The sequence below is a fragment of the Irregularibacter muris genome (genome assembly GCF_024622505.1).
GTDB lineage: Bacteria > Bacillota > Clostridia > Eubacteriales > Garciellaceae > Irregularibacter > Irregularibacter muris.
The window spans coordinates 403,701-458,807 of sequence record NZ_JANKAS010000001.1 but is presented as its reverse complement, the minus strand read 5'-3'; the positions used below and the strand labels follow the sequence as shown (position 1 = coordinate 458,807).

Genomic DNA, 55,107 nt, shown 5'->3' with positions numbered 1-55,107 from the left:
CAGTGTGGCCGATCACCCTCTCAGGTCGGCTACCCATCGTCGCCTTGGTGAGCTGTTATCTCACCAACTAGCTAATGGGACGCGGGACCATCTTGTAGCGCTTAGTCGCTTTGACTCCTATACCATGAGGCATTAGAGCTTTATGGAGTATTAATCCCGGTTTCCCGAGGCTATCCCCCTCTACAAGGTAGGTTTCCCACGCGTTACTCACCCGTCCGCCGCTAAGATTAGCTTATAGCAAGCTATTTGCTAATCTCCGCTCGACTTGCATGTGTTAGGCACGCCGCCAGCGTTCGTCCTGAGCCAGGATCAAACTCTTAAGTTAAGTTTGTTTATCCTAGCCAGAATCTTCTGGCTTATTATTTGTTTCAAAAGAATTAAGGTTTTGCCCTTACTTCCTTACACTGTTCTATTTTCAAAGATCAATTTCTTTGTCGCCTTTTCTTGCGGCGACTCTTACTATTATATAGCCTGGCATTTCTTTTGTCAACAACTTTTTTTATTTCTTTGGAAGAAATTCTTTGAAGTTGTTTCCCAGGCTATCCCCTACTGTAAGTAGGTGCTGTTTCGTCCCTTGCTGGCGACTCTTACTACTTTAACAGGTTTCTGCAAAGCTGTCAACAGCTTTTTTCTTTTTTCTTATTATGCTGTTTATTTTGCCCTCTCTCGGAGAGCTTTTATAGCTTATCATGCTTCTTCTCGCTTTTCAACTGGAAAATTAATGAATTTAAAGTAGCTATTCTAGTTTATAAATAAAGTCTTATAGAATACAATAAGATGAGATAATCTTATTTAAGATTATCTCAATAAATAGTCTATAAAATTGTTTGTATTTTATGGATTGATTATATTTAGAAGATCTTTATTTTCTAAATCATTTGGTATATTAATGTAGCTTTCAGGTACTCTCCCAACTATCACTGTCTCGGCTATAGGTACATTGGATATAATTTCTACTGCTTTACTAGATAAGGGTGCGATAATTTGAACTTTTGTTGTTACTTTTAGATAGATTCTATGTATGGTCTGATTAATTCCCGCCTGTTCAAATTCTGTATAAAAATCTACGATTACTGAACCTGCTGGTATAATTTCTATATCAAATTTAGGACCATAGCTGGATAAAACCTGACTTCCTAAAATATTTCCCAGTGGAATTCTAAGTATTTTATTACTAACCACCTTCATCTTATTTTGAACTGCCGACACGATATTTGACGACATCATATTTATAGCAACGGTATTGGCTTGCATTAATGTTATATTTCCTTGTTCATCCTTCATAATATCAATTAAATCATTATAGTTTATATCTGTTGCTAAGACTTCGCTTATCCCATCGTTAATTGCTTGGGTACCGATAATTCTTGCTTGCACTTCTGATAAAGCCTCCACTGTAGGTCTAATTTGTCTATCTACAAATATAAATGCATATATAATAATAACTATAGATATAAACACCACAAAGAAGGTTGTAAACTTTCTTTTATTTCTCAATCCCCTTTTTACCATCTTAGTTTCTTCCTTCCATCTATAATACTATCATTATATGTGTTCCCTCTTCTTATTGATTCATTTATTTGATTTATATATAAAGTATGCATATTTGATATAAATTTCCTATCATTTATTGCTTATATGTTATAATTGTTATTATAATATGTGGTAATATAGAATATCATTATTTATTTTAGGAACTTTTAGTTCTTACTCTATTAAAGGAGGATAAGACATGTCTGACGATCAACAAAAAAATAATAAAAGAAAAGGGAATAAAAAGAAGAAATCAGGAATAAATTTTTGGCGTTTATCCCTGATAATTATCTTATTAGTTACCATTATTGGGGCAGGTACTGTGGGTGGTGTCGTATTTTCCTACATTAGAAGTGCTGAACCATTGAATAAGGATAATTTCGTTTATATGGAACCATCCGTCATAGTAGATAAAAATGGTGACTTTTATCAGGAGTTACAAGGGAAAGAAAAACGTGAGGTAGTTTCCATTGAGGATATACCTGATATGGTTCAAAAGGCTTTTATATCTATTGAAGACGAACGTTTTGAAAAACATAAAGGATTTGATATCCAAGGAATTGGACAAGCTGTCTTACAGGGTATAAAGGCTGGCAATCTTAAAACTGCTGGGGGGAGCACGATTACCCAACAACTTATTAAACTCACTCATTTAACTTCTGAGAAAAGCCTGAAAAGAAAAGTCCAAGAGGTTTATTTAGCAACTCAACTAGAAAGGTCTATGACCAAAGAGGAAATTTTAGGTGCATATTTAAACAAAATCAACTTCGCCTATGCTCATGGTATTCAGGCTGCATCTGAGACCTACTTTCGCAAGGATGTCGCAGATTTAACCATAGCTCAAGCTGCTGTATTAGCAGCCATTCCAAAGGCACCATCTAGCTATAAGCCCTATATTATTGAGGAAAAAGAAGATGGTAGTTTTGGGCTTGCTTATGAAGAAGATGGAAAAACTTTGATTTATTCAGATAAAAACAAAAATAGAGCATTAACCATAATTGCCAAGATGAAAGAATTAGGTCATATTAATGATGAGCAATATAGTGAAGCACAAGAACAACTTAAAAACAACCAATTTGGTTTAGTGGAACCAGTGGATCCTCCTATTTATTCTTATTTTACTGATGCAGTATATGATCAAGTAGTAAATGATTTAATGGAAAAATATAATTATAATAAGGAAGAAGCTACTAGTTACTTAATTAATAGTGGATTAAAGGTCCATGCTACTATAGACCCTAAAATTCAATCTGTTATGGATGATAATTTTAAAAATGACAAAATGTTTCCTAATCAGTCTTCCGCAGCGAAACAGGCTTCTATAGCCAAATCCCAAGAAACCGGTGAAAATATTAATTATACCCCTGAGGGGGCTATGGTAGTGATTGATAATAAAACAGGACATGTAGTTGGCATCACTGGGGGGAGAAATAAAGAAAGAAATCGATCTTTAAATAGAGCCCTACAACATTTTCAGCCTGGTTCATCGACAAAGCCTTTAACTGTCTATGCTCCTGGAATAGAAGAAAAATCTATTACTTTAGCCACTACCTATGATGATGTCCCTATAAAAATAGGATCATGGAAGCCTAAAAATGCAGGGGGCGGACATGGGGGAATGACCACTGTCCGGAATGGTTTATTTAAATCTACAAACATAGTAGCTGTACAAGCTTTAGAAGATGTTGGTGTAGAAACATCCGTACAATACGGGAAAAAATTTGGCTTAGATATTGTTACAGAGGGTAAAGCAAATGATTTAATTCCCAGTGCCTTAGCTTTAGGAGGATATACCCATGGTCAAACTCCTCTAGACATGGCGAGTGCCTTTAGTGCTTTTCCCGCCCAAGGTGCTAGATCTGAACCTACTTTCTATACCAAAGTAGAAGATCGAAATGGCAATATTGTCCTAGAAAATAAATCCGATAAAATTCAAGTTATTTCAGCCCAAACAGCCTATTTATTAACTGATGTACTCAAAGATGTTCCCAGGGGAGGGACAACCAATATTTCAGTACCTGGAGTGGACATCGCCGGAAAAACTGGTACAACCAATGAAAATATGCATGCATGGTTTGTAGGATATACTCCAAATTATACAGCTGCTGTCTGGTACGGATATGACGAAAATAAAGTGGTTTCCAAGGGAAAAACCTATAGAATGAATATTGGTATATACGGGGGTTCTAAGCCTGGTCCTGCATCCATGTGGGAGTCTGTAATGAGAGGTATTCATAAAGACTTAAAAGGCCAAAGATTCCCTGGAAATCCTGGAGGAATTGTATCTGCTCAAGTGGATAGTGTGTCTGGATTAGCTCCTACAGAATTATCTGCCAAAGATCCACGGGGCTCAACCATAATTTCAGAATTATTCATTAGTGGAACAGTGCCCAAGGAGAAAGACAATTATCATGTTGAGTATGAAGTAGATATTACTACAAACAAATTAGCAACGGAATACTGTCCAGCTGAATTGGTACAGTCAAAAGTATTTATCAAAAAGCCCGATAATCGTTTCCCAGGATCAGTGAAACCCCTCAATGCTAATTATGTTCCAAAAAATGAACAAGATGTTATTGCTCCTGCTGAAAATGATTTTTGTACTATCCATGGTCAAAACTCTTCAGAAGAGATACAGATTTTTGCCCCTAAGGATAGGATTCAGATTGGTGAGGAACTCCAACTAGAGGTACGGGGACATGCCAGTCATGGTGATCAGATAAAAATAGGAAATATACAATATTCCTCTGATAGTGATGCCGTTCAAATCCTTGATCCAAAAAGTGGGCTAATTAAAGGACTGGCCCAGGGAAGCGCCAATATAACTGCCCAGGTACAATTTAAATATAAAACCCAGGAAAATGGAGAAGAAGTAGAAAAAGATTATACCAGAACAGCTTCCATAACCATTAACGTAGATGATGCTATACCCCAAGAATTGAAACTTAATAATACAATACACAAATTAAAAGATAATCAATATAGGGTTATTTTAAAACCATCTCTCAAAAACTATTCTGGAAGCTTTGATATAGTTTTAAATCCAGTAAATATGAATTTAAATGCTACTTCATTTTCTGTTCAGTCAGGTTCATCTCAAACCATTGAAGTGGATATTACTGGATCTAAGCCTTCTCTTCTCGTCACTGTAGGCGCCGGAGACCAAGCAAAGAACTGGAATATTACTGGTTTTAGCTATAGTGCCGAGCCAGACAAGGAAAATGGCAACAACAATAATGAAAATGACACTCCTTAGTTCCAATAAGGCAAATAAAAACAAGAGGTCATGACCTCTTGTTTTTATTTGTTCTATTATTACTGTCTGTTGAATGCCATTGTTTTTCATCATGATGACTACTTAAAATTATTTCCATGGCTTTAGTAAGAATTGGCGCGCCCATGATCCAATCATCCTTCCCCATCATTTTTCCAGGATCTCCAATGCCGATTATGGGGTAAATATCTAATTCTCGTAAAATGTCCACTGTATCGCCTTTAAGTACTTTCTTCTTGGTTTTTTGACCATATTTATTTACCACAGACTTACTTATTTCCCCAGAACCTGTCACTGAAAAATGTATCTTGGTTCCTTTGGCATAATGAGTATTAGAGGCAACAGCAATTACTCCCAATATTTTTATATCTTGATCTTTATAAATTTCTAATAAAGCTTTTTCTCCTTCTCCCATTCCGATATCGCCATTATCATCCAACATAATTACTACAGGATCATGTTTTGCTGTCTTTATTAATCTAATAATTTCTTTGCCGGTTAACACTGTAGGATTCCCCGAAGAGTCTGAAATACAACGGCCACCAATATTGCTTGTAGCTATCTCTACCGCTCTCTTTGCTATTCTGTCTCCATCAGTAACAATGATCACTTCTCTTTTTCATGTCATATTATCCCGCCTAGACCTTATATTTATAAAAATGCTTCAAAAGTATGGATCTACTCATTAAAAAACCATAATAGGATTGTACTCAAATATAATTTTATCCATAAAGTCCTGAATAAAACCAAAATACTATGGAGCCTAACATCTTGCCTAGAGCTATGGATACAATAATAGGTTTCACATATCTCTCCACCTGTAATCTTTTGGTCATAATAGGCATAACATTTAAAACTTCTGTTAGGGCTGCCGTAAATAATCCTACAAATATTCCTATAAAACTTCCCAGTAGCACCGCAAAAATATTTCCCAAGGGAAAGTTAATATCGAGAAGATAAAACAATGAACAACTAGTACTTCCAAGCACCAATAGGATTTCATATAAACAAGAAAGTCTTTGATTATTGGTAAGTTGGGCTAGGCGAGGAATGATATCCAGTATAATTAAGAAGGATGTAAGCGCTGTGCCTACCACCATCCCCCCCGATATTGAAACTATAGTCATAAGAAAATACTTTAGCCAACTCAATTTTTACTCTCCTTTTTATTATTTCTCATAAAATCATCAATATTATTTTGATAGGAATCCATCTCCAAATCCAAGGGACTGGGTTGATCTGTTTTCCTTTTTTTGGGAGATAGATGATTGAAGAATACCATCATTCCTATCCCTATCCCAAGGGAGTAGGGAATAGCTATCCACAAGGGTTTTTCTACATTTTTGCCTGTCACCATTTTATAAAAATTTTTCTGCGCCTCCACCATATTGACATCTGCATGGAAATTCATCATCGTTACTCCAGCGCCAATCAATAGTAACAAACATACTAAAACAATTTTAATTTTTTCAAATATTGTAGTTTTTATATTTTTTGTTTCTTCTACTTGTATCAGTATATCCTTTTCATTTAAAACATAAATATAAAGCTCAGGAAAGCTATTTCTTATCTTGTCAAGCACCATGACTAGGCTTACCACAAAGACGGTTTTTTCATAAGTCCCCTGTAGGATTTCTATATTTTTTACTTTTTCTATTAATTTAGCTTCTCCAATAATTTCACATATATCTTCTACATATATGGAAGTACCTTGTATTATATTAAGCTTTTCTTTGGGTTGTAAATATATCATATTTTCCCCATTCTCCATTTCTTCTTCCTCCTATATCCATAACTAATTTAGCTTTTTTGGGCTGGTTTTCTATAGCTTTATTCTGTATTATTACAAAGGAAAGTATTCCTATTGCAACTAATGTCACGATAATGAAAAATGAAATGTAGTGTTTTTTCATTTTTATTTTCACCCCCTACTCTCTATCTTAGTATGAACAAAAAAGAAAAAAAAAGGCATATGCCTTTTAATTTTTCATCGCTTCCTTCATTTTACCCAATATTTTCTTTTCAATTCTAGATACCTGCACCTGTGAAATTCCCAATTTTTTAGCAATTTCCGTTTGGGTTTTATCTTGAAAATATCTCATCACAACAATTTGTCTTTCTCGAGCTTCTAATTGTGAAATCATTTGCTTTAAGGTTAAAATTTCTACTAGATTATCATCCTCTACATTTTCATCACTAATTTTATCTATTAATAAGATAGGTGTTCCATCGTCTTGGTGAATAGTATCGTAAAGATATTCAGGAGAGTATCCAGCTTCTAAAGCCATAGCAATTTCTTCTTTTTCCATATTTAATGCACTTGCAATTTCCTCCAAGGTTGGATCTCTATGTAATTTTTTAGATAGGCTTTCTTTAACTGCATGAATCTTTTGATAGGTTTCTTTTAAAGAACGACTTACCTTTATAATCCCATCATCTCTTAAAAACCTTTTAATTTCTCCCATAATCATGGGCACGGCATAGGTTGAAAATCTAACTTCATAAGATGTATCAAAATTTTGTATTGCTTTTATCAGTCCTATGCTACCTAATTGAAATAAGTCCTCTCTTTCATTATTTCTATTTTGAAACTTTTTTACAATACTCCTGACAAGGCCTAAATTATAATATACTAGTCTTTCTTGAGCGTTCTTATCGCCCTTTTGAGCTTGCTTTATTAATTCTATGGTCTCCTCATGGCTTAATAATTTACCAGTTTTTTTATGGGATTTTTCCTTCCACTCCATCATTATCTACTCCTCATATCTTTTAACCCACACTTTTCAATTCTTTAATCATTTTTATTCTTGTCCCTTGTCCCACTTCTGAATATATTTCTATCTCATCCATAAAGGATTCCATAATCGTAAAACCCATTCCGGAGCGCTCAAGTTCTGGTTTGGAAGTATATAGAGGTTCTCTTGCTTCATTTATATTTAAAATTCCTCTTCCCTCGTCTGATATCTCTATTTCAATCCTGTTCTTAATTATGTTGCATTTTATTTGTACTATTCCCTTATCATCTTCATAGCCATGAATGATAGCATTTGTAACTGCTTCAGAAACCGCTGTTTTGATATCGGCAATTTCTTCAATTGTTGGATCTAGCTGGGCAATGAATGCTGATACTACTACTCTAGCAAATGCTTCATTTTGAGATTTGCTAATAAACTCTACCTTCATCTCATTTCTAAATTCCATTTTATGCACTCCTTTATATATTCTCCAATGCTTGTTCTTTGCTTTCAAATTCTTTAAGTATTCTCAATAATCCTGATATCTCAAACACTCTTCTAACTTGGGAGTTTATTTGATAAACTCCGGCTTGTCCATTCCTTTGTAAAATCTTCTTATATCTTCCCATCAATACCCCTATTCCAGAACTATCCATAAAGCTAAGCTCTGAAAAATCAAACAAAATATTTTTCACTGCATTATTATCTAATTCATGATCAATTTCATTACGAATTTCCTCAGCAGTATGATGATCTAACTCCCCCCGTATTTTTACTATAAGTGTTTTGTTATTAAGCGACAATGATAATATCATCTTTTTCCCTCCTAACTTCTATTCCCTAATATCTTCTCTAAAAATATAATTTCTCCTTCAAAGAATTTTGTATCCTTTTGTCGCAAAAAGTAAAAAAGAGAATATAATTCTCTTTTTAAGGTAAATTTATAATTTCTACTCCTGCAATTGCTTCCTCTATTAAGGCATCCGTATCTAAAATTTCCTCAGATAATATAATTTTTTCTAGTTTTGGCTTTGTTTCTGGATGCTTTGGTACAAATACAGTACAACAGTCTTCATAGGGTAATATTGATGTATTGTAGGTATCTATTTTGTGGGCAATATCCATAATTTCCTGCTTATCCATACCAATTAACGGTCTAAATACTGGCATAGATACCGCCGAATTCGTGACATTTAAACTCTCCAAAGTTTGGCTAGCTACTTGACCTACGCTTTCCCCAGTAATCAGTGCCTGAGCACCTTCACATCTGGCAATTTCTTCTGCGATCTTCATCATAAACCTTCTCATAATTAATGTGGTTTGACGTTCTTTGCATTTTTGGCCAATTTCCGTTTGTATCTTGGTAAAGGGTACAATAAATAATTTAATGGGTCCAGAATATTGGGTAAGTATTCTTGCTAGATCAATTACTTTTTCTTTGGCTCTTTCACTGGTGAATGGGAAACTATGGTAGTGGACAGCTATTAATTCCACCCCCCGTTTTGCTATCATATAGCCAGCAACTGGACTATCTATCCCTCCAGATATCAGTAAAGCTGCTTTACCATTAGATCCTACAGGCAAGCCTCCTGCCGCCGGAATAATTTCATTATAGACATAAGTATTTTCTCTAACTTCAATGTATAATTTTATATCTGGCTGGTGCACATCTACCTTTAGATTTTCCGTGTGATGTAAAATATACCCTCCTATATTTCTACTGATTTCTGGTGATTCAAGAGGGAAGGATTTGTTTCCCCTTTTACTCTCCACCTTAAAGGTTTTTATCTCTTCTTCTTTTTCCTTCATTATTGTAAGAGCTACTTCCTTTAACCTATCCATATCATTATCTATCCTATAGGCCGGACTAATAGATATTACACCAAATACATTTTTTAGGGATGAAATGATGTCTTCTACATCCTCATTTGCACATGTTAATAAAAATCTTCCCTGAATTTTTTGAAACTTTACTCTCTGAAACTTCGCTAAAGACGCCTTCATATTCTTTAATAGTTTGTCCATAAAGTAGGAACGATTTAAACCTTTTAAACTAATCTCTCCGTATCGTACAAGTATAACCTTCTCCATAGTATTTACCTCCCAATAATTCTTCTTAAAGTGACTATATTTTCTTTTAATATTTTAATAAAGGTTTCCATTTCTTCTATCGTATTATATGAGGAAAAACTAATCCGTATAGTTCCCATTAGTAAATCCTTTGAAAGTCCAATATTTTTTAGCACATGACTTTGCCCTTTATCCTTGGAAGAACATGCCGAGCCAGTAGAGACATAAATCCCCAATTGTTCTAAAGAGTGTAGCAAAACCTCCCCCTTTATATCTTTGAAGGAAACACTCAAAATGTGAGGAGCTACCTCCTCAGGACTATCTGGTCCGTTTATCACCGCCTGGGGTATCTCATGGATAATTCTGTATTTAGTTTTTTCTCTCAAATCATATAAATAAGATCTTTTTTCGTTAAACTGATCCTTTAGACTCTCCACAGCCTTACCTAATCCCACAATACCGGGGACATTTTCAGTACCAGAACGCAACCCACTCTCCTGTCCTCCCCCTATAGTTAAAGGACTTAATAAGATATTTTTATTGATAAAAAGAGCTCCTACCCCCTTGGGTCCATGAATCTTATGACTACTTATTGTCAATAAATCAATGGCCCATTCCTTAGGATAACAGGGCACCTTACTAAAGGCTTGCACCCCATCTACATGGAATATGCATTGAGGATTGTGTTCTTTGATGATACGACCAATCTTTTTAATGGGTTGGATGGTCCCTATTTCATTATTCACCATCATCATGCTTACAAATATAGTGTCTTTTCTTAGGGTACCTTTTAATTCCTCAAGATTGATTTGACCTTGATGATTTACTGGTAAATAACTCACTTCAAATCCCTCTTTTTCCAAAGCCTTAAAAACATTTAATACCGAGGGATGCTCAATTGTAGAAGTGATAATATGTTTTCCTCTCCTTTTATTTCGAATAACCGTACCTCTAATAGCAATATTGTTGCCTTCAGTGCCACCTGAGGTAAATACAATTTCATTTTCCCCTACTTTAAGAAAATCAGCAATTTCTTTTCTGGCATATTTGATACCTCGCTCAGCTTCTATACCTTTTTTATGTAGGGAGGAAGGGTTACCATATTCATTTTTATAATATTCAACCATGATTTCTATCACATCATCTAAGGGTCTTGTTGTAGCACTATTATCTAGATATATTTCTTGCATGAGAAACGTCCTTTCAATAAATATTATTCACTTTCACTCATTTTCATTTGTTTTAAGCAGCTAGGCTCATTTATTTCTGCTTCATCTTTTATTATTTTTGAAAAAATCCATGTCAATAAATAGGCTCCTATTAACCTTCCAAAAAATAATATGGGAAAATTCCCCCCTACTGTCCAAAATATAAATGTATCCTCAAATATAGCATGACAGGCAACCAGAAATATCAGAATAAGAGATACTTCCCTTTTATTTACTTCACCTTCTTCTACACTATCTATCATAATTCCAGATCCATAGAGAATGCCAAAGGATATACCCACCAACAGAGGAAAAGTTGCTTGGTTACCTAATCCTATTTTTTTCAATATAGGGGCAAAAATAGGGGTTAATTTATCAATCCATTGATAATATCTAGCAAATTCTAAAACCACCATCAATGGAAGGATAATCAAAACCATATTTAATATTGTAGAAGCACTCCCCAACAAACCTTCTTTCAAAATACTGCTAATAGAGGCATCAAAAAAATGCATATTCATTTCTCCCTTATTATTATTTACCATAAGATATTTAATATTAAAGCACTAAAAACTGCCATACCGACTCTAAGGATATTTATTTTAGAAAGGCTCCCTCCCATTTTTTTAACAACCGCTGATTCTAATAATAAAGAATGGGAAAAGGACAGCATTAAGGTCAAAATTGTTATTTCCTTAATAGAAAAATTTAATGCTGGTATGCTTCCAACGGCAGCATAAGGACTAATAAGATTGCCCATGACCAATACCAAGGCCGCTTCCCCCGGTAGTCCTAAAAATTGTAATAGAGGTTCAAAATATCCTGCAATAATGGAAATTATCGGTGTATGATTTAAAAAGGTTATCACAATATATATAGGAATCACCGCTTTTGTCAGTTGCCAAGTAGTGATTATCCCTTTTTTTACTCCTCCTTGTACTATTTCTATCATTTTTTTCCTCCCCTAGCATCAAATTTTATTTAGTTCGCCTAATTCATCATATCCAAACCCATCATTTTTTTCAATAAAGGAATAATTACATGATCTAAAGAAGCAAAGGTAGCTCTAGGACTACCCGATAAATTAATAATCCACTTTCCCCCTAGTTTGCTAATAATTATTCTAGGATTTTTCTTGATTTCAGCATAGATAATCTTTGTGGGAAAATGCTTGTGTAGATCTTTCGTATAATCATATTTTCCATCTGCCATTCCTCCAGTAGTAATAATAATATCTGCATGATCAAGCCATTTGTTAATTATTTTTACAATGTTTATTAGATTATCTTCTACATGGTCTATGGCAATAACTTCTCCTTTATATTCAATAATATCTGCTGCTATAGCATAACTAGTGCTATTATAAATCGTTCCTCTTTCCCATGCACTCCCCACTGTTTTTACTTCATCACCCGTAGAAATAATTACAACCTTGGGGACTTTATATACATCTATATACTGATATCCTTGATTAGTAATATCAAATATTGTTTTTCTATCAATAGTTTGATTTTCCCTTGCAACTACTTCTCCTTTTTTCCATTGTTCTCCTTGATAAGAGATGGTTTTTAATTGTGGGTTTATTTGTTTAATCATTATTTTATTTCCAAAAATTTTTACTCTTTCATGGGGGACAATATATTTTGTATCCTTAGGTATCTCAGCACCTGTCATTATGTAAAATGTAGTACCCGGTTGTACTGGCTGGTTAACAAAATGACCAGCTCCAATTCCTCCTAGCATTTCTAAGGTCAGAGTATCATTCTTACTCAAGCTATAATAATCCTCTTCATGAATAGCAAATCCATCATAAATAGATTTAGAAAAGTTGGGAATATCCATTGAAGCTCGTATCATCTTTGCGTTTATTCTTCCTATGGCCTTTAATGCTTCTACCTTTTCTATGTTACACAATTGGATATTGTTCTCAATACTATTGATGATTTTATGGTGATCCATAATTCCAATCTCCTTTTATAGCAAGCTGTTTTTCATCTTTTTATAATATCATAGTTATATTTCATTTTCATTAAATATATGTTTTTAATATTTCTTTTCTTATTCTTTATTATATTTTTATTTTTATGAAGTTTAGAGGAACAATTTTGGTCGTATTGATAAAAAAAGCTAGTGGATTAGATATCCACTAGCTTTTTTTACTAATACAATATAATTCCTGGGTTCCATCTATATAAAACAATACCCTTTCTCCCCCAGGAGACCAGTAAAATGTTTTTGGATAGTAGGGAGCTGATTTTAAAATTTCTTTTTCCTTTGATGCTCCTTCACCAAATACAATAACTTTTCCATCTAATTGTTCCCGATCATTATCAAGGTTTTTTAAATAAATATATGAATCCTTTTGATGAGACAATTGATATACATAGGGAAAATCAATGTTGCTTTTTACAGTTTTTAGTTTTCTACTTTGGGTGTTTAGCAGATATATATTATTTTCAGATACAATCTCTTCCTCTGACATAAATTTGGAAGATAATCTCACCAAAAATTCATTTTCATTAACTTGACTGAGAATCCCGATTTCGTCCATAGACTGTAATTGAGGAGTAAGGTTTTTTATTTTCCCAGAATAAATATTTATAGCCAACAATCCCGTAGTAGTTTCCTCTTCCCCACTATCTCCTGTTCCAGCATGAATATTTGCCAAAGCAAATAAATACCCATTATTTAAGTAAATTAATTGTTCTATGGTATATCCTTCCTTGGCAATATTATTTAGAGTACTCCTATTCCCTGACTGTAAATTAATAAGATAAAATTCCTCTTTTTGATTCTCTACCGTATAAAGAATAACTTCCTTATTATTTCGAGACCATGTTAAATTTTTTATTAGCTGATGCTCTTTGGGCTTAAATATCTGTTTTGTTTCTTTGGTTTTAATATCAAAAATATTTAAGCCTTTGGCATCTTGATAAATGACTTTTTCCATATTCCGATTAGGATAAATGTTCCATCCCTCTTCAATAAGAATATCCTTGGTATTGTCATCAAAATGATATGAAATTAGTGCATTGTCTTCCTGTGCTAATATTCTCTTTTCATCTATCCATCCTAAGGCGTTTAAATTTATTTTTTGCTTGGAAAGGATAAAGTCATTCGTAAAATTTTCTGTTATGGGAATTATACTTTCAAACATACTTTCATAGGATTGGGTTTGATTGGTAATTACCTTCTTTTCTGTAACTATTTTTTCTTCATCATAATGGGCAACAATCCATACTTCCTTAGTAAAAGGGTGGGTATTCTGATAATCAAAATTCCACTGGTTGCCAGACTTCTTTCCTTCTATTACTTCTTCTGTCCTTTCCTGTCCCTGGTCTTGCATATACAGCTGTACATTGCTAGCTTTAGGAGCTTCAACGCGCATAGTGACATCATTGTTGACAATAAATTTATTGTCCTGTATGTCTAAATACTGGATGGAAAAATCACTAACCTGCTGTATTTTGTTGGTATTATTACAACCCATCACAAATGCCATAATACTGAGTACAAATACTAGAGTAATTGTTTTTTTATACACGTCTCTAACTCCCCTTCTTCCTGTGATTACTATAATTTTAGCACAAGTGAGATTCTATATCATATTTACCCTTTATATAGTACCATATTCTTATTATACAACAAAGTGACCATCGTCGCCCTAGTGAAATAGAAAAGCTTACTCCCTTACGTACGAGATGAATTTTTCTATTATAAAATAAAACAAGCTTCAGTATTTTCTACTGAAGCTTGCAGGTTTATGCTAAAGATGCTGCCTTTTTATTTAATTTCTTTTTACGCATTGTTTGAGAGATAATCACAAAGGCTAAAACAACAATACCAATGATATCAGAAATCATTTCAGGATATAAAAGGGCCAATGAAGCACCTAACATCGGTATCCTTTCATAAAATTTACTCTCTGTAATTAAATAATTTTCTACTGCACTAGCCAAGCATATAATGCCTAAAATGGCTGTAAAGATTACAGGAAGAATTTCTAGGAATGTTGCATATTGAATGACCCCATTTTCAATGATCGTACCTTTTTTAATTAGCAGCAATGCCGGATTATAGGCAAATATATAGGGCACTACAAAGGCGGCTAAGGCCAATTTCACAGCCTGAAAACCTGTTTTCATGGCATTGGCGCCAGCAATACCAGATCCCGCATAGGCTGCCAGGGCCACAGGAGGGGTAATATCCGCTACTACTCCAAAATATAAAATAAATAGATGGGCAGCCATTAGATTAACATTTAATGTAGTCAATGCTGGTACTGCCATAGTGGCCAAAACAATATATTTTGCTGTAGTTGGTAATCCCATGCCTAGGATAATAGAGGCAATCATGGTAAATAACAAGGTCAAAAATAACTTACCACCAGCAAGGGTTACAATCATGTTAGCAATATTTAATCCCAATCCCGTAAGGGTAACAACCCCTACTACGATCCCAGCAGTTGCACATGCAGCCGCAACAGATATAGAGCTTTTAGCTCCTTGTTCTAAGGCATCAATAAAGGCTTTAACATTAAAACTTCCATCTTTTTTGATCAAGGATGCAATGGTCGCTATCACTACAGATATAATAATGGACCAAAAAGCTGAATATAAAGGCGTATACCCTTTAATCAAGAAAAACACAATGGTAACTAGAGGGATTAATAAATACCCCTGACTTTTCATCACACTTCCTAACTTTGGAAGCTCTGATTTTGGTAAACCCTTCAAACCTAATTTTTTTGCTTCTAAATGAACCATAGTACCCACGGCCATGTAATATAATATAGCAGGAATTGCTGCCGAAGCAATAATTTTAACATAGGGAATCCCTGTAAATTCTGCCATGATGAATGCTGCCGCTCCCATAACTGGTGGCATAATTTGGCCTCCTGTAGAAGCTGTAGCTTCTACAGCACCAGCAAAATAGGGTTTATATCCTACTTTTTTCATCAATGGAATGGTGAAGGCTCCGGTTGTAACTGTATTGGCCACAGAACTTCCAGATATGGATCCCATAAATCCACTGGCAACCACAGCCGTCATAGCCGGACCACTGCTTAGACTTCCCGTCAAGGCATAAGCTAAATCAATAAAAAATCCTCCTACACCGGTTTTATCTAAAAATGCACCAAAGAGAATAAACATGAATACAAAGGTAGCGGAAACTCCTACGGGTGTTCCCAATATTCCCTCAGTAGTAAGGTACATATGAGAAATAATTCTTTCAAAACTATATCCCCTGTGAGCTAAAAGGCCTGGGAAATTAGGGCCTAATTTACTGGCATAAATTAAAAAGATAATGGCTACAATGGGTAATTCAGGTCCCACAGACCTTCTCGTGACTTCCAAGATAAGTAAAATAGCCAAACTTCCAAATATAAGATCTATGGAATCAGCTTGCCCTCCTTTAGCTACAATCCCTTGAAAGTTTATAATTAGATAACCGAAAACAGTTACTCCTAATGCACATAGAATATAATCATAAAATGGAATTTTATTTTTGGAAGCCTTCTTAGAAAAAGGGTATATTAGAAATCCTAGAGCCACAGTAAACACTAAATGCAGTGCCCTTTGCTTTACTGCCAGTAAAGTACCAAAGGCAGATGTATATAGGTGAAATATGGACATTGCAATAGCCATCAAAGTAATGATCAATCCAACTTTGCCGATTAACTTACGTTTATTTCCTTCTTCTTTATCAAATTTTTCTAATAGATCTTCTACATGATGTTCTGCCTCTATGGCATCGGTCATTAGCAATTCATTTTTATTATTGGCATTACTACTCATTTTTTAACCTCCTTTATTAAATATTCGTATATAGGCATTTTTTTGGCTTGTATAAGAACAGGATTAAATGGTTTAGTTATCTCATTTAAGTGTATTTCTTTATTTTTTATCATTAGTCTGTGATCAGCAATCACAGCCCCTACTCTATAAATCAATGGTTCTATTTTTTGATTGTAATTGGTAATGTTCATACCCTCTTTTCCTAAAGAAAATTTATATTCTGTTGTTGCAGGTAATCCTGCTCCATAGGAAAAGAATATGGTTTCTTTTAAAAATATTTCATTGTTATTTTCTATATAGTAAATCTCATACCATGGTGTCCGCTCAACCGAATGGGTAAAACAAACTGTAAATTTTTCTCCGTTTTTGACAGGAAAACTTTTTATGATTTTTCCATTCTTTTGATCAATTATCATTAATCTATGAATGGGAAGAAATAGTCCTAAAATAAAAAAAATAATGATTAGGCCATAAATATATCTTTTCATAAGTAGTCGGGTATTGGAAATCCAATACCCGTCCCTCCATTTCTTTCAAATCAATTCCCTATTTAACTCCTTTTTCCTGATAATATTTTAAAGCTCCAGGATGTAAATCAATGGACATTCCAGTATTTGCATCCTCTACCTTAATTAATTTGCCTTTTTCATGTACACTTCCTAGTTCATCTGTATGTTCAAATATTGATTTTGTTATATTAAAAACCACATCTTCATCTAAGTCCCCTCGTACAGCTAACATTGCCATGACAGCTGCTGTAGTTATATCTTCATCTTGTCCTTTATAGGATCCTCCAGGTATAGTCACTTCGGTATAGAAGGGATATTCTTCTTGCAAGGTTTTAATCTTGTCTGTCTCTATTGGTACAATTACTATATCTGTCACTGTGGATACCTCTGTAATTGCAGCAGTAGGAATACCCGCAGTTACAAAAGCTGCATCAATCTGTTTGTTTTTTAATTGTTCAGCTGCTTCCGCAAAGGATAAAGGATCTATCTTGCCTAAATCATCAAAGCTAAGCCCATAGGCCTCTAAAATTTGTTTTGCATTGGCTTCAGTCCCAGAACCCGGTGCACCAACAGCAACTTTTTTTCCTGCCAAATCAGTAACACTGGTAATGCCTGAATCCTTGGCTGCAACCAATTGAATAACCTCTGGATATAGTATTGCTAAACCCTTTAGATTGTCATATTGACCTTCATCAATAAATTTTTGTAATACTGTTCCAGTTGCTGCATAAAAAGCAATATCATTTTGTATTAAAGCTAAATCGCTTTCCTTTTTTTGTATTAGGGTAGCATTTTCTACTGAGGCACCGGTAGCTTCTGCCTGTGCTTTTACATTGTCTACATTATTCGTAATGATATTAGCAAGTGCTCCCCCCAATGGAAAATAAGTTCCTGATGTACCACCAGTGGCCAAGGATAAGAATACAGGACTTCCTGCGCCTCCCTCATTACTCCCTGGAGTAGAGTCTCCTCCACTGCATCCCATGGCAAAGGAAATAATCAGCGCTAAACAAAGCAATAACGTAACAAATTTCATTTTTTTCATATAAATTCCCCCTTTAACATATGTTCCCCACATCATAAAGCAAAGTTTAGAATAGTTATTTATATTCCTTTAAGCAAACAATAATTCCTTTGATTCTATCTGTATACAACAAATATGAAATTTTTACTTTGCAAACTTGCAGGTTTTTTATATTATACACATTTTCCTAAGTGAGGTCAATAAGATAAAAATAAAAATCAGATTTTCATCTGATTTTTATTTTTATCTTATTCATTTTCATTATCTACTGATTCTACTGAAGTTTCAATAGGTGAATCAACCTCGTCATCTTCTTCAACTTCCATAGCTGCTTCTGAAACCAATATTATTGTTTCATCAGGATTGGATAATATCTTTACTCCTTCTGCAACATTAATATCACCCACTTGCAAAACATCTCCTATATCCATATGGGAAATATCGACCCTAATAACCTGGGGTATATCTTGGGGCAACGCTTCAACATCAATTTCCTGTAATTGCCTTTGCAATATTCCCCCTTTACTCTCTACTGCATTTTGTCCTTCTATCTGAATAGGAATACTTAACTGCATAAACTCGTCTGCCGCTATCGGTTGAAGATCAAAATGCAATAACTGTTGTTTTACAGGATCCCTTTGCACTTCTTTAATAAAAACTTGCCTGGAATTTCCTTCATAACTTACTTGTAAAATAGCATTGGATCCATATCGCTTTAAAATATTACTAAAATCCTTAGTCAACACCTGCACGGGGTGACTATCTCCGTTATCATATAATACCCCTGGAATAATTCCCTGATTTCTTAATCTTTGTTTTTCACCTTTACCCCCTACATCATTTCTTTTGTTTACTGCTAATGACACTTTATCCATAATTTATTCCTCCCTTTTATTGCTATTTAAATCATTCCCTATTCCTCAACTATTTAAACAACTTTTGTTTTTTTTATGCTACAATAGGTATATATTATAATATAGATGGTATAAGATAGATTAATTAATCGTTTGATTCTACTGTTTTCAGTTCTTAGGAAGGAGGGATTGTGATGAGAGTAGAAAGAATTCACGATAATAAAATAAGCGTTTTTTTAAGTATGGTGGATCTCAAGGAAAGAAATATTAAAATGTCTGATTTATCACCTGAAAACTCAGTAATTCAAGAATTATTCTTGGATATCCTTGAAGAAGCTTATATACAACAAGGATTTGAGGTTGAGGGATATCAATTATTTGTGGAGGCTAAACCATTGCCCAATTATGGGTTTCATATAAGCATTACAAAGTTTGAAGATGGCGAAGAATTAGAAGGTGATTATTCTTCCGGCTATTTTATTAATGAAATAGGAGACTTTTACTCCCATAGTATAGATCATGAAATGAAGAGTGAACTTGTTTATAGCTTTACTTCTATAGATTCTATCCAACCTTGTATGAAGGTGCTGAACAAATATTCCTTTGCTGAAACCAATTTATTTCAGCTAGAAGATAAGTATGTCCTATCCCTTTGGGACCTAGATTTTGATCAAGACATTCTTTCAATAGTTCATGCCTATCTTTTAGAGCATGGAGAAAAAGAATATTTTTCAATTGCCTATTTAAAAGAACACGGAAAACCTATTATAGAAAATAATGCATTAGAAAATCTTAATAAATATTATAAGGCAGGATATTAATATCCTGCCTTATAATATTTATTGGAATTTATTTTTTATCTTTTCTATGTGAAAGATTACTTTCTCTTCATCAATCATAGTTAATTCTTTATTTCTTAGTATCCAGTTCCCATTTACCATTACATTTTCCACCTGAGAAGAATGACTAGAATAAACAAGATGGGACATTAAATTGAATTTAGGATAAAATGTAGACTCTTTCATACTGAGCATAGTCAAATCTGCCCTTTTCCCTACCTCTAAAGACCCGATTTCCTTCCAAGATAGGGCTTTAGATCCACCTATCGTTGCCATGTCTAAGGCTTGTTGTGCAGTAATGACTGTGCTATCTTCCATAAATCCCTTATGGAGTAGAGCCGCTAACCGAATCTCCTCCAGTAGATCCAAGTTATTATTACTAGCTGCGCCATCAGTCCCCAAGGCTATATTAACACCCTTGTCCAACAGTTTTGGTATAGGGGCTAACCCACTACCTAACTTTAAATTACTACCAGGATTATATACAATACTTACAGGATTGTTTTTCAATATTTCTATATCTACATCAGTCAGATGTACTCCATGGGCAGCGACTACAGGATGCTGAAAAACTCCCATGTCCAACATATGTTGCACTGGGGATTTCCCATAGGCTTTTTGGCAATTCTCCACCTCCATTCGAGTTTCAGATAGATGGGTGTGAATTCCCATATTAAACTCCTGCACCATATTTAACAATTCTTCCCAATAGGAGGGTTCGCAGGTATAAACCGCATGAGGTCCTGCCATTATCTTAATTCTACCTTGAGCTTCATTGTGCCACTGTCTATAAAGAAGCTTATTTTCCTCCAAGCGTTTTAATGATTTATCATCGGGCCCTTGTAAACCCCTAGAAAGACAAGCTCTTATCCCGCTTTCTTTCACAGCTTGGGCAGTTTTATCCATAAACATATACATATCATTAAAAGTAGTGGTTCCGCTCTTTATCATTTCAATTATACTCAATAAAGAGCCCCAATAGGCATCTTCATTGGTTAATTTGTCTTCTTGGGGCCACATTTTTTCAGAAAGCCAGGTCCATAAGGGTAAGTCATCGGCATATCCCCTTAGTAATGTCATCGTTACATGAGTGTGGGCATTGATGAATCCAGGGGTTATGAGATAATTATCTCCCTCTATGATTTCAGCATCCATAGGAATTTCTTTATATTGATCCATGGGGCCGATTTCAATAATATTTTCATCCTGTGTAATTAAATATCCCTTTTCAATCATGTCTCTATTTTCATTTTGTGTAAATATTGTAGCATTCTTAATTATTCTTTTCATTTACTCACCTCCTGCCTTATTTCCCTCTAAAAGTAGCATCATTTCACGGGCAAAATCCTCTACATATTGTTCTTTACCGTGGTGCAGATTTCCAAAAATGCTTAATAACATATTTTTTAAAAGTAAAAAGCTCAATCCTTTAACTTTTATTTGTTCTTCCCATGCTGACAGGCGCCTAGGAGATTGATGAAAATTTCCAAAGGCAATGTTGATTTTTCCCCCACGATATAAGGCAAGGGAAAATCCCGCAGGAATTTGATCTTTTATATTTTCATTGACATATACACCTGTTCCAGGCATATAAGGTATGTACAAGGTCTTAATAATTTCTCCATCAATCAACCTCTTCTCAGTTGGCAGACTTAAAAATTCCTCTACATTGAGAGTTCTTACCCCTGTTTTATAATGATAGATTTCTATATATGCCTCTAATACTAACAAGATAGTGCCAAAATACGGCATTGGATAAACCTTATTACAAATGTTTCCCACTAGGGTGGCTCGATTTCTTGTGGCGCTACCACCAAATTTATAGGCATTTTCCATTAAATAAGAGAAGGGTTTAAATATCCCCTCAATTTTACCCAACTCATTGATCGTTATGGCTCCCCCAATTTCCAATCTTTCTTTTTCTTTATAATTTAATCTCTTTAGTTCAGATATTTCCTTAATATCTATTAAAACTTCAGGATTAAACATCTCCTTATCCATTCTATAGATAACATCTGTGCCTCCATTTAAAAGCACTGCTTTTTGACCATATTTTTCAGCCCATTGGCTGGCTTGTTGTAATGTTTGTGCCTTAAAATACTCCACTAAATACCCTCCTAGTATATTGACCGTTTTTTATAGTATATATCAAATAAATAGTTAAAAAAAGAAATTTACGGAACTTCTGCTCCGTAAATTTCTTTTTAACTATTTTCTTCCATAAGCCTTCCAAAGGATTTCTTCCATTTCGCTGATTAGAGGCATTCTAGGATTGGCAGGAGTACATTGATCCTCAAAGGCATTTTCAGCTATTTTATATACTTTTTCTTCAAATATTTTTTCTTCAATACCACAATCCTTAAAAGAAAGTGGAATATTCACCTTTTTCATCAGGGTGATAATTTCTTGTATTAGATTTTCTACTCCCTCTTCGGTAGTTTTTGCCTTTAGTCCTAAATATCTAGCAACCTTTGCATATTTTTCTGCTGCTTGATGATATTCATATTTAGGGAAGGAAGCAAATTTACTAGGTTTTTGGGCGTTATAATAAACTACATGGGGTAATAAAACTGCATTGGCTCTACCATGGGATATATGGAACTCTCCCCCTATTTTATGGGCCAAACTATGGTTAATTCCCAAAAACGCATTGGTAAAGGCCATACCTGCAATGCAGGAAGCATTGTGCATTTTTTCCCTAGCAATGGCATCGCTACCATCTTGATAGGCTTTAGGAAGGTATTCAAATACCAATTCAATTGCCTTTAAAGCTAAACCATCAGTATAATCTGAAGCCATAACTGAAACATAAGCTTCCAAAGCATGGGTTAAAACATCTAGTCCCGTGTCTGCGGTAACAGAAGGCGGTACAGTCATGACAAAATCCGGATCTATAATGGCTATATTGGGCGTTAATGAATAATCCGCTAGGGGATATTTTATATTGTTTTTCTTATCGGTTATTACTGTAAAAGAGGTAACTTCAGAACCTGTTCCACTTGTAGTAGGAATTGCAATCAATTGTGCTTTACTTCCTAACTTTGGAAATTTAAAAGTTCTTTTTCGGATATCTAAAAACTTCATACGCAAGTTTTTAAAATCTACTTCTGGCTGTTCATAAAATAACCACATGCCTTTAGCGGCGTCCATAGCTGATCCCCCGCCCAATGCGATTATTCCATCGGGTCTAAATCTTTCCATAGCCTTTGCTCCATTTATAACAGTTTCTACAGAAGGATCTGGCTCTACGTCAGAGAATACCTCGGTAAGGATATTTTGTTTCTTTAAATGATATAAAACCTTTTCCACATATCCCAAATCTACCATCATTTGATCAGTAACTATCATAGCTCTTTTTACATTTTCCAGTTGTGATAAATAAGCTATGGAGCCAGGTTCAAAATAGATTTTTGGAGGTATTTTAAACCACTGCATATTGGTCTTTCTAAAGGCCATTCTTTTTTTATTTATTAAATTATCTATATTTACATTGTCTGTGGTTGAGTTATTTCCCATTGAACCACATCCTAAAGTAAGAGAGGGTATATTCGAATTATAGATATCTCCAATGGCTCCAAAGGTAGAAGGAGAATTTACTATTAATCTTCCCACCCTAACTTTTTCTCCAAATTCTTTTATAATATGATCATCATTAGAGTGAATAACTGCCGAATGTCCTAGTCCACCAAATTCTGTTACTTCAATACATCTTTGAATCCCTTCATGAAAATCATTCACCATATAACAAGCTAATATAGGACTGAGCTTTTCACCGGAAAGAGGATAATTTCTTCCTACACCTTGTAATTGAGCTATCAGAATCTTAGTTCCTCTAGGCACTTCAATTCCAGCCATTTCAGCTATTTTCTCTGCACTTTTACCTACGATATCGGAATTTAATATTTTCTTTTCTTTTATAAAAGCAGTGGACTGTAATTTTTTTGTCTCTTCTTTATTTAAAAAGTAACACCCATTTTCTCTCATAAATCTTATGGCCATATCGGCAATCTTTTTATCTAAAATTACTGTTTGTTCTGAGGCACAAATCATTCCATTATCAAAGGTTTTGCTTAGAATTAAATCAGTAACAGCCCTTTTGACATTGGCACTTTTCTCTATATAACAGGGTACATTCCCAGGTCCAACCCCTAAAGCTGGTTTACCGGAGCTATAGGCTGACTTTACCATCCCCCCACCGCCAGTAGCTAAGATTAATGCAATATCATTATGCTGTATTAAACTTTGAGTTGCCTCAATAGATGGGTCTTCTATCCATTGTATGCAATCCTCAGGGGCTCCTGCCTTTATTGCTGCCTCTCTTAGTATTTCAGCAGCTCTTTTGCTACATTGTTGAGCACTTGGATGAAAACTAAAAATAATTGGATTTCTTGTTTTTATTGATATTAAGATTTTAAACATAGTGGTTGAAGTTGGGTTAGTTACCGGAGTTATACCGGCTATGATACCAATAGGTTCTGCCACTTCCATATAACCCTCTTCTGCATTTTCTTCAATAACCCCAACCGTTTTTTCTTCCCTAATTTTATTATATATATATTCAGTGGCAAAAAGATTTTTAATCATTTTGTCCTCATAAACCCCTCTATTGGTCTCTTGGGTAGCCAATTTTGCTAATATCATGTGATGATCTATTCCTGCCAAAGTCATATTTTTGACAATTTCATCTACATGATTTTGATCCATCGTTAGGAAAGCATTCTTGGCAATCTTTGCTCTTTCAACAAGTTGATTGATTGTTTCCTCAACAGATAAGTTTTGTTTGTTTATATCTTTCTCTAAAATAGCCATTTTAAACCCTCCAATTGTTATATTTTTAACTAATGTTTGCTAAAAAAAATGGTGGTTCGGTTGTATACTTACTTCCTTTCTTGTTTATTGGGATTTTTTTCTATTTATTTCCCTTGATATAAAAAGTTTGTTTATATCGTTAATAGGATTATAAACCATTTGTTATATTTTTGTCAATATACTTTTGTTATTTTTTAATTTTTTTATCATTCTTTACTATTCCTATTGTTTTTATTTTATATATGTCGTATACTGTATACAAGTAATAAAGAATATAAAAAGGAGGCATAAATATGTTTTCATCTTGGAATGATTTTAATAAAAATATATGGACTGAGCAAATTGATGTACGTAACTTTATTCAAAATAATTATACGCCCTATGAAGGAAATGAGGAATTTCTTCATGATCCTACAGAGGGTACCAAAAAGCTTTGGGACGAGGTAAAAATTTTAATGCAAAAAGAGTTGGATAATAATGGGTTATTGGAAGCCGATACCTCCCTTGTTTCAACTATAACCTCTCATAAACCAGGATATATTGACAATGCTTTAGAAAAAATAGTTGGGCTGCAAACTGATAAACCTCTTAAAAGAGCCCTTATGCCCTTTGGTGGTTACCGTATGGTAAAATCCTCTGCCCAAGCCTATGATCTTTCTATTGATCCACAAGTTGAAGAAATCTTTACTAAATATAGAAAGACCCACAATGATGGTGTCTTTAGTGCCTACACTCCTGAAATGAAGAAAGCTCGTAGTGCTGGTATTATCACAGGATTACCTGATGCCTATGGAAGGGGTAGAATTATTGGAGATTATAGAAGAGTAGCCCTATATGGTATTGACTTTCTCATTGATAAAAAAGAAGAGGAAAAATCTCAATTAAATAATAAAACCATGACCGAAGATGTCATTCGTCTTCGTGAAGAACTTAGTGAGCAGATTGAAGCACTAAAGGATATGAAAGAAATGGCTGCATCCTACGGCTATGATATTTCTTGTCCTGCATCAAATGCCCAAGAGGCTTTTCAGTGGACATATTTTGCATACTTAGCAGCTGTAAAGGATCAAAATGGAGCTGCAATGTCTTTAGGTAGGGTCTCCACCTTCCTGGATATTTATATTGAAAGAGACTTGAGAAATGGAATAATTACAGAAGATGAAGCCCAAGAATTAATGGATCAATTTATCATGAAGTTGAGAATGATAAGATTTCTACGCACTCCCGAATACAATGATTTATTTAGTGGCGATCCCAATTGGATTACAGAATCCATAGGTGGAATGGGTATAGATGGGCGAACCTTAGTAACCAAAAGTTCCTTTAGGATTCTTCATACTCTTTATAATTTAGGTCCAGCACCAGAACCAAATCTTACAATATTATGGTCAACTCACCTTCCTTCTGCTTTTAAGGACTATTGCGCCAAAGTATCTATTGATACAAGTTCTATTCAATATGAGAGTGACGACTTGATGAGACCAGAATATGGTGATGATTATGGTATAGCCTGTTGTGTATCCGCTATGAAAATAGGTAAGCAGATGCAGTTCTTCGGAGCAAGAGTAAATTTAGCCAAGGCTCTTTTATATGCTATCAATGGTGGTGTAGATGAAAAGAAATTTGTCCAAGTTGCACCTAGTGCTAAACCTATTACTTCTGAATATCTAGACTATCAAGAAGTTTTAGATAAATTGGATACTACCCTAGATTGGTTGGCAGAAACCTATGTAAATGCCCTAAATATCATTCATTATATGCATGACAAATATTCCTATGAAAAGGCACAAATGGCTTTACACGATAAAGACGTTGTTCGAACTATGGCTTGTGGTATTGCTGGCCTTTCTGTTATTACCGATTCCCTAAGTGCCATAAAATATGCCAAGGTAAAAACCATAAGAAATACTCAGGGATTAGCCGTTGATTTTGAGATTGAGGGGGATTTCCCTAAGTACGGTAATGATGACCAAAGGGTTGATGAAATCGCCGTAAACTTGGTGAGAGAATTTATGAATAAAATAAGAAAGCACCCCACTTATCGTAATTCTATTCCAACTCAGTCAGTCTTAACCATTACTTCAAATGTGGTCTATGGTAAAAAAACAGGGAGTACACCAGATGGTAGAAAAGTCGGTGAAGCTTTTGCCCCTGGAGCAAATCCAATGCACGGTAGAGATGAAAAAGGTGCTCTTGCTTCCTGTAATTCAGTAGCAAAATTACCCTATGCCCATAGCCAAGATGGAATTTCCTATACATTCTCCATTGTTCCAAAAACATTAGGAAAGTCTGTAAAGGACCGAATTAATAATCTTAAAGCAATTATTGACGGGTATGTAGCACAAAATGGACATCACATCAATATTAATGTTTTAAATAAAGAAACGCTTTTAGATGCTATGGAACATCCAGAAAATTATCCCCAATTAACTATTCGTGTATCTGGATATGCTGTAAATTTTGTAAAACTTACTCGAGAACAACAATTAGAGGTATTAAGCAGAACCTTCCATGAAAGAATGTAATATTTTTTAAAAATATCCCTATGAGGTGAAAAATATGGAAAAAGATATCGGAAGAATTCATTCTATAGAAACTTGCGGAACGGTTGATGGTCCTGGTATTCGATATGTAGTGTTTATGCAAGGTTGCCCTCTAAGATGTAAATATTGTCATAATTGTGACACTTGGGAGGTCAATGGAGGTAATCTCTTTACGGTTGAGCAGCTAGTAGAAGATATTCTAAAATATAAAAACTACTTGCATTTTTCAGGGGGAGGCGTAACTATCTCTGGCGGAGAGCCCACCCTTCAAGCTCCCTTTATTACTTCTCTTTTTAAGGAATTAAAAAAGCACAATATTCATACGGCCATTGACTCTTGCGGTTATACCCATATCCATCGAATAGAGGAGTTATTAAATTACACTGATTTAGTTTTATTGGATATTAAGCATATCGATCCAATAAGTCATAAAGACCTTACTGGTAAAGATAATGGCAAAATCTTGGAGTTTGCCAAATATCTTTCCAATAAAGATATTAAAGTTTGGATTCGGCATGTAGTGGTTCCTGGAATTACAGATAATAAGAATGATTTAAGAAAATTAATCGCTTTTATTAAGTCCTTAAAAAATGTGGAAAAAGTAGAACTTCTTCCCTACCATCCCTTGGGTATCCATAAGTGGGAAGAGATGGGATATGAATACACTTTGAAAGATACTCCCACACCAACACCAGAAGAGATGGAAACCATTCAGGACATGTTTTTAGCCAATAACATAGAAGCTGTAATATAGAAATATAAAAGAAATATCGCACCCCATTAGGGTGCGATATTTTTATAAAATAAGAAAGTTCATCATGCCCTTCTGAGAGCAAATTCTTCTATTTCATCGAAGCCACGCTAAGCACTTTCATGTGCTGCATAATCAATACATATTGGGTTGTGACGGTTGGGATATATTACTTAAAGCTTCTCCCGCATTATCTATAAGTTTATCTTGAAGGGATAAGTCTCCTATGGAAACAATCCCTACAATTTTTCCATCTTCAACAACCGGTAATCTGCGTATTTGATTTTCTGCCATTAAACTTGCTGCTTCATGCACATCCATGCCAGGTGTTCCATAGATTACACCATTGCTCATAATATCTCCAACACTTGTATTATTATAATCTGTTCCTTTAGCTACATTTCGTAAAACAATATCTCTATCTGTAATCATACCAATTGGCCTTTCCCCTTCACAGACTGGCACTACACCAACATTTAAATTTTCCATCACTTTTGCAGCATTGGTTATATTATCTTGTGTGGTAACGTATTTTACATTAGTTGTCATAATATCCTTTAATTTCAAGAGTTATCATCCTCCTTTAGTTTATTACTACTAGAGTTTACTTTTTTCTGTAGATTTACACTGGAAATTAATTAAACTTTCAAAATCAAAGGACAAACAATTCCATATTTATAACTTTTTTGCCAACTCTCCTGTTATGGGATAAGAGTAATATCCATTTTTTATAAAGGACACAGCTGCAACGATTGGGCAAACAACGGTAATTATACCCACAAAAATCAGTATAGGTATTCCAATTAATAAGATAATAAATATTTTCCCTATAAAGGTTAATATAACCAATCCCAATTGAAAGACCAAAGCTTCCTTTGCCTGTATTTTTATAATATCATCTTGGGAAAGTAACAGGATTAATAAAGGAGCTAATATGGGAAAACCCACAAAAATTCCTAAGTGGGAAATAAGAGCTAATATTTTTTGTTCAGATGTGAGCATTTTTTTCCCCCTATAATTTTAATTTCTATTGATACTCTATTTTCCCTTGTATAAATCACTAATTACCCATCTGCTTTTGGCACGGACATCAGGGTTTTTTACTAAATGAAAATGATATATATATTCATTTTCCTCTAGATTAAGCCTAGTTTTTAGCTTTCCAGTATAATTTTCATAATTATACTCTAGGATATCCACAGACTTGATTTTTCCCGCTGTAAAATCTTCACAGGCCATCCATTTCTCCATACCTCTTTTAGTAAAATAATGATACCACATTCCCTCAGGATTTTCTTGAAGGTTTTTAATAATTTGCTTAAAAACATTTTGTGGTTTAGAATTTCTCCCAGTATAATACATAGGCACTCCAATTCCAATGAGTATTAATACAATAGGTAAAATTTTTTCCATAATTATAATTACTCCCCTCTTTCATCTCTATCTTTTACTTGATAGTCTATATCTTCGATGATATTGTCCTTTTCCTTATTTTTAAGGTTAGCCTTTTTTTCATATCTATCTAGTTCCCCCTGAAACGCATTAAAAATAAAGACCAATACTGCAATATCATCAACTAATCCTAATCCCAATATGGGATCGGGAATAATATCAAAAGGAAAGAGTAAATAAACAAAGCCAAATATAATAGCTAGCTTTTTATAAAAAGGAACCTCCTGATCTAAAATATATTTATAAAGAGATTTTATCTTTTTAAGAAGTTGTTTTATTTTATAGGGTTTCATATAATACACCTCTGCATTATTTTGTATTTCTTTTCTCTATTTTATCTAAAAATTAAAGCTCGTATGTTTATTTCAAGGTGTAATAAGCATTTAAGTCCTCTCTTAGTTTATTTTTTGCTAAGAAAGCATGGATTACTGTTCTTTATATTTTTTATGATGTTTTTCCCATCTTTCCCTGGTTCTCTTTTTTCTTCTAAGAACAGCTTCCTTCCTCTGGGCATCCTTTATATAATCCTTATAGGATGAATATCCATTTTTCCTTACTTCTTTTAATATTTCTCTATTGGCTTCCTTGGCAAACTTTTTATAGTTTACAAATACCCCATAGCAAAAAGAGAAAAAAATAATTAATCCAGCAATATATCTCATTCCTATACATCCTTTTTAAATTGTACAAGAAGAGCAGCAAAGTTGTTTCCACTAGAGTAGCTTATCCTTTGACTGTGACAAAATGTGCTGTTTGAGCATTGCTCTGACTACGTCAGCGGATATTTCCTACAATCTCTTCTTGTGATATGAGAAAATTTCATTGCTCGTAAACAAGATAAATCTCTCCTATCATGAAAATATTATATCCTTACACCATGCTTTTTTCAACTATTAATAAATGCAATCCAATATATGGCTCCCTAAAAAATCTTTTTTAAAATGTTTATTTTTAGAAAAACCATTTACTCTATAGTTTACTGATCTAAACTTCTATAGATTGATCCTAAAGATTCTTATATAACTTTCCAGGGGTAAAATAATGAAAACTGTAAAAAATAATAATGTATTAGGGATTTTAGATGGAGAATATTATTCTTTTTATATGATATAGGAAAGCTCTTCTTGCTAGCAAAAGACCAAACTTCCCTATATTTATAGAGCGGTAATAGCCGATCTTGTAAAGGAGGAGTGCAATGTCTAAAGAAAAAAAAGATATTCTTTCCAATGAAAATCCGTTAAATACAATGCCTACGGGTATGTTAAGAGGTATTGAAGACCAAAGTCTTATTAATATGAAGATCAAGTACTATGGAGAACTCTATACAAAGAAATTTCCAGATCAATGGATCAATCAAAATAATCAATAGGTAGTCTTTATATTATCAATTTGTTAAAAACAAAAACCTTGGGTGGGGGACCCAAGGTTTAAAAATTAAAGGGGAATTCATTATCATAAAGGGGAGTTTAAATATGATAAATTTTCCGTTCACCTTATTATAGTATACAATATACACTATTGCAAGGCTTTTTATAACTTTTTTTATTTCTCTTTATTTGTCCTTAAAACAGAAGGGACAACAGAGCTTCTTCCCTTAGATAATGTTCGATTGTCCTGGGTGAACATCTATAAAACAAAAATAGGAGCTTTTCGCCCCTATTCAACTAAACTTATTTAGTTTTCGTTTCAATAACAATCTGGGAAATCATTGATTTAGTGATATTTCCAATCTCTAGCTTTTTTTCTTTAATTTCTTCCTTTAAGGTTTTAATTTTGTTAGTATCCTTATATCTACCTTTTGTTACCTCAAGACTTAACTGTTTTTGAAGCTTTTGCAAATCTTTTTTAACAGAAATCAAATTATTCGCTGTCATTGAAACTCCCCCTTTAGTTATTTATAGAATATTTAATATATTCTATAAATATTTCTTATTTCCTTCTTTATAAAAAAAAAGAGTGATATAAAATCAACTCTTCTTTATTCTATGTCCTTTAATTGTTCATATGCTTTTTGTACCCATAATGGATCATTCAATATGGCCCTACCTATACCTATCATATCGGCTTTACAATCATTAATAACATGATATGCAAAGATGGGCTCCTTAATTCCTCCGGTGGTAATTATAGGGACATTAATTACGGATTTAATGCCCTCCGCTAGGTAAACAAAATACCCTTGTTGATCGGTAATTAATCTTGCTCCTCCTAACCCTGCTGACACATCCAGCACATCTACCCCAGATTCCACTAGTTTTACAGCTAAATATTTTGCATCATCAATGGTAATCCCATCTTCTATATTGTCTGCAGCAGCTATTCTATAAAAAATAGCAAAGTCCTCTCCTACTTCTCGACGAATTTCTTCTACTATTTCCAAGGGTAATTTAATTCTGTTGGTCCTTATGCCTCCATATTCATCCATTCTAGTATTGGTTATGGGAGATATAAACTGATTTAATAAATAGCCATGGCATCCATGAATTTCTACAAAATCAAATCCTGCCTTTTTCACCCTTAAAGCTGCATCTTTAAAATTCTTTTTCACTTCATCAATATCTGCATCGCTCATCTCATTAGGCATTTCATCACCTTTTGGATGAATAATAGTGGAAGGTCCCATGGGTTTTTGTCCTATAACAGTAGAGGGAGCAATACTGCCAGAATGATTTATTTGCACCCCACAAGCCACGCCATGCCTGTGAATAACTTTTGCAATTTCTCTCAGTCCATCTATACATTCATCTCTATCTATGGCTAATTGACCCGGGCTATTTTTCCCTTTTATGTCGACATAGCAATGTTCTAGAATAATTGTACCTGCACCCACTTTGGCCATTTTTTCATAATGATCAATAACTTCTTGGGTTACCCCTCCCTGTGCATCGGCCAAATTCATAGCCATAGGAGGTATAATTATTCGATTTTTAATATTTATTCCCTTGATATTAAAGGAATCCAATAATTTAACCATTGTAAATCCTCCTTTAAGAAGATTCATTTCATTGCTTGATTACTTTTAGTATTATATTCATCGCAATAGAATTTTATCCTACTTATATTTCATATCTACATAGATTTTTCCTTGCCTATACTAAATTAAATTATCTATGTTATGTCATACTAACACTTTTTTAGAATACAATCAACAACAAGTATTGTTTTTAAGCATTTAACTGATAAATATCTCTAGTTATTTAATGCTGACGATAGTAGCACCTTCTCCCCCCTCATTATACTTGCCAATTCTATAATCCTTCACATGAGTATGACTTTTTAACAGATCATGAATGCTTTTTCTTAGGGCACCTGTACCCTTTCCATGAATGATGGTAATGGTCCCTAAATTGGCAAGATAGGCATCATCTAAATATTTGTCTGTATCTAAAATAGCTTCTTCAGTGGTCTTGCCCCTTAAATCTAGTTGAGGAGAAATACTTATTGTCTTAGCCTTTATCGTCCTTGAGGTTTTTTGCATAAAGGTCTTCTCTTTTTTATTGTTTAGCTTAGACAGATTATTAATATGGACATTGATCTTCATGATACCCGCTTGTATTTGTACCTCATCTTTATCATCAGGTAGGGATAATACAAAACCCTTCTGGTTTAAGGTAGTGATTAATACTTCATCCCCTGGCTTTAAATCCTTGGGAACACTATAGGAGATCCTTGGCACACCAGCCTTAGCTAATTCCTTTTGAATATCATTTTCGGATTCTCTTAACTGCTTTTTGGCATTTTCTATAGATTTATTATGCCCTTTGAGGATTTGTTCCTTTTCCAATCTTCTTAATTCAGTTATAATTTCATCCATCTGGGTCTTCGCTTCTTTAACAATCTCCAAGGCTTCTTCCCTTGCCCTTTGCATAAGTTTATCTTTTTTTTCATTAAATCTTAGTTCTTTCTCCTCCAACTGATTTTTAAGATTCTCTATTTCTAATCTCTTATTTTTAATCCTTATAGATTCTTCTTCTATTTGTTTTCTTTTTGTCTCTATATCCAAAAGCAAATCCTCAAACTGTATATCTTCTTGAGAAATATATTCCCTTGCTTGGTTTATCACTTCGTTCATGAGACCTAGCCTCTTGGATATTTCAAAAGCATTTGACTTTCCAGGTAATCCAATTTGTAAAATATAAGTTGGCCTTAGAGTTTCTATGTTAAACTCTACAGCGGCATTTTCTATCCCTTGGGTAGACAGTGCATATTCTTTAAGTTCACTATAATGGGTAGTGGCTACCGTTCTAATATTTTTTTTGTGTAAAAAGTCCAATATAGACATAGCCAAAGCCGCTCCTTCTGTTGGATCGGTGCCTGCCCCCAGTTCATCAAATAGGACTAAAGATCTCTCGTCAACTTCATCTAAAATATCTACAATATTGGTCATATGGGAAGAAAAGGTACTTAGGCTCTGTTCAATACTTTGTTCATCTCCTATATCCGCAAAAACCTTATGAAATATTGCCATTTCACTGCCATCCTTTACAGGAATATGGAGTCCTGATTGCCCCATTAAACATAATAGACCAATGGTTTTTAAAGTAACGGTTTTTCCCCCTGTATTTGGACCAGTAATGAGTAAGGTATGAAAATCTCTTCCTAAAAAAATATCCGATGGCATCACATCTTTATCGGGAATAAGGGGATGTCTAGCCTGCTTAAAGTTAATATATCCCTCATGGTTTAATAAGGGTTCACTCCCCCTTATATTTAAACTATAATTCCCCTTAGCAAATATGGCATCTAGTTTTCCTAATAATTCAAAATTATTGGAGATGACTTCATAATTATTTTCAATTATTCCTGTAAATTCTATTAGAATTCTTTCTATTTCTTCCTCTTCTTGCCCGATTAGTGTCTTTAGATCATTATTCATTTCCACAATAGACATAGGTTCTATAAATAAAGTAGCACCACTGGAAGACTGGTCATGAATTAAACCCGCCACATTGGCCCTATATTCTTGTTTTACAGGAATAACATATCTATCTCCCCTTAAGGTGACAATTGGCTCCTGAAGGTATTTTTGATAATGGGTTGAGTGAATCATTTTATTTAGTTTATCCCTTAAAGCATTATTTTTTCCCTGTATTTGTTTTCTAATTCTATGCAAGGTTGGACTGGCGTGATCTGATAATTCATCTTCGCCTATAATTACCCTAAGGAGTTCCTTTGTCAAACCAGGTAATTCAACTAATTCTTCTATAATGCTACTAATAATTGGGTAAGGGCTAATTTGATTTCTTTCTTCTTTAATATAATCTTTAACATTTTCACAGATTTTCAGACTTCTAGCTATTTTTAACAATTCCCCAGGGGATAAAATTGAACCTATTTTGGCTTTTTTTAAAAACGGACCTATATCGGTGAGGCCCTCTAGAGGAATCCTTCCTTTCTGTAGAACAATAGCTACTGATTCTGTGGTTTCCTGTAACTTCCCCCTTACTTTTTCCAAGTCTGTTATAGGCCTAAGGGATAATATTTTTTCCCTCCCCAATGGAGAATTTGCATATTGGGATACTTCTTCTATTATCTTAAAATATTCTAATACTCTTAAAGATTTTTCATTCATGGCTTACCTCTCTATTTAATTAATATTCTATCTCTATCTATTATACCAAATAACTTATCTTTCCTAAGCCTACTCATATTTAGCGAGTACAATAGAATCTCTTACTCTTTACTTATATATTTAGAAAGAGTAAAACAGATTTCTGTACCTACTCCTATTTCACTTTCTACAGTGATATTACTTTCATGGGCAGTGAGAATATTTTTGACAATGGCAAGTCCTATCCCTAGATTGTTCTTTTTCTCACTTCGTGAACGATCCCCCTTGTAAAATCTTTCCCATATAAAAGGAATATCTTTTGGCAGCATACCTTCTCCAGTATCTCTAATACAGATTGTAGATAATCTGTCCCCTTCGACTACATCAATAAAAATCTCCCCCCCTTGGGGAGTGTGATTGATTGAGTTATTTAATAAATTGATTAATACTTGAAAAATTCTAAATTCATCTGCCCACACCATTAAATTAGGATTGCTTATATTATAGTGAATCTTTAAATTATTTTTATCAAATAAGGATTCATGGGTATCAATGACGTGCCGAATTAGATGGTCAATTAAAATAGGTTGTTTTTCTACCCTGAGGAGTCCCTCCTCAATTTGAGATAAATCCAATAGGTCAGATACCAAATGTTGTAATCGTTCAGTTTCAGACAACACTATACCTAAATACTTTTTCTCTTCTTCCTTATTTTTAGCCATACCATCAATAAGTACTTCTGTATATCCTCTCATTAGACTAAGAGGAGTTCGAATTTCATGAGAAATGTTTGCAACCAAATCCTTTCGCATACGTTCTTCTGCGTATAATCGTTTAGAAAGTTTATTGATATTCTCAGAGAGACGACCAATTTCATCTTTTCTTTTTATGCTGGTTATCTCGCTGTATTTCCCTTCAATTAAATCCATAGTTACTTTGTTTATTTCTAACAAGGGTTTAGAAAATTTCTTTAGAAGGTATAGGGTAATCATGCTCCAAATCATTAAAATAATAATAGCTGCACATATTAATTGCTTTTTAATTCTATCCAAAGTATTCTCAATAGATGTTATGGGAGTGTTCAAAAATATGGTACCCACTATTCTTTCATTGGAATAATCTGACACTCTTTCATTTGTTAACCATTCTTCCTTGCCTTTATATTTTGAAGGGATGTTTTTTATTATGGGCTGTCCAAGGACATACATTTTTTCCTCTACACTATCTTCATTAATTTTATAGACTTTTTTACTATTGATAACTTGGATAAAATCATCATAAGAATACCCCTTGCCCTCTCCATAGGGGAGCACTCCTACCTCTATCAGTTTTTTCCCAAAACGGTCTGTAACGACAACCCCGCCTGTAATAGAATCCGCTACTTCCTCTGCTTCTTCTGGTATATAAGCCATTCCTTTTTTATTAATGGATCGCAAAAGTCTTTCAGCATTTTTGGTTAGTTCATTTTCCAGTTGCCCGTAATAATATTTTTCTAAAAATGTCTGTTGGATAAATATGCTGGAAATAAATATGATGAGAAGGAATATAATTAAAGTTAACCATAGTTTCCAAACTAGGCTTTTATTCATAATCCTCCACCTCAAGTTTGTACCCCACTCCCCAAACCGTTGCAATATAATGATGGTATTCTTCTAGCTTTTCCCTTAGTCTTCGTATATGAGTATCCACAGTACGCAAGTCACCGAAGTATTCATATCCCCATACCTTCTGTAAAAGTTGTTCTCGTGTAAAGACAGTGTTTCTATGGTGTATAAGAAATAAAAGCAAGTCATATTCCTTAGGAGTAAGGTTTATTCTCTTATTTTTTAGATATACTTCTCTTGATTTTAAGTCTATAGTAATTTCCTTTAAAAACAAGGTTTCTCTTTGTTCATTTCGTGGTTTATGAATTGATCTTCTTAGCAATGCCTTTACCCGGGCTATTAGCTCCCTAGGACTAAAGGGTTTTACAATATAATCATCCACTCCTAGTTCAAAACCAAATAATCGATCAAATTCTTCTCCCCTGGCCGTGACCATAATAATAGGAATTTTTGATATTTGACGTATTTTCCTACATACCGCCCATCCATCTAGTTCTGGTAACATGACATCTAATACAATCAAATCATAGGTGTTTTTCTTAAATATATCCAAGGCATCTTTTCCATTTATTGCTTCATCCATGATAAAGTTTTCTCGTTCGAAATACAGTCTTAGCAATTGACGCATATTTTCTTCGTCTTCTACTACCAATACCCTTGTTTTTTGCTCCATATACACTCTTCACCTCCTTATCCCCTATTATAATACTCCTCTATAATAATGTCCCTTGGTTAATCCTTGTTCTCTAATTTTATTGATTAATTTTTCTGCCCTTTGGGGAATTGTATGTCGTCCCCTTTGTAAATTATTAAGATATTCTTCATAGGCTTTCATCGTTTCTATAATCTCCTGCTCATTTTCCATGTTAAACTGAATTCTCAATTTTTTAAAGTTTAATTTAACTACATCTGAAAGGTTTTCTAGTAGACATAGCTTTTGAGAGTTTAATATATGACTTCTACCAAAATCGTCTATATAAAGAGGAAAGGTTATTCCCTTTTCGTCTTTCAATCCAAATTTCCTATTATTTCTACAAGGATAGCAATCCTGCTTGTTTTGTTTACAGGTGATGGGACAATATTCAGAGATCATCATCTCCATAAATCCATGGACAAAAAGCGTTAGCGGGATATGGGTATACTTCTGAATTTTTTCAATCTCTTTTAAAGTCAATTCCGGTGATATGCAGATATTTTCCAGTCCCATTTCTTCAAGTTTTTCTATAGCGAAATGGTTAAAGGCATTTAAAGTAAAATCCCCTTCTTTCTCCATGGGAAAATCCCTAAAGAAGTGTACCATTTCTAAATTGGACAATAGCAATCCATCAGGATTCAATTTTTTTATATCCTGTCTATGCCTTACTAACTGATCTATATAATTTTTTCTTGTTATTCTTGGGAAGGAAAACACAATGGACTTTTCTTTTTCCTTAGCTAAATTTAGGGCTTTTTCATATAGTTTAATATCAAAATCAATATCTCCCCCAAATATGACTTCAGAAACATCGGTTTCCAGCACTGCTTTTAGGGATGTCATACGATTGACCTTAGCCACTAAGAAGGGATGAAAGATTTCTTTTTCCCTTTGGGCTATAGGCAACTTCCAAAGTTCTTGTACCTTTTCCTTTATTACTAGCTTATCTATCCTTCTATCCACTTTCAGAATTTCTTTTGTAAGACTTTCTATGCCTTTTCTTCTGACTTGGTTGATCTCCTTTATAGGGATTATGCTATTTTCATCCATATCAATCTCTATATCTATTAATTCAAAGGGGGTCCCTCCCAGTTTACCTAATTGCTCTTGGATCTTATGTCTGTCCATGGGCCTATGAATTGCTTTTTCAACCAAAGTATCACTTTCTATTGATACAAAATGATGATTTTCGTCCCATAAACCTAGTGTTAATGCCTTCCCTATTTTCATGGTTGCAGCACCCCAAATAGGTCTTTTTTTATGATATAGATTTTTGAAACTATTTTGGGCTTCTTTTAATAAACTTATATCTGAAGTCTTGTAAAGGGAATTCCCTATTTTAACATTGTTTAGCAAGGATAAACTTATTTTTTCTCCTGCCTTAGCCCTTTTTACTTCTCTATTATTCATCTCTATATGAGATACCTGCATACCAGAATTATTCTTGTCCTCTGTCCAAACTTCAATCCCATCTCCTATTTCTAAAGATTCTTCTAGTAGGACATGCATTTTTTTACTTTTATTGTCTATAGAATAGATCTTTCCTAAATACAGCCCTCTATTATTAGGTTTTTCTTTGGAAATGATATTTCCTCTTTGGTCCGAGAAGAGATAGGCTGTAGTAAATCCTCTATTGAAGATTTGCTTTAGGTTTTTTATATCTTGTTCTGTTATCTCTATCTGCTGTTTACTATAATATTGATCAATAGCTTTTCTATAAAGAGATGTAACAATGGCTACATATTCGGGCCTTTTCATCCTCCCCTCAATTTTAAAAGAATGGGCACCACTTTCAATTAAATCTTTCACTTGTTCAAGAGTACTTAAATCCTTTGGGCTCAATAAAAATGCATATTTATTTTCTCTATTATGCCCAAAATCATCCAAGTCCACCAAAGAATATCTTTTTCTACAGGGCTGAGCACATCTTCCCCTATTTCCACTTCTTCCTCCGATCATACTACTCATTAAACATTGCCCCGAATAACATATACACAAGGCTCCATGATTAAATATCTTTATCTCAGTATTGCTTTCTTGTACAATGCTTTTTATTTCTTTTAGAGATAACTCACGGGCTAATACCACTCTATAAAAACCTTCCCGTTCCAGTAATTTGACTCCCTCTAAACTATGAATGGTCATTTGCGTACTACTTTGAAAGGGAAAATCTGGAAGAAGCCTTTGTATTATTTTTAACAACCCTAAATCTTGTATAATGAGTGCATCTACTCCTATTTTGTATAAAAAAACTATATAATCAATAATGGAGGATAGTTCTTCCTCCTTAAGTAGGGTATTTATGGTAATATAAACCCGTACTCCTTGTATATGACAATATTCTATAACCTTTTTTAACTCTTTTTCATCAAAATTAGATGCATACTGTCTTGCACTAAATTTTTTTCCCCCAAGATATATTGCATCTGCTCCATTTTCTACGGCGGCCACTAAAGCCTCTGGACTACCAACCGGTGATAATAATTCAGGTTTTTTATTTTGTTCCATCTTTTCTCTCCTATAATACTTAATCTTTTATGATTATGACTTGTTTTTCTATTTCATAAAGGAAAAGTATCATTATAGAATAATGATACTTACAAGAATTCTATATTTAATTTATTTTATCCTGTGATAGGATAATTATTTTCCACCCTTATAGTAAGGATAAATTTTTTTATCCGTATTGATTCTGTATTTATAAGAATCTAATTCTTTTTTCATTTTTACAATTTCTATTTGATTATCAAAAATTTGATTTTGTAAATCCATGATTGTCTGTCGTGCTGCATCCATTTCAACTTTATCTTGCTTGATTTTTTCTTCATAGCTTTGCATCATTTCTTGATATCTTGCTAGTTCCAAATTTGCATCTGTAAGCTCTGATTTTACTTTCTGGTATTTCTCTTGACTATAATCAGCATTTTGTTGTGCCGTTTTTAACTGTGTTGCTAATTCTGATAGATTGTCTACGTCAACCATTTTATTTTCTAATTCATCCACTCTTTCTTGGGCACGATAAAGTTGATCGGCAAGATTCAAGGAACACAGAACAGCAACCATGTTTTTATTCATCAGGGTATTTTTTTTACCAATTTCGTCCATTATATAATCTACCTGTCTAGCTATTTTACTGATATGTTCTTGGGGAACATTTCCCTTCATTGTATACTCATTTCCCTGTATGCTTATAACAATCTTTTTATTCTCCTCCATGGATTTCGCCCCTTTAAAATCTTGTTTATACTTTGTATTCGTCAAACTTTCTGGAAGTCCTTCTATAAATTTTATTATATCATAAAAGATTCGGTGAACCATAAGAAGAATGAAAATAAATCAACTAGTCCCTTACAAACTATAGGGAAATAACTTCAATTCCTAATAGAAAATACTAAGAGACTGCATTTGCAGTAGATGCTTTAATTTTTCCAAGAAGCCTGAAAACTCAGGCTTTTTATTCTCTTAATTGAGCATCCAACTTATTTCTTAGTTCTTGGACTATCCTATTGTGTACTTTATTTACTTCTTCATCGGTAAGAGTACGATCTTGCCTTCTATATATAATTGAATATGCTAGACTTTTATGCTTCTCTGGAATTTGTTTACCTTGATATACATCAAAAAGTTCATAGGACTCCATTAGGCTATTTCCATACTTTTCAATAATCTTTTCAATCTCTCTAGCGTGAATATCCTCTTCCACCAATAGGGCAATGTCCCTTGTTACTGAAGGATATTTAGGTAAATCTTTGAAATGTCGTTTTAGATTGCTGTTTTTGTATAAAGCATCAAAATTAAATTCTCCTATATATATTCTCTCATTAATATCAAAGTTTTCAGCTACTCTAGGATGGATCTCACCCAATACGCCTAAAACTTCTCCTTTAAATATTACCTCTGCAGCACGGCCTGGATGAAAAGTAGGAATCTTAACCCCTTTAAACTCATATCCTACAATACCACACATATCCAATAGATTTTCTACTCTTCCCTTTAGATCAAAAAAGTCTACTTCTCCGTACATCCCAATGCATAACTTTTGTACCTCTAGGGGTAAATTTACAATGGGAAGTTCTCTGGGATGATAGGTACTGGCTAATTCAAAAAATGTAGCCTTATCTACATTCCTATGAATATTATGAGCCACTACTTGGAGCATATTGCCCATTAAAGTAGTACGCATCATGCTATTTTCTTCTCCCAAAGGATTAATCAGCATTAGTGCTTGACGTTTTTCGTCATCCTCAGCTATTTTTAATTGATCTAGGTTTTTAGGAGTACCAAAGGAATAGGTGACAATTTCATATCCTCCCAAACCTATCAACAGATCCTTTGTTTTATCTTCTAACTTCTGCAAGGGAGTTCTTTTCCCTTCAACTGCAATGCCTGACATGCTTGTGGGTGGTATTTTATCATATCCATATAATCTTGCCACTTCTTCTGCAACATCCACCGGCAATACAATATCCTGGCGAAAGGTTGGTACCTGAATTTTTAAAACTTCATCTATTTCCACTTCCATATCTAATCTTTCCAAATACTCAGCCATCTCTTCAGAAGAGGAGTCAATACCAATAAACTTATTTATCCATTGGGGATCAACATCAATATGGTGGGGCAATACAGGGTTAGGATAAATATCCTCACTCCCCCCTACAACAACTCCTGCATGAATATCCTCTAAAAGTTGTAGTGCACGATTCATGGCTAATTCTACTAGATTGGGATCCAATCCCTTTTCATATCGGTTAGAAGCTTCTGTCCTTAGTCCTAACTTTTTAGCTGTTTTTCGTACACTAATAGCATCAAAATTTGCTGACTCTAATAGTATTGTCTTGGTATTTTCGTCAACCTCAGTATTTTCGCCACCCATTACTCCTGCAATAGCTATAGGTTTATTCGCATCTGCTATAACTAAAGTAGAGGAATCCAATTCCCTTTCCACATCATCTAGCGTGATCATTTTCTCCCCATCTCGGGCTGTTCTTACGATGATTTTATTATCTCCCAATTTATTGCAATCAAAGGCATGAAGAGGTTGTCCGGTCTCTAGCATTACATAATTAGTAACATCAACAATATTATTTATAGGACGCACACCCATCTTTAATAATTTATCTTGCATCCACTTTGGGGAGGGTGCGATTTTTATATCCTTAACTATTCTTCCCATATATCTATGGCAAAGATGAGGGGCTTTTACCTCTATAGTCGCATAGTCCTGGATATGTTCTACTTCATTTTTAATATCCATAAAAGGCATTACAAGGGGCTGTTTTAAGGTTGCAGCCACCTCTCTTGCTAATCCTATAATCGAGAGACAATCCGGTCTATTGTTGGTTAATTCAAATTCTACCAACACTTCATCTAATCCCAATATTTCTTTGACGTCCATGCCCAAAGGATATTCTTTATGGAATATATAGATGCCACTAATCTGTTCTTCTGGCAATCCCTCTAGATTCATTCCCAATTCTCCGGCTGAACACATCATCCCTTGAGATTCTATTCCTCTTAGCTTACTTTTCTTTATTTTTATATTCCCTGGCAGTGTCGATCCCACTAATGCAACAGGGATATAGTCATTTTCGGAAATATTATTGGCACCAGTGACAATTTGAATAATATTTTCTCCAATATCAACCTTAGTTACCACTAATCGATCTGCCTGTGGATGGGGATTAATTTCTAGAATTTTTCCAACTACTACATTGTTAATTTCCTTTCCTATTTCTTCAATTTGCTCTACCTTTGTACCCGACATAGTCATTTTGTCCGCCAATTCCTTGGGGGACACATTAATATCAACATATTCTTTTAACCATTTTAATGGTGCTAACATAATAATACCTCCCTACTTAAATTGCTTTAAAAAGCGCAAGTCATTTTCAATCATCAATCTTAAATCGTGAATATCATATTTAATCATGGTAAGACGGTCTAAACCCATACCAAAAGCAAATCCACTATATTCTGTTGGATCAACCCCACAGGTTTTTAATACATTGGGATGAACCATTCCACATCCTAATACTTCTATCCATCCTTCTCCTTTGCAAACCCTACAACCTTCTCCCTGACAGACAAAACAGGAAATATCCATTTCGGCACTGGGTTCAGTAAAATAAAACTGGTGAGGTCTAAACCTTGTACGGGTTTTTTCACCAAAGAGCCTTTTAGCAAAGACATCTAAAGAGCCCTTTAAATCTCCCATAGTAATGTTTTTATCCACAACCAATCCCTCAATCTGATGGAATACTGGTGAATGGGTCGCATCTATTTCATCAGAGCGATATACTCTCCCGGGAGAGATAATTCTAATTGGAGGTTTGCTTTTTTCCATTGTTCTAATCTGAACAGGGGAGGTCTGAGTTCTAAGGACAATCTCTTCATTAAAATAAAAGGTATCCTGTAGATCACGGGCAGAATGCTCCTTGGGAACATTTAAGGCATCAAAATTATAATAGCTTAGCTCTACCTCAGGCCCTTGGGCAACTGAAAAACCCATTCCTAGAAATATTTCTTTTATTTCATCCAAAACTGAGGTTAAGGGATGACGACTTCCAACTTCAAGCCTTTTTCCAGGCAATGTGACATCTATTTTTTCTCTTTCTAGTTTTGCATTACTCTCTATTAATTTTAATTGTTCCTTTTGTCTTTCTATCTTTCCCTCTACCTCAGCACGAACCTCATTGGCTAACTTCCCGATAACAGGGCGTTCTTGGGCTGATAATTTTCCCATCCCCCTTAATACCTGCGTTAATAAACCTTTTTTTCCTAATAACTTTATCCTATATTCTTCCAATTGCTGAATGCTTTTTACCTTCTCTAATTCTTCTTCAGCTATTTTTCTTATTTCTTCCAATTGATTTTTCATCATAGAACTCCTTTCCTTTATTATTCTTCAAAAAAACAAAGACCTCCTCCCAAAGGGACGAAGTCTTTTTCGCGGTACCACCCTATTGGATTACCTTTATTCAGATAAACCACTCATTTATATAACGGAAAGCCCGATAGAAAGGACTAGATAAAAATCATCTTTCCCCTCTATAACTCCAGAGCGAACTTCAACTAATTCTTCCCTAGAAATATTTTCAGCCAAGATATTTCCTCTCTTATTGGGTGTCCCTAGTTTACTTTTCTCCTTCATAGTTTTTGATTTTTTTAGTTTTGAAAATTATACCATATTTATAGCTACTTTGACAACTCATCTTCATTATGCTCTAATCTGTGATCTATGCTATTATAATCCTTGCACTTTATACATCAATATCCCAGCAGCTATTGCTGCATTCAAGGACTCTGCCTTTCCCTTTATAGGTATCTTTACCAAATCAGTACATAAAGATGCAATAGCATCAGACATCCCATGTCCCTCATTACCTATAATTAAAGCCCTCTTATTTGTAAAACTTATTTCATGATAAAAAGTCTTTGATTTTAAATGCGTTCCTATTACCTGATATTCCTGTATAATGAGTTCTGGTATAACTTGGCCTAATTTTGCATCTACAATGATGGGGATATGGAAGACTGATCCCATGGTTGCTCTAAGTACTTTTTCATTATATATATCCACACATCCCTCACTGAGTATAATTCCATCAAAGCCAGCTGCATCTGCTGTACGTATGATAGTTCCCAGGTTTCCAGGATCCTGTATTTCTTCTAAGATAATCATTGAATTAGATTTTTTGCTCACTATTTCTTCCAAAGAATAATTTCTTTTTTGCATTATCGCCATAATTCCTTGAGAATTTTGTAGTTGGCTTAATTCTTCCATAAGGGAGTTATTCAGCTCATACATCAATATATTTTTTCCCAATAATTGATTATATAAATCCTCCCCTCCATTTACTTCAAACAACTTTTCAGTAAAAAGAACAGCTTCAACTGTTTCTCCCCACTCTATAGCCTCACGGATTAATTTTATACCCTCCAATAAAAACATTTTCTTATGATCACGATGTTTTCTTTGATGGAGTTTTTTCCATTCTTTATATTGTAAATTCCTATTACTTGTTATCTTTACTGGCATATTAAACACCCTTTTTATTCATCTATAACATTCTCAGTATATCCATTCCCCTATAGATTATATAATCTATCCTTTTATTTGAAGTAAAAAAGACCCACGATTAGGCCTTTTTAAATTTATGCATTCAATTTTTCTTTTGCTACTTCCACCAATTGTTGGAAAGCTACAGCGTCATTAACGGCGATCTCCGCTAACATCTTTCTGTTCACTTCTACACCTGCTAATTTTAATCCATTAACAAACTTGCTATAGGATAAACCATTCATTCTAGCAGCTGCATTTATTCTTGCAATCCATAATTTTCTATAGTCTCTTTTTCTTAATTTTCTTCCTGTATATGCTGAGCTTAATGCTCTCATTACTGCTTCATTAGCTGGTCTATATAATTTGCTTTTAGCACCGTAATAGCCTTTAGAAAGTTTTAAAATCTTTTTATGTTTTTTTCTGGCATTCATTGCGCCTTTTACTCTTGCCATTTTTTTACCTCCCTTTTATCTTTATGATTACTTATATGGAATCAATTGTGTTATATTTTTTGCTTCAGCAGGAGTTAAATATCCTGTTTTTCTCAAGTTTCTTTTTCTCTTTTGGGATTTCTTTGTTAAAATATGGCTTCTATATGCCTTACCTCTTTTTATTCTTCCACTTTTTGTTTTTGAGAATCTTTTTGCCGCTCCTCTATGGGTTTTCATTTTTGGCATATTAATTCCTCCCTCCGTTTATTCTTTAGAATCTTTTTTAGGTGTTAGATACATAACCATACTTCTACCTTCTAGCTTTGGCCTTTTCTCTATTACACCTACATCTGATACTTTTTCAGCAAATTTTACTAATATTTCTTTTCCAATATCAGTATAAGCCATTTCTCGGCCACGGAATCGTACAGAAACCTTTACTTTATCTTCATTTTGTAGGAACTTCTGACAGTTCCTCGCCTTAACATCCATATCATGTTCTTCAACTCTGGCAGACATTCTAATTTCTTTTACATTAATGGTCTTTTGATTCTTCTTTACTTCTTTTTCTCTTTTACTCTGCTCAAACCTGTATTTTCCATAATCCATGATTTTACATACAGGGGGTTTAGCATTAGGAGCAATTTTAACTAAGTCCATTTGTTTTTCGTCAGCAATTCTTTGGGCCTCTCTTACAGCTACAATACCTAATTGTTCTCCAGTCGAATCCACCAGACGTACTTCACGATCCCTAATTTGTTCATTTACTTGCAATTCTTTGCTAATATTTGTTCACCTCCTAAAATTTTCCACCAATCACAATAACATAGAAAAGCGACTATCGCTATTCTAGTAAAATAAGAAAGCTTAGTCCCTTGCCAACAAGATGAACTTTCTACTCCATAAAAAAAAACAGCTGGACATAAATTCCACCTGTAATATTAAACTCTCCACAACATTATAATTGGTCACGAGCTCATATTAACCTTAATAGCAAATCAATATACCATAAGGTGAGAAGTGGAATCTTCTACTTTCTTTTCCACAAATAGTATAGCACAGGTTCCATCTATCGTCAAGTTTCTATATTGATTTTTTTCACATTCTCAGTGTCGATTTATAAATTTTATTTACTTGATAAAATTACCTTTAATTATTTTGCAAAATCTTAAATGTTTATTGGGTTTATTGCTAAAAATAGATATACAGAAAAGTAAATCCTGGGTGGTGATAATAATGATAAAAAAAAGAATATTATTTACTTTATTTGTTCTATCCCTTATTTTGTCCATAGCATCTATTTTAAATTTAGGAAAGGTTTATTCCCGTTCCTCTATTTTCTCAAAATTTCTTTTTGCGTCTACGACTATAGGTTTTTACACTTTTATCCGAAAAATGGATAAGCAGCCAGAATTAATGCCAGCTACTTCTCTTCGTCAAGAAGAAAAAAAAGAAGGCAACAACCAGCAAAAAGTATATTTTGACGATGTTGCCGGGTTAGATGAAGTTAAAGATGACCTAAAGGAAATTGCTGATTTCATAAAAAACCCAGAAAAGTATGATAAGATGGGGGCAAAAATTCCAAAGGGTATAATGTTTCACGGGCCACCTGGCACCGGTAAAACTTTAATTGCCTCAGCAATATCAGGTGAAACAGAAGCAGGTTTTATCTATGCTAGTGGTTCTGAATTTGTAGAAAAATATGTAGGTGTTGGAGCCAGTCGAATTCGTTCTTTATTTGAAAAGGCTAAAAAACAGGCGCCTTGCGTTATCTTTATTGATGAAATGGATGCTATTGGGGTTTCCAGAAGCTCTGATAATAATAGTGAGCGAGATCAAACTTTAAATCAGTTATTGGTGGAATTGGACGGATTTAATCGTTATGATAACGTCATCGTTATTGGAGCTACTAATCGCCTTGAACTCCTAGATGAAGCCCTGCTTAGACCAGGACGTTTTGATAGACATATTTACATTGGCAACCCTAATGTAAAGTCAAGGGAAGAAATTCTCAAAGTGCATTTAAGAAATAAACCCTTAGATAAGAAAGTAAATATAAAAGATATTGCCCGTAAAACCCACGGCATGTCAGGAGCTCACCTGGCCAACATTGTCAATGAAGCTGCTATTTTCGCTGTAAGGGAAAATCTGGCGACTATTGGACCTGAGCAGTTTAACCTAGCAATTGAAAGAGTGGTAGCCGGTCTAAAAAATAAAAATGCAGTTATCTCAGAAAAAGAAAGAAAAATCGTAGCCTATCATGAGTCAGGTCATGCCCTAGTGGGAAGAGTTCTAAACAATGATTTAATCGAGAAAATCTCTATTGTTCCCCATGGTCAAGCCCTTGGGTTTGTATTAAATGCTTCCAGTGAAGATAAATTTTTAATTACTAAAAAAGAATTATGTGAAAAAATTCAAACTCTCTTAGCGGGTCGAGCTGCCGAAGAGATCATATTTAATGAAATTTCCACAGGGGCACAGAATGATTTAACAAAGGCTACAGAAATTGCCCACCAGATGGTTTGTGAATATGGAATGAGTAGTTTGGGCAATAGAACTTTCAGTAACAACAATCTATCAGGCTATGGAAACTTTATTAACAAAGAAGTAAATTCAATTATTGAATCCTGTTATCAGGAGTCTAAGAAGATCATTTTAAAAAACATTGACTTTCTTCATTCTATTTCCAGTAGATTGTTATTAGAAGAAACCATTACTGGAAAGGAATTAGAAAAAATCCTAAAGGTGAGTTAAAACTCAACTTTAGGATTTTTTCTTTAGCAGGTCTTGTTATTTATTTCTTCTATTATTTTGGCTATGAATTCATCGGTTCCAACACTACCTAAATCTCCATTTTTCCTAGATCTAACCGCTACTTCTCCATTTTCAATTTCCTTGTCTCCAACAATTAACATATAGGGAACTCTATGCATTTGCGCTTCTCTAATCTTATATCCGATTTTTTCGTTTCTATAATCCACTTCTATCCTAATATTTTCATTTCTAAATTTATTAGAAAGTTCTTGGGCATAATCATGATGTCTGTCAGTGATCGGAATAATTTTTACCTGTACTGGAGATAGCCAAGTAGGGAATGCACCCGCAAAGTGCTCAGTAAGGATTCCGATAAATCGTTCTATACTACCGAAAATAACTCGATGTATCATTACTGGGCGATGTTTTTCTCCATCCGCTCCAATATACGTCAAATCAAATCTTTCAGGCATTTGGAAGTCTAACTGAATAGTACCACATTGCCAAGTTCTACCAATACTATCTTCTAGATGGAAGTCAATCTTAGGACCATAGAAAGCGCCATCTCCCTCGTTTATTTTATAATCCATACCCTTCTCATCTAATGCATCTTTAAGAGCATTTGTAGCTGCTTCCCAGGCCTCATCAGATCCCATAGAATCCTCTGGTCTAGTAGAAAGTTCTACATGATATTTAAATCCAAAAATATTGTAAATATAGTCGGTTAAATCAATAACTCCTAATATTTCTTCTTTTATTTGCTCAGGGGTCATGAAAATATGGGCATCATCTTGAGTAAAGGTTCTTACCCTCATTAAACCATGTAAAGCGCCGGACATTTCATGACGATGCACTAAGCCCAATTCACCCATTCTTAAAGGTAAATCTCTATAGGAATGCATTTTTCTTCTATAGACCAATAGGCTACCTGGGCAGTTCATTGGCTTTACCGCATAACCTTCTCCATCTATTTCTGTAAAATACATATTGTCTTTATAATGATCCCAATGACCAGAGCGTTGCCATAATTCTTGATTTAGGATAATCGGAGTTTTTATCTCATAGTAATCCCTTTTTTCATGTTCTCTTCTCCAGAAATTTTCTAACTCATTACGGATAATCATACCATTAGGGTGAAAGAATGGAAAACCAGGTCCCTCTTCTTGAATTGAAAATAAATCTAACTCTCTACCTATTTTTCTATGGTCTCTTTTTTTAGCTTCTTCTAATTTATCTAGATATTCCTCCAATTGACTTTTCTTCAAGAAAGAAATGCCATAAATCCTTTGTAACATCTTATTCTTTTCATTCCCCCTCCAATAAGCACCCGCAATGCTTAGCAGTTTAAAGGCTTTCACCTTTCCTGTTGAAATAATATGGGGGCCTGCACAAAGGTCCACAAATTCCCCTTGTTTATAAAAGGATATGGTTTCATCCTCTGACAAGTCATTAATGAGCTCCACTTTATAATCTGCATTTTTTTCTTTCACAAGTTCTAAGGCTTCATTTCTTGATAAAACAAATCTTTCAATCGCTAAATCTTCTTTTACTATTTTCTTCATTTCCTTCTCTATATTTTCTAAATCTTCAGGAGTAAAAGGTCTATCCATATCAAAATCATAATAAAAACCATTGTCAATGGCAGGACCAATCGCCAACTTTGCATTTGGAAATAATCTTGTAACTGCTTGGGCCATAATATGCGTTGTACTATGCCAAAAAGCTAATTTACCTCCTTGGTCATCAAAAGTCAAAATATTTAGATCTACATTTTCTGTAATAGGTGTACGCAAGTCAACTACCTTACCATTTACTTCTCCTGCTAAAGCCACTCTTGCTAATCCACTACTAATATCTTGGGCTATTTCTAAGACAGTAGTATTTTTAGGATATTCTTTTATACTTTCATCCTTTAATCTTACTTTAATCATTGACATTCCTTCCTTTCATCTGCATTTTAAAAGTTTTGTATCCCTTGTAGTAGGAAATTGAATCTTTAATTAGAAAGAATAATTTTTTCGATCAAAAAACATAAAACTCGCCCCATATATGGGACGAGTTTTTACCCGTGGTTCCACCCAAGTTGATATTTATCCCCTTGAAGACTATAACGGAGTCACCGGCTTTACTTACTTTAATATTTTCAGTAAAACAGTTCAAAGGTGGTTTCCAACAAACCATGTATAGAAATACTTTCAGCAACTGTACTTCCTCTCTAAATACTGGGACTTGTTTACTCTTCCTTATCCATACTTTTCATTTTGGAATTTTAAGTCATTATATACTTATTCTTCTCATTTGTCAAGAGTATCATACCTATATCACATAAATAATTAATGCCTGTACTACGCCTATAAAAAAACCCAGTATAGCCCCTATATATTCAATATGCTTTAATTCTTTTTGAGCAATGCTAATAATGATTTCTTCTAATTTTAAAAGATCAAATTCATTTATTTTTTGTTCCACCATTTCACCAATCTTTACTGAGGTTGTTGCCTTATGGGTCAATTTATCAATCATTTGATCAATAAAGGAATCTGCCTCCTCATCAATCATGTTATTCACATAATGGATAATCATTTCTTTTAATGACTTAGGTAAGATTGAAGGTAATTTTTGAGTAATTACCTCATTAATTTTGGTTTTAATGGTAAAAAGCATATCATTTTTATTTTGACTTTCCAACATACGTTCTAGTATCTCTTCAATGGATATGAGCTCTTTTTCCACTGTTTCTCCTATACTTTTAGCTACATCTTTCCTTCTTTTAGGAATTAGGCCTTGAATTTCATAGCCTATTCTAGGAATTTTAAATGCTTGTATAGGTCTGAACATCAATTTAATCGCTAAGACATTAGTGATCCACCCAATTAGAGCACCGATAATTGATAGGATAGCCATATTTATCCACATTTATTTTCCTCCCATACTCATAAGTCTAATAATTTTTTGTCATCTTAATAGTATAGCATATAGAGTATAAATTAAAAAACCAGAGATCTTAAAATAGATTCTCTGGTTATTATTTTCTTTTCTAGTCTTTTTTAACAATATTCTTATTCATACACATATCACAACCGCTACAAATTATTACTCTTTGGTCAAATACTTTTTGAATGGTTTCCATAATTTCTTTATTATAGGGCTCACCTAAATGATGAATAAAAATTCGAGTAGGGGCAATGGTGATTAAAGAACTGATTAATAAGTCCTCATATTTAATTTCTCCATCTAAAAATTCTGTTGCCAATTCTTCTAAATATTCATTTTTTATAGTTTGATAATTTGCATCTAAAAGAGAAAATTTGTGGCTTTCATCTATTAAAATGTGTAAAGTGTGTATTTTAGGCTCTTGTATGTCTACAAAGTACTGTAATAAACGTATAAATTCATTATATTCCCTTTCCATTAAATAATCTTCTACTGCGACGTCTACTGCATCCTTCAAGTCTTCGATATAATTTTTCAATCGAAAACGTATAAATCCATCAATGATAATTTCATTATAGTTTTCTAAATAGTCTACAATCTCTTCAATCATTTTTACCTTCTTACCTATTTTATATATACTAGTGGAGAAATAAAAACCTTCCTTTTCATTTAAAGATTTAATGGCTAGGTTTAATATGTTTTTTTTCTCCTCCATATTGAAATAATTATATTGCTGTCCTATTATTTTTCCTAAAATTTTGGGTTCTTTGATATTGATAATATAGTCAGCAATGACATTAGCAATATAATGTCTAAATATGTTCAAAGCCTCTAATGGATTTTTTCTATATTCGGCATTTTCTCTTATTTTGCACGTGATTAATTCCATATTCCCTTTTTGATCTATATCCACATCTACTTCTATACATTCTCTTCCTAACAGGTCTACTTCTTCTTCAATATGATCATATATTTTATTGACATCTTCTAAATCTCCAATTGAAAGTTTATGCAAAATTTTTCACTTCCTTTCATATTAGTAGTATATGTTAGCTAAATGACTTTATTCAGTATGGAAAATGTATATATTTCTATTTTTTATTACACATCCATATGTATAAAACAAAACAATTTAAATTGTTTTGTTTTATATTATATGCATGCTTCCTTTTATAGTTTCACTTTATATCCCCTTTGATAAAATTCTCTGGTTACTTTAATTATTTTTTCTTTACATGTCCTTTATTATGGTCATAAGAAATTGTCGTTATATATACCTACAATTTTTGTATAATTATATCCTTTTCAAATATACTATGAACATAGATTTTAATTTAGAAGGAGGGTTGATTATGGATTATGTCATTAAATTTTGCGAAAATAATTTTGTTCATGGAACAGGTGAAACAGCAAGAAGATTGCGAGAAGAAGATAATTATGAAGTGATGATTACCTCTTGTTTAGGTAATTGTTCTGACTGCATTGATATGCCCTATGCTGTGGTCAAAGACACTTTAATATATGCCGATGATGCTGATAGCTTATATGATGAAATTATGGATGCTATTGATTAAAGTGGGTATGCTCCACTTTATTTTTACTTAATAATATTATTTTTATTGATTAATCTATGATGAATGGGGTACAATCATTTAAAATTAGGAAGGGTGATGTCCATGGGAAAAACCGCTGCTTTTTTTGATGTAGATGGCACATTATATAGGGACTCCTTAATGATTGAACACTTCAAGAAGCTCATTAAATATGAGGTATTGGACCCTATTATTTGGCATGGAAGAGCAAGAAGAACTTTTGAAGATTGGGATAAAAGACATGGAAACTATGAAGATTATCTTTTAGAGGTTTCCAAAATATATTTAGATTCCATGAAAGGGTTAAATAAAGATTATTTAGACTTTATTACTAATCAAGTGATTAAACTCAAAGGAGAGCGGGTTTATCGTTTTACAAGAAATAGAATTCTCTACCATCACGAACAGAACCACTTAGTATTTTTCATATCAGGTGCACCAGATTTTTTACTTTCTAAAATGGCCGAAAAATATGAGGTAAAATACTTTAAAGGAACTGAATACCTGTTGGATGAAAATAATAACTTTACTGGGGAAATTAGACAAATGTGGGATTCTCGAAGCAAAACCAAGGCCATTAAGGACTTTATTTCTCTTTATGATATTGATATGAAAAAAAGTTATGCCTATGGGGATACCCATGGGGATTATGACATGCTAAAAATGGTAGGCAATCCTGTAGCCATTAATCCTGTACGAGAATTAGTTATGGATATCCAAAAGGATAGAGAACTTCAACAGAAGATTTCCCTAATCGTGGAACGAAAGGATGTTATCTATCAGATTCCTTCAGATATCCCCATTCTTTAATCAAAAGGCAATCTATAGACTATAGATTGCCTCTTTAAAAGATATTTTCTAAAGTTAATTTTTCTTTTAAATAAATGTCCCTGACTAAAAATCTTATTAGGGATACCTCTACTCGACTTAAATCCTTATTTTCTACTTTAATCAATTCTTTTACTTTATTTAAAGATATCTCTAGTTTATCCATTTCATCATGATCAATAAACATTCTCCAGAGGGGGGATATTTTATCCCATTTTGCCTGAAGCTTATCAAAAACCTTCTTTGCCCCTTGCCAGTTCTCCTTTACCACTTTTTTTTCTAAATCATTAATAATTACCAACATTTCCTCTGAGTTTTTTTCCATTGAATAAGAAAAATAAACACTTAAAATAACAAAAATACAAAGTATGGATAGAGATATCCATAAAATCCGCATTGTTTTCACCTACTTTTTATTTTCTTTTTTGAATGTAAAGTTTCTTTTGTGCATCTACATAGGCTAGTAATACTTCCTTATCCTCTTTAATTCCTTGTTTTTCTAATTCCTTGTCTAACCAACTATCATCACATTGAGTGATTTCCATATTCTTCTTACTTCTAATCCCATCGGCTATTAAAGTAATCGAAAGCCCGTGATAAGTTGGCTTTATATTCATATCCTTAAGGGTTAGGGGCATATTTTCAGCTTTGGGAAGGACACTCAGGTTGCCATCAGGTTCAATAAGAATATACTCTATCTCATGAAGATTAGGATATCCTTGGCTTCTTAAATGTTCTAATAAATCATTGACATTAATCCTTTGTTTTTTTAGTTCATCATATATTAAATCTCCCTTTTGCATAATGATGGAAGGTGTCCCATCGATTATCCTTCTTGCTCTTTCACTTTTTAAAACAAGAGCTGATATCAGTGCTTCCAAAAACAAAAGAGTAATAATAGGGATGATCCCATTGATCAGCGGCATACTAACATTTTCCATAGGTGTAGACGCTAATTCTGCTATTAAAATAGTAATGACCAATTCAAAGGGTTGCAATTCTCCGATCTGCCTTTTCCCCATCATTCTTACCACAAGAACAACAAGTACATACAATATAACAACTCTAAAAAATATAACTAACATTTATTCCTATCCTTTCCCAAATAATCATTTGAAAAATCAACAATATATCTATTAGTAACTTCCCCTTAAATCTATTATTCATACATGGGTATTTTTTAGGTATTTGTCATACTGTGCATTTTTGGGACATACATTTAAGTAATTCATTAATTAGGAGGGAAAATGATGAGTCA

The 55,107-nt window shown here is 33.8% G+C and carries 53 protein-coding genes, 1 rRNA gene and 2 other annotated features (1 of these 56 cut by a window edge); of the genes, 9 read left to right on the top strand and 45 right to left on the bottom strand.

What is annotated here, in order from left to right; translation table 11 throughout:
- Both NSA47_RS02215 and yunB read right to left on the bottom strand, forming a co-directional pair.
- Window positions 1–325 (bottom strand): 16S ribosomal RNA (locus NSA47_RS02215); the annotation flags it as partial.
- Window positions 326–834: 509 nt separating this feature from the next.
- Window positions 835–1,497, bottom strand: a complete 663-nt coding sequence (yunB, locus tag NSA47_RS02210; protein WP_257529226.1) for a sporulation protein YunB — start codon at window positions 1,495–1,497, stop codon at window positions 835–837.
- 235 nt (window positions 1,498–1,732) lie between these two features.
- Here yunB and NSA47_RS02205 point away from each other — a divergent pair, with 235 nt between their 5' ends.
- Window positions 1,733–4,789: a transglycosylase domain-containing protein gene (locus tag NSA47_RS02205; RefSeq protein WP_257529225.1), complete on the top strand. Its 3,057-nt coding sequence runs from the start codon at window positions 1,733–1,735 to the stop codon at window positions 4,787–4,789.
- Between the two features lie 28 nt (window positions 4,790–4,817).
- Here NSA47_RS02205 and NSA47_RS02200 read toward each other — a convergent pair whose 3' ends face one another.
- The 17 genes from NSA47_RS02200 to NSA47_RS02120 all read right to left on the bottom strand — a co-directional run bounded on the left by NSA47_RS02200 (window position 4,818) and on the right by NSA47_RS02120 (window position 19,026).
- Entirely contained in the window at window positions 4,818–5,417 is a 600-nt protein-coding gene (locus tag NSA47_RS02200) for a stage V sporulation protein AE (protein WP_257529224.1), read from the bottom strand.
- 112 nt (window positions 5,418–5,529) lie between these two features.
- Window positions 5,530–5,958 (bottom strand): stage V sporulation protein AB, encoded by a 429-nt coding sequence (locus NSA47_RS02195; RefSeq protein ID WP_257529223.1) that lies wholly within the window; start codon window positions 5,956–5,958, stop codon window positions 5,530–5,532.
- Window positions 5,955–6,578 (bottom strand): stage V sporulation protein AA, encoded by a 624-nt coding sequence (locus NSA47_RS02190; protein WP_257529222.1) that lies wholly within the window; start codon window positions 6,576–6,578, stop codon window positions 5,955–5,957. The genes NSA47_RS02195 and NSA47_RS02190 overlap by 4 nt, the downstream gene beginning before the upstream one ends.
- Window positions 6,529–6,720, bottom strand: a complete 192-nt coding sequence (locus tag NSA47_RS02185; protein ID WP_257529221.1) for a hypothetical protein — start codon at window positions 6,718–6,720, stop codon at window positions 6,529–6,531. Before NSA47_RS02185 ends, NSA47_RS02190 begins: the two co-directional genes overlap by 50 nt.
- A gap of 66 nt (window positions 6,721–6,786) precedes the next feature.
- Entirely contained in the window at window positions 6,787–7,557 is a 771-nt protein-coding gene (sigF, locus tag NSA47_RS02180; protein ID WP_373370294.1) for an RNA polymerase sporulation sigma factor SigF, read from the bottom strand.
- A 19-nt stretch (window positions 7,558–7,576) separates the two neighbouring features.
- Window positions 7,577–8,008 (bottom strand): anti-sigma F factor, encoded by a 432-nt coding sequence (gene spoIIAB, locus NSA47_RS02175; RefSeq protein WP_257529220.1) that lies wholly within the window; start codon window positions 8,006–8,008, stop codon window positions 7,577–7,579.
- Between the two features lie 13 nt (window positions 8,009–8,021).
- Entirely contained in the window at window positions 8,022–8,357 is a 336-nt protein-coding gene (spoIIAA, locus tag NSA47_RS02170) for an anti-sigma F factor antagonist (protein WP_257529219.1), read from the bottom strand.
- A 115-nt stretch (window positions 8,358–8,472) separates the two neighbouring features.
- Window positions 8,473–9,633, bottom strand: coding sequence for a tRNA uracil 4-sulfurtransferase ThiI (gene thiI / locus NSA47_RS02165; RefSeq protein ID WP_257529217.1), 1,161 nt, complete (start codon window positions 9,631–9,633; stop codon window positions 8,473–8,475).
- Window positions 9,634–9,638: 5 nt separating this feature from the next.
- Complete coding sequence (locus NSA47_RS02160) at window positions 9,639–10,802, bottom strand: cysteine desulfurase family protein (protein WP_257529216.1); 1,164 nt, start codon at window positions 10,800–10,802, stop codon at window positions 9,639–9,641.
- A gap of 23 nt (window positions 10,803–10,825) precedes the next feature.
- Window positions 10,826–11,335 carry a nucleoside recognition domain-containing protein gene (locus NSA47_RS02155; RefSeq protein WP_257529215.1) on the bottom strand — a complete coding sequence of 170 codons (510 nt, stop codon included), beginning with the start codon at window positions 11,333–11,335 and terminating at the stop codon, window positions 10,826–10,828.
- A 23-nt stretch (window positions 11,336–11,358) separates the two neighbouring features.
- Entirely contained in the window at window positions 11,359–11,772 is a 414-nt protein-coding gene (locus NSA47_RS02150) for a nucleoside recognition domain-containing protein (protein WP_257529214.1), read from the bottom strand.
- Window positions 11,773–11,810: 38 nt separating this feature from the next.
- Window positions 11,811–12,779 (bottom strand): molybdopterin-binding protein, encoded by a 969-nt coding sequence (locus tag NSA47_RS02145; protein WP_257529213.1) that lies wholly within the window; start codon window positions 12,777–12,779, stop codon window positions 11,811–11,813.
- 187 nt (window positions 12,780–12,966) lie between these two features.
- Window positions 12,967–14,364 (bottom strand): hypothetical protein, encoded by a 1,398-nt coding sequence (locus tag NSA47_RS02140; protein WP_257529211.1) that lies wholly within the window; start codon window positions 14,362–14,364, stop codon window positions 12,967–12,969.
- A gap of 217 nt (window positions 14,365–14,581) precedes the next feature.
- Window positions 14,582–16,618 carry a TRAP transporter permease gene (locus NSA47_RS02135; protein WP_257529210.1) on the bottom strand — a complete coding sequence of 679 codons (2,037 nt, stop codon included), beginning with the start codon at window positions 16,616–16,618 and terminating at the stop codon, window positions 14,582–14,584.
- Window positions 16,615–17,034 (bottom strand): DUF1850 domain-containing protein, encoded by a 420-nt coding sequence (locus tag NSA47_RS02130; RefSeq protein WP_257529209.1) that lies wholly within the window; start codon window positions 17,032–17,034, stop codon window positions 16,615–16,617. The genes NSA47_RS02135 and NSA47_RS02130 overlap by 4 nt, the downstream gene beginning before the upstream one ends.
- 130 nt (window positions 17,035–17,164) lie before the next feature.
- Entirely contained in the window at window positions 17,165–18,172 is a 1,008-nt protein-coding gene (locus tag NSA47_RS02125; protein ID WP_257529208.1) for a TAXI family TRAP transporter solute-binding subunit, read from the bottom strand.
- A 227-nt stretch (window positions 18,173–18,399) separates the two neighbouring features.
- Window positions 18,400–19,026: a 50S ribosomal protein L25 gene (locus NSA47_RS02120; RefSeq protein ID WP_257529207.1), complete on the bottom strand. Its 627-nt coding sequence runs from the start codon at window positions 19,024–19,026 to the stop codon at window positions 18,400–18,402.
- A 173-nt stretch (window positions 19,027–19,199) separates the two neighbouring features.
- Between NSA47_RS02120 and NSA47_RS02115 the strand changes: the two genes are divergently transcribed.
- Entirely contained in the window at window positions 19,200–19,826 is a 627-nt protein-coding gene (locus tag NSA47_RS02115; protein WP_257529206.1) for an adaptor protein MecA, read from the top strand.
- A gap of 18 nt (window positions 19,827–19,844) precedes the next feature.
- Here NSA47_RS02115 and NSA47_RS02110 read toward each other — a convergent pair whose 3' ends face one another.
- The 3 genes from NSA47_RS02110 to adhE all read right to left on the bottom strand — a co-directional run bounded on the left by NSA47_RS02110 (window position 19,845) and on the right by adhE (window position 24,653).
- Entirely contained in the window at window positions 19,845–21,134 is a 1,290-nt protein-coding gene (locus NSA47_RS02110; RefSeq protein ID WP_257529205.1) for an amidohydrolase, read from the bottom strand.
- Window positions 21,135–21,950 (bottom strand): FAD binding domain-containing protein, encoded by an 816-nt coding sequence (locus tag NSA47_RS02105; protein WP_257529203.1) that lies wholly within the window; start codon window positions 21,948–21,950, stop codon window positions 21,135–21,137.
- 102 nt (window positions 21,951–22,052) lie between these two features.
- A complete protein-coding gene (gene adhE, locus NSA47_RS02100; RefSeq protein ID WP_257529202.1) occupies window positions 22,053–24,653 on the bottom strand; it encodes a bifunctional acetaldehyde-CoA/alcohol dehydrogenase in 2,601 nt (866 codons plus the stop codon).
- 293 nt (window positions 24,654–24,946) lie between these two features.
- Between adhE and pflB the strand changes: the two genes are divergently transcribed.
- Window positions 24,947–27,178: a formate C-acetyltransferase gene (gene pflB, locus NSA47_RS02095; protein WP_257529200.1), complete on the top strand. Its 2,232-nt coding sequence runs from the start codon at window positions 24,947–24,949 to the stop codon at window positions 27,176–27,178.
- A 34-nt stretch (window positions 27,179–27,212) separates the two neighbouring features.
- Window positions 27,213–27,950, top strand: coding sequence for a pyruvate formate-lyase-activating protein (gene pflA / locus NSA47_RS02090; protein WP_257529199.1), 738 nt, complete (start codon window positions 27,213–27,215; stop codon window positions 27,948–27,950).
- A 132-nt stretch (window positions 27,951–28,082) separates the two neighbouring features.
- Here pflA and NSA47_RS02085 read toward each other — a convergent pair whose 3' ends face one another.
- The 5 genes from NSA47_RS02085 to NSA47_RS02065 form a co-directional block, all read right to left on the bottom strand.
- Window positions 28,083–28,514, bottom strand: coding sequence for a CBS domain-containing protein (locus NSA47_RS02085; protein ID WP_257529198.1), 432 nt, complete (start codon window positions 28,512–28,514; stop codon window positions 28,083–28,085).
- A gap of 108 nt (window positions 28,515–28,622) precedes the next feature.
- On the bottom strand, window positions 28,623–28,949 hold the full coding sequence (locus NSA47_RS02080) for a magnetosome magnetite crystal formation protein family (protein ID WP_257529196.1): 327 nt from the start codon (window positions 28,947–28,949) through the stop codon (window positions 28,623–28,625).
- Between the two features lie 36 nt (window positions 28,950–28,985).
- Window positions 28,986–29,360 carry a hypothetical protein gene (locus NSA47_RS02075; protein WP_257529195.1) on the bottom strand — a complete coding sequence of 125 codons (375 nt, stop codon included), beginning with the start codon at window positions 29,358–29,360 and terminating at the stop codon, window positions 28,986–28,988.
- Between the two features lie 8 nt (window positions 29,361–29,368).
- A complete protein-coding gene (locus tag NSA47_RS02070; RefSeq protein WP_257529193.1) occupies window positions 29,369–29,692 on the bottom strand; it encodes a YkvA family protein in 324 nt (107 codons plus the stop codon).
- Window positions 29,693–29,824: 132 nt separating this feature from the next.
- Complete coding sequence (locus NSA47_RS02065) at window positions 29,825–30,061, bottom strand: hypothetical protein (protein ID WP_257529192.1); 237 nt, start codon at window positions 30,059–30,061, stop codon at window positions 29,825–29,827.
- A gap of 533 nt (window positions 30,062–30,594) precedes the next feature.
- Here NSA47_RS02065 and NSA47_RS02060 point away from each other — a divergent pair.
- The gene (locus NSA47_RS02060) at window positions 30,595–30,768 is read left to right on the top strand and encodes a hypothetical protein (RefSeq protein ID WP_257529191.1); all 174 of its coding nucleotides are present in this window, start codon (window positions 30,595–30,597) and stop codon (window positions 30,766–30,768) included.
- Window positions 30,769–31,069: 301 nt separating this feature from the next.
- Here NSA47_RS02060 and NSA47_RS02055 read toward each other — a convergent pair whose 3' ends face one another.
- The 13 genes from NSA47_RS02055 to infC all read right to left on the bottom strand — a co-directional run bounded on the left by NSA47_RS02055 (window position 31,070) and on the right by infC (window position 46,515).
- A complete protein-coding gene (locus NSA47_RS02055; protein WP_257529189.1) occupies window positions 31,070–31,273 on the bottom strand; it encodes a hypothetical protein in 204 nt (67 codons plus the stop codon).
- Window positions 31,274–31,377: 104 nt separating this feature from the next.
- The gene (locus NSA47_RS02050) at window positions 31,378–32,373 is read right to left on the bottom strand and encodes an NADH:flavin oxidoreductase (RefSeq protein WP_257529188.1); all 996 of its coding nucleotides are present in this window, start codon (window positions 32,371–32,373) and stop codon (window positions 31,378–31,380) included.
- A 219-nt stretch (window positions 32,374–32,592) separates the two neighbouring features.
- Window positions 32,593–34,971 carry an endonuclease MutS2 gene (locus tag NSA47_RS02045; RefSeq protein WP_257529187.1) on the bottom strand — a complete coding sequence of 793 codons (2,379 nt, stop codon included), beginning with the start codon at window positions 34,969–34,971 and terminating at the stop codon, window positions 32,593–32,595.
- 101 nt (window positions 34,972–35,072) lie between these two features.
- Complete coding sequence (locus tag NSA47_RS02040) at window positions 35,073–36,539, bottom strand: sensor histidine kinase (RefSeq protein WP_257529186.1); 1,467 nt, start codon at window positions 36,537–36,539, stop codon at window positions 35,073–35,075.
- The gene (locus tag NSA47_RS02035) at window positions 36,532–37,227 is read right to left on the bottom strand and encodes a response regulator transcription factor (protein ID WP_257529185.1); all 696 of its coding nucleotides are present in this window, start codon (window positions 37,225–37,227) and stop codon (window positions 36,532–36,534) included. Before NSA47_RS02035 ends, NSA47_RS02040 begins: the two co-directional genes overlap by 8 nt.
- A 27-nt stretch (window positions 37,228–37,254) precedes the next feature.
- Window positions 37,255–39,756 (bottom strand): U32 family peptidase, encoded by a 2,502-nt coding sequence (locus tag NSA47_RS02030; protein WP_257529184.1) that lies wholly within the window; start codon window positions 39,754–39,756, stop codon window positions 37,255–37,257.
- Window positions 39,757–39,891: 135 nt separating this feature from the next.
- Window positions 39,892–40,464, bottom strand: coding sequence for a cell division protein ZapA (locus NSA47_RS02025; RefSeq protein WP_257529182.1), 573 nt, complete (start codon window positions 40,462–40,464; stop codon window positions 39,892–39,894).
- Between the two features lie 238 nt (window positions 40,465–40,702).
- Window positions 40,703–43,090, bottom strand: a complete 2,388-nt coding sequence (gene pheT, locus NSA47_RS02020) for a phenylalanine--tRNA ligase subunit beta (RefSeq protein WP_257529181.1) — start codon at window positions 43,088–43,090, stop codon at window positions 40,703–40,705.
- Between the two features lie 12 nt (window positions 43,091–43,102).
- Complete coding sequence (gene pheS, locus NSA47_RS02015) at window positions 43,103–44,125, bottom strand: phenylalanine--tRNA ligase subunit alpha (RefSeq protein WP_257529180.1); 1,023 nt, start codon at window positions 44,123–44,125, stop codon at window positions 43,103–43,105.
- 50 nt (window positions 44,126–44,175) lie between these two features.
- Window positions 44,176–44,407, bottom strand: a binding site (T-box leader).
- 84 nt (window positions 44,408–44,491) lie between these two features.
- Window positions 44,492–45,286 carry a TrmH family RNA methyltransferase gene (locus NSA47_RS02010; protein WP_257529179.1) on the bottom strand — a complete coding sequence of 265 codons (795 nt, stop codon included), beginning with the start codon at window positions 45,284–45,286 and terminating at the stop codon, window positions 44,492–44,494.
- Window positions 45,287–45,402: 116 nt separating this feature from the next.
- Window positions 45,403–45,762 (bottom strand): 50S ribosomal protein L20, encoded by a 360-nt coding sequence (gene rplT / locus NSA47_RS02005; RefSeq protein WP_257529177.1) that lies wholly within the window; start codon window positions 45,760–45,762, stop codon window positions 45,403–45,405.
- A 27-nt stretch (window positions 45,763–45,789) separates the two neighbouring features.
- Window positions 45,790–45,987: a 50S ribosomal protein L35 gene (gene rpmI / locus NSA47_RS02000; protein ID WP_257529176.1), complete on the bottom strand. Its 198-nt coding sequence runs from the start codon at window positions 45,985–45,987 to the stop codon at window positions 45,790–45,792.
- A gap of 18 nt (window positions 45,988–46,005) precedes the next feature.
- Entirely contained in the window at window positions 46,006–46,515 is a 510-nt protein-coding gene (gene infC / locus NSA47_RS01995) for a translation initiation factor IF-3 (protein WP_257529175.1), read from the bottom strand.
- Between the two features lie 462 nt (window positions 46,516–46,977).
- Between infC and ftsH the strand changes: the two genes are divergently transcribed.
- On the top strand, window positions 46,978–48,495 hold the full coding sequence (gene ftsH / locus NSA47_RS01990; protein ID WP_257529174.1) for an ATP-dependent zinc metalloprotease FtsH: 1,518 nt from the start codon (window positions 46,978–46,980) through the stop codon (window positions 48,493–48,495).
- Between the two features lie 23 nt (window positions 48,496–48,518).
- Here ftsH and thrS read toward each other — a convergent pair whose 3' ends face one another.
- The 3 genes from thrS to ytxC all read right to left on the bottom strand — a co-directional run bounded on the left by thrS (window position 48,519) and on the right by ytxC (window position 52,444).
- Window positions 48,519–50,426, bottom strand: coding sequence for a threonine--tRNA ligase (gene thrS / locus NSA47_RS01985; protein WP_257529173.1), 1,908 nt, complete (start codon window positions 50,424–50,426; stop codon window positions 48,519–48,521).
- Between the two features lie 116 nt (window positions 50,427–50,542).
- Window positions 50,543–50,754 (bottom strand) — a binding site (T-box leader).
- A 57-nt stretch (window positions 50,755–50,811) separates the two neighbouring features.
- Complete coding sequence (locus tag NSA47_RS01980; protein WP_257529172.1) at window positions 50,812–51,411, bottom strand: DUF445 domain-containing protein; 600 nt, start codon at window positions 51,409–51,411, stop codon at window positions 50,812–50,814.
- A gap of 121 nt (window positions 51,412–51,532) precedes the next feature.
- Window positions 51,533–52,444 carry a putative sporulation protein YtxC gene (gene ytxC / locus NSA47_RS01975; RefSeq protein ID WP_257529171.1) on the bottom strand — a complete coding sequence of 304 codons (912 nt, stop codon included), beginning with the start codon at window positions 52,442–52,444 and terminating at the stop codon, window positions 51,533–51,535.
- A 337-nt stretch (window positions 52,445–52,781) separates the two neighbouring features.
- Between ytxC and NSA47_RS01970 the strand changes: the two genes are divergently transcribed.
- Both NSA47_RS01970 and NSA47_RS01965 read left to right on the top strand, forming a co-directional pair.
- Window positions 52,782–53,003 (top strand): DUF1450 domain-containing protein, encoded by a 222-nt coding sequence (locus NSA47_RS01970; protein ID WP_257529170.1) that lies wholly within the window; start codon window positions 52,782–52,784, stop codon window positions 53,001–53,003.
- 96 nt (window positions 53,004–53,099) lie between these two features.
- Window positions 53,100–53,831, top strand: a complete 732-nt coding sequence (locus NSA47_RS01965; RefSeq protein WP_373370293.1) for an HAD family hydrolase — start codon at window positions 53,100–53,102, stop codon at window positions 53,829–53,831.
- Between the two features lie 34 nt (window positions 53,832–53,865).
- On the opposite strand, the gene NSA47_RS01960 is transcribed toward NSA47_RS01965, so the two are convergent.
- Window positions 53,866–54,246 (bottom strand): DUF4363 family protein, encoded by a 381-nt coding sequence (locus NSA47_RS01960; protein WP_257529246.1) that lies wholly within the window; start codon window positions 54,244–54,246, stop codon window positions 53,866–53,868.
- 16 nt (window positions 54,247–54,262) lie between these two features.
- Window positions 54,263–54,934: a DUF421 domain-containing protein gene (locus NSA47_RS01955; RefSeq protein WP_257529169.1), complete on the bottom strand. Its 672-nt coding sequence runs from the start codon at window positions 54,932–54,934 to the stop codon at window positions 54,263–54,265.
- 165 nt (window positions 54,935–55,099) lie between these two features.
- Between NSA47_RS01955 and NSA47_RS01950 the strand changes: the two genes are divergently transcribed.
- Window positions 55,100–55,107: the start of a hypothetical protein gene (locus tag NSA47_RS01950; protein ID WP_257529168.1), read on the top strand. 415 nt of this gene lie beyond the right edge of the window; the window shows 8 of its 423 coding nt (coding positions 1–8); the start codon lies at window positions 55,100–55,102; the stop codon falls past the right edge of the window.

Bases quoted from the DNA above. Each gene is read 5' to 3' on its own strand.
- NSA47_RS02080 (WP_257529196.1), bottom strand. From the start codon at position 28,949: ATGCTCACATCTGAACAAAAAATATTAGCTCTTATTTCCCACTTAGGA.
- NSA47_RS02150 (WP_257529214.1), bottom strand. From the start codon at position 11,772: ATGATAGAAATAGTACAAGGAGGAGTAAAAAAAGGGATAATCACTACT.
- NSA47_RS02190 (WP_257529222.1), bottom strand. From the start codon at position 6,578: ATGGAGAATGGGGAAAATATGATATATTTACAACCCAAAGAAAAGCTT.
- NSA47_RS02010 (WP_257529179.1), bottom strand. From the start codon at position 45,286: ATGCCAGTAAAGATAACAAGTAATAGGAATTTACAATATAAAGAATGG.
- NSA47_RS01955 (WP_257529169.1), bottom strand. From the start codon at position 54,934: ATGTTAGTTATATTTTTTAGAGTTGTTATATTGTATGTACTTGTTGTT.
- NSA47_RS01960 (WP_257529246.1), bottom strand. From the start codon at position 54,246: ATGCGGATTTTATGGATATCTCTATCCATACTTTGTATTTTTGTTATT.
- NSA47_RS01970 (WP_257529170.1), top strand. From the start codon at position 52,782: ATGGATTATGTCATTAAATTTTGCGAAAATAATTTTGTTCATGGAACA.
- NSA47_RS02045 (WP_257529187.1), bottom strand. From the start codon at position 34,971: ATGAATGAAAAATCTTTAAGAGTATTAGAATATTTTAAGATAATAGAA.
- NSA47_RS02115 (WP_257529206.1), top strand. From the start codon at position 19,200: ATGAGAGTAGAAAGAATTCACGATAATAAAATAAGCGTTTTTTTAAGT.
- NSA47_RS02160 (WP_257529216.1), bottom strand. From the start codon at position 10,802: ATGCAAGAAATATATCTAGATAATAGTGCTACAACAAGACCCTTAGAT.
- spoIIAA (WP_257529219.1), bottom strand. From the start codon at position 8,357: ATGATATTATCATTGTCGCTTAATAACAAAACACTTATAGTAAAAATA.
- NSA47_RS02120 (WP_257529207.1), bottom strand. From the start codon at position 19,026: ATGGATAAAGTGTCATTAGCAGTAAACAAAAGAAATGATGTAGGGGGT.
- NSA47_RS02040 (WP_257529186.1), bottom strand. From the start codon at position 36,539: ATGAATAAAAGCCTAGTTTGGAAACTATGGTTAACTTTAATTATATTC.
- spoIIAB (WP_257529220.1), bottom strand. From the start codon at position 8,008: ATGGAATTTAGAAATGAGATGAAGGTAGAGTTTATTAGCAAATCTCAA.
- pheT (WP_257529181.1), bottom strand. From the start codon at position 43,090: ATGTTAGCACCATTAAAATGGTTAAAAGAATATGTTGATATTAATGTG.
- NSA47_RS02035 (WP_257529185.1), bottom strand. From the start codon at position 37,227: ATGGAGCAAAAAACAAGGGTATTGGTAGTAGAAGACGAAGAAAATATG.
- NSA47_RS02125 (WP_257529208.1), bottom strand. From the start codon at position 18,172: ATGAAAAAAATGAAATTTGTTACGTTATTGCTTTGTTTAGCGCTGATT.
- NSA47_RS02185 (WP_257529221.1), bottom strand. From the start codon at position 6,720: ATGAAAAAACACTACATTTCATTTTTCATTATCGTGACATTAGTTGCA.
- NSA47_RS02130 (WP_257529209.1), bottom strand. From the start codon at position 17,034: ATGATAATTGATCAAAAGAATGGAAAAATCATAAAAAGTTTTCCTGTC.
- NSA47_RS02065 (WP_257529192.1), bottom strand. From the start codon at position 30,061: ATGAGATATATTGCTGGATTAATTATTTTTTTCTCTTTTTGCTATGGG.
- NSA47_RS02145 (WP_257529213.1), bottom strand. From the start codon at position 12,779: ATGGATCACCATAAAATCATCAATAGTATTGAGAACAATATCCAATTG.
- NSA47_RS02110 (WP_257529205.1), bottom strand. From the start codon at position 21,134: ATGAAAAGAATAATTAAGAATGCTACAATATTTACACAAAATGAAAAT.
- rpmI (WP_257529176.1), bottom strand. From the start codon at position 45,987: ATGCCAAAAATGAAAACCCATAGAGGAGCGGCAAAAAGATTCTCAAAA.
- NSA47_RS02030 (WP_257529184.1), bottom strand. From the start codon at position 39,756: ATGGAACAAAATAAAAAACCTGAATTATTATCACCGGTTGGTAGTCCA.
- NSA47_RS01980 (WP_257529172.1), bottom strand. From the start codon at position 51,411: ATGTGGATAAATATGGCTATCCTATCAATTATCGGTGCTCTAATTGGG.
- pheS (WP_257529180.1), bottom strand. From the start codon at position 44,125: ATGAAAAATCAATTGGAAGAAATAAGAAAAATAGCTGAAGAAGAATTA.
- NSA47_RS02070 (WP_257529193.1), bottom strand. From the start codon at position 29,692: ATGAAACCCTATAAAATAAAACAACTTCTTAAAAAGATAAAATCTCTT.
- pflB (WP_257529200.1), top strand. From the start codon at position 24,947: ATGTTTTCATCTTGGAATGATTTTAATAAAAATATATGGACTGAGCAA.
- NSA47_RS01965 (WP_373370293.1), top strand. From the start codon at position 53,100: ATGTCCATGGGAAAAACCGCTGCTTTTTTTGATGTAGATGGCACATTA.
- NSA47_RS02205 (WP_257529225.1), top strand. From the start codon at position 1,733: ATGTCTGACGATCAACAAAAAAATAATAAAAGAAAAGGGAATAAAAAG.
- ftsH (WP_257529174.1), top strand. From the start codon at position 46,978: ATGATAAAAAAAAGAATATTATTTACTTTATTTGTTCTATCCCTTATT.
- NSA47_RS02075 (WP_257529195.1), bottom strand. From the start codon at position 29,360: ATGGAAAAAATTTTACCTATTGTATTAATACTCATTGGAATTGGAGTG.
- NSA47_RS02155 (WP_257529215.1), bottom strand. From the start codon at position 11,335: ATGCATTTTTTTGATGCCTCTATTAGCAGTATTTTGAAAGAAGGTTTG.
- thrS (WP_257529173.1), bottom strand. From the start codon at position 50,426: ATGATTAAAGTAAGATTAAAGGATGAAAGTATAAAAGAATATCCTAAA.
- sigF (WP_373370294.1), bottom strand. From the start codon at position 7,557: ATGATGGAGTGGAAGGAAAAATCCCATAAAAAAACTGGTAAATTATTA.
- thiI (WP_257529217.1), bottom strand. From the start codon at position 9,633: ATGGAGAAGGTTATACTTGTACGATACGGAGAGATTAGTTTAAAAGGT.
- adhE (WP_257529202.1), bottom strand. From the start codon at position 24,653: ATGGCTATTTTAGAGAAAGATATAAACAAACAAAACTTATCTGTTGAG.
- rplT (WP_257529177.1), bottom strand. From the start codon at position 45,762: ATGGCAAGAGTAAAAGGCGCAATGAATGCCAGAAAAAAACATAAAAAG.
- NSA47_RS02025 (WP_257529182.1), bottom strand. From the start codon at position 40,464: ATGGAGGAGAATAAAAAGATTGTTATAAGCATACAGGGAAATGAGTAT.
- NSA47_RS02135 (WP_257529210.1), bottom strand. From the start codon at position 16,618: ATGAGTAGTAATGCCAATAATAAAAATGAATTGCTAATGACCGATGCC.
- NSA47_RS02055 (WP_257529189.1), bottom strand. From the start codon at position 31,273: ATGACAGCGAATAATTTGATTTCTGTTAAAAAAGATTTGCAAAAGCTT.
- pflA (WP_257529199.1), top strand. From the start codon at position 27,213: ATGGAAAAAGATATCGGAAGAATTCATTCTATAGAAACTTGCGGAACG.
- NSA47_RS02060 (WP_257529191.1), top strand. From the start codon at position 30,595: ATGTCTAAAGAAAAAAAAGATATTCTTTCCAATGAAAATCCGTTAAAT.
- NSA47_RS02050 (WP_257529188.1), bottom strand. From the start codon at position 32,373: ATGGTTAAATTATTGGATTCCTTTAATATCAAGGGAATAAATATTAAA.